The organism is Paenibacillus sp. 1001270B_150601_E10 (genome assembly GCF_015558675.1).
Taxonomy (GTDB): Bacteria; Bacillota; Bacilli; order Paenibacillales; family Paenibacillaceae; genus Paenibacillus_B.
In genome coordinates this window covers 316470-374140 of record NZ_JADMOL010000001.1, presented here as the reverse complement: position 1 = coordinate 374140, position 57671 = coordinate 316470, and the positions used below count along the sequence as shown (strand labels likewise).

The window sequence follows — 57671 nt, the reverse complement described above, 5'->3', positions numbered from 1 at the left end:
CATTGGACCAACAGCGTCTAAGGACAGTTACTTGAATTTCACAAATATTATGAGTGTCGCTACCTTAACAGAGTGTGATGCGATCCATCCAGGTTATGGATTCCTAGCAGAAAATGCGGATTTTGCTGAGATCTGCAGCTCTTGCGGGATCACATTCATCGGTCCGTCTGCAGACGCGATTGAGCGTATGGGAGACAAGTCCGTAGCGAAACAAACGATGAAGGATGCAGGCGTGCCTGTTATTCCAGGCTCTGAAGGTCTTGTCGAAGACTTGGAAGATGCGCTCATGATTGCGCGCGATATTGGCTATCCTGTTATCATAAAGGCTACAGCAGGCGGAGGCGGCAAAGGGATTCGAATCGCTGAAGACGAAGCTTCCCTTGTCAAGCAAATGTCGCAAGCTCAGCAAGAAGCAGAGAAGGCATTCGGCAATGCCGGTGTTTACCTTGAAAAATTCTTGACGGGCATGAAGCACGTGGAGATCCAGATCGTTGCCGATAAGCATGGCAATGTGGTTCACTTGGGCGAGCGCGACTGCTCCGTTCAACGCAGACGCCAGAAGCTAGTGGAAGAGGCACCTTGTCCAGTCATTAACGAGGACACTCGCCAAGCAATGGGTGAAGCAGCTGTTCGAGCTGCCCTTGCTGTAAATTACAGCGGTGCAGGAACACTCGAATTCTTGCTTTCGCCAACTGGAGAGTTCTACTTCATGGAGATGAATACTCGTATCCAGGTCGAGCATCCTGTTACAGAAATGATCACTGGAATTGACATTATCAAAGAAATGATTATGGTTGCTCAAGGTACGCCACTGTCAGTATCGCAAGCCGATATCAAGATCGATGGCTGGGCGATTGAGTGCCGGGTTAACGCAGAGGACCCATCGCGTAACTTTATGCCATCAGCAGGCCAGATTTCATTCTATCTGCCTCCTGGCGGTTATGGCGTGCGTGTTGATTCCGCAGCTTATCCAGGCTATACGATCTCACCGCACTACGATTCCATGATCGCGAAGCTGATCGTATGGGCGCCTACTCGTGAGGAGGCCATTGAGCGAATGAAGCGGGCTCTATCAGAGTTTGCCATTGAAGGGATCCACACCACGATTCCATTCCATATGCGCTTACTGCAGCATCCAACCTTTATTCGAGGCGACTTTGACATTAAATTCCTAGAAGAGAATGAGGTTTAATCCCTAGAATTCACCTCTCGTTTGTCATAAGCAACAGGCAAATGATATAGTATGGAGTAATAGGTGGACAGGATTAGTTAATAAGATGAATACAGTTAAGGAGATGGAAATAGGATGAGTGAAATTATGATCCCTGATTTCGAGCGTACTGATCTTGGCAATATTCAAATCGCACCTGAGGTTATCGAAGTCATTGCAGGCCTTGCAACAATTGAGGTCGAAGGCGTAGCTGGTATGAGCGGTGGCTTTGCTGGCGGTATTGCTGAGCTTCTTGGACGCAAGAACCTCTCTAAAGGTGTAAAAGTAGAAGTAGGTCAACGCGAAGCGGCGGTTGACGTATCCATTATCGTATTGTATGGCAACCCAATTCCTGAGATCGCATCCAACATTCAAAGCAACGTTAAGCGTTCTATTGAAATGATGACAGGTCTTCATGTGATTGAGGTTAACGTTCATGTTCACGGTGTTCACTTCAAGGCGCAAGAGAAGCTAGAAGAGCCGGATTCTTCTCGCGTTAAATAATGCTGGATGAGAGAACCCCCTCCATATGGCAGGGGGTTACTGCAATTCAACAAGGAGGCGCGGCTATTGAGCAAAATATTCGATAGACTGTTGTTATTTATATACAGCTTAGCGGTTGGCATATTATCCGCTGCTGTTATTATATTGGCTAGCGGGCTGGTGCCTGGGAGATTCATAGCTCCTGCTTGGCTTCCGACCGCAATCATTGTAACAGCATCTGTTCTATTTATCCTAAGCTTACGCTTCTTCTATGTGTCACTTCGTCGCGAGCGCACTTCGCATCATTCCATTGATCAGCGCACAGAGATTGGCGATATTCGCATTTCGATGGAAACGGTTGAGAACATTGCCTTGAAGGCAGCGGGTCGCGTACGTGGCATGAAGGACTTGAAGGCTCGCATACGTGTGAATGAATCCGGACTTGATATTACGATTCGTGCCGTCGTGGATGGCGAGACTTCCATTCCGGCTATGACCGAGGAAGTTCAACGCAATGTAAGAGATTATGTTCATGAGATTACAGGCATCCCGGTGTCGAATGTAGCCGTATATGTTGCGAATGTCATTCAGACACAGACCTTCAAGTCACGCGTTGAATAGGTGGTGAACGTTCCATGTGGAAGCAGTTATGGGAGAGCCATGGAGGGCGTATCATCGGCATTATCGCGGGATGCGCGCTAGGCATTTTATATTTAATCGTAGGCTTTTGGAATATGCTGTTCGTTGCGCTTCTCGTCTTTATCGGGTATACCATTGGGAAGCACAAAGATCTGAACTTAGGGCCAGTATTTCCATTGCAGCAGGTAAGAATATGGTTATCTGAGCGTTGGAGATGGCTTAAGTAATCCTATGCAGGCTCCGAACGACTGCGTCATCCTCGGACATCCGATGGAGTGCTCGGGGTATGCATAGGATTTTTCTGTTCTCAGGGCTACAATAACAAATGAAACGACATGTAAAGAATTATCGCAGGAGGTCAACAATGAAAAGACGTATCGCTAGAGAAATGGCCATTCAAAGCTTGTATCAAATGGAAATGAACGGCGTTAATCCTGAACAGGCAGTAGGTATGGTCATGGATGAAGCGAAACAAGAGGAAAGTGAGATCAGCAGCGTGCATGAGCGTGAAGCGACGGCGATGTTTGATCATGTAGTATCATGGGTTCGTAAGACATGGGAACAACGAGTGGAGATCGACGAACGCTTGAGTCAATATTTAAAAAACTGGCAGGTAGACCGACTGTCTCGAGTCGATCGTCAGATCCTGCGGTTCGCAGCCTATGAGCTCCTGTATCGTGAAGATGTTCCGCCTAAGGTAGCCGTAAATGAGGCGGTGATTTTGGCGAAGCATTTTGGTACAGAAGAGTCGGGTAAATTTGTAAATGGTGTTCTTGGGCAAATGCTTCGTGAGCTTGATGCTGCTGGGACAAGCCAAGAGGCAACAACGTCCGCTCTCAAAGAGGATAGCGATCAATAAGATTCGAAATGAATACATGGGCTTAGCGTTCGTTTATACCTCATCCTCACATTCTTCGAGGAATCTATGGCAGCATGAAGCGCATCACGTAGGCGATAAGGATGAGCTTATAACATATACATGGGGGGAGATCTGAATATGTCAGGTTCATTGTTAAGCGGTAAAGAGGTTTCTCAAACGATTCGTGAAGAGATTAAGCAGGAGGTTGAACGCTTAAAGGAGCAGAACATTCAACCAGGGCTTGCTGTTGTACTTGTTGGTGAAGACCCGGCTTCTCAGGTATACGTGCGCAACAAGCATAAGGCTTGCCTGGAGCTTGGATATTATTCTGAGGTCCATCGACTGCCTGTTGATACGACTCAGGATCAACTGCTTGATCTCATTCACACGTTGAATGAACAAGCGACGATTCATGGTATTCTCGTGCAATTGCCTCTTCCAGGGCACATAGAAGAAAAAGCGATTATCGATGCAATTGCGGTCCATAAGGATGTAGATGGCTTCCATCCCGTGAATGTAGGGAATATGGTTATCGGAGATGACTCCCTGCTTCCATGTACACCGGCAGGGGTTATTGAGATCTTGAAACGCTATAACATTGAGATTGCAGGTAAGCATGCTGTCGTTATTGGCCGGAGCAATATTGTAGGTAAGCCAGTATCCTTATTGCTGCAGCGTGAGAATGCCACTGTTACGATGTGCCATTCTCGGACAAGCAATATGAAGGAGCTTACGAAGCAGGCAGACATCATTGTAGCTGCAATCGGCAAGGCAAACTTTATTGATGCATCCTTCGTGAAGCCAGGGGCAGTTGTAGTGGATGTAGGTATCAATCGTCTTGATAATGGGAAGTTGGCTGGAGATGTTGATTTCGAATCCGTACAGCCTATTAGCAGCGCCATTACACCGGTACCAGGTGGTGTTGGCCCTATGACGATCACGATGCTTATGCATAACACGCTTCGAGCAGCGAAACGAATTCATCAGATTGAAGCGTAATAGGGGAGGATCTAATGGCACGTACGGGTGAGGACCGGATCATTTCAGTTAAAGACTTGAATCGTTATATCCGGATGAAGATGGACGGGGACAATCTACTGCAGGATGTATGGCTGCGAGGCGAGATTTCGAACTTCACCCATCATTCCAGCGGACATATGTATTTTACCTTAAAGGATACGGACAGCCGAATACGAGCCATTATGTTTGCTTCGAGCAATCAGAAGCTTGCCTTTCGTCCCAAGGAAGGCATGCGTGTGATTGCTCGGGGCCATGTTACGGTATTTGAACGTGACGGACAGTATCAATTCTATGCACAGCAGATGCAGCCTGACGGGATCGGAAGCCTGTTTCTTGCTTATGAGCAGCTAAAGCGGAAGCTCGACGAAGAAGGCTTGTTCATGCAGGAACGAAAACGAATGATTCCAGCCTTTCCAAAGGCGATTGGGGTCATTACTTCGCCTACAGGAGCTGCGGTTCGAGATATTTTAACAACCTTGCAGCGCCGCCAGCCCTCAGTCCCTGTGCTGCTTGTACCTGTTCTTGTGCAGGGAAAGCAGGCTCCCAAAAGCATTGCAAGTGCAATCGAGCTGCTGAATCAGCATGGACAGGTCGATGTCATTATTACTGGCCGTGGCGGTGGTTCATTAGAGGAGCTATGGGCCTTTAACGAGGAATTGGTAGCAAGAGCGATCGTTGGCTCCAGCATTCCGGTCATTTCTGCAGTTGGTCATGAAACGGATTTTACGATTGCTGATTTTGTTGCGGATCTGCGAGCTCCGACACCGACTGCCGCTGCAGAGTTGGCAGTACCGCATCAGGATGATATTAGGCAGCATCTCGAGCATCTTGGACGACGAATGGGCCGTGCAATGGACAGGTTGATTGCAGTTCAGCAGGAGCGACTGCTGCGTGTTCAGCAGGCGAGTGTGCTGCGAAAGCCCAAGCAAAGCATTCAACTTCACCAAGATCGTCTCGGACGATTGAGGGAAAGATTGCGATTAAGGAGTCAAACCATAGTAGAGAGAGCGTCACGAGATCATCATCAGCTCCTCTCACGCCTAAAGGAGCAATCTCCTCATCATCAAACAAAGCTTGCGCGGAACAAGCTTGACAATAATACGAAAGAGCTTCGCTCGATTATGGCTGGTCATCTTAAGAAAAACAGCATGGAGCTTTATAGTATGATGAAGCAATTAGATGCACTAAGCCCTTTGAAAGTGATGTCTAGAGGATACAGCCTTGTATACGATGAATCGGATACGAAGCTTATCCGCAGCTTATCGCAAGTTGAGCTGGGAGATATCGTCCACGTACAAGTAGAGGACGGACAACTGGATTGCCAAGTATGGTCGATGAAAGGGAGAGACGAGGATGAGTCATGAGCCAACCGAGATTCAACAATTATCATTTGAGGCGGCTATGGAGCGCTTGGAACGCATTGTAGAACAGCTTGAGAACGGGGACGTTCCTCTTGAGCAAGCGATTGAATTGTTCCAAGAAGGCATGCTGCTTTCAAAAGCATGCAATACAAAGCTCAGCCAAGTTGAACGGAAGATCGAAATGCTTACCGAGCAGGAAGGCGAGTGGGTTCAGGAGCCTTTTCATGTGGAAGCAGGTGATCAGGATGCATGATAGGTCCCTAGAGACATATCTCGAGGAGCTAAAGTCAGAGATTGAGGCAGCTTTGCCTCAGTCTTTTCCTGAATCATGGTACATTCCAGCACCGCTAAAAGAAGCGATGCTCTATTCGCTAATGGCTGGTGGAAAGCGTCTACGTCCGATCTTTGTGCTCGCTGCTTGTGAGAGCTGCATGGGTACTCGTGAGGCGGCAATGAGTGTCGCTTGCGCGGTGGAGATGATCCATACATACTCCTTAATACACGACGATCTCCCTGCTATGGACAATGACGATTATCGCCGGGGCAGGCCGACGAATCATAAAGTATACGGGGAAGCAACGGCCATTCTGGCGGGCGATGCTTTGCTAACGCATGCTTTTTACAGTGTGACGCAGGCAGGCCTCTTATCAAGTGCATCTGCGGAAGTTATCCTCAAGATCACGGCCGAGTTAGCCATGTTCGCAGGAATGCGCGGAATGGTAGGCGGTCAAATGGCAGATATGCAAGGTGAACAAGGTCTTACCTCGATCGAGCAGCTTGAGTATATCCATCTCCATAAGACGAGTGATTTGATTATATTCGCTCTACGCGCAGGCGGAATGATTGGAGGGGCTTCTGAGAAGCAGCTTGAGGCGCTCACGGCGTTTGGGCGCAATTTAGGCTTAGCTTTCCAGATCCAAGATGATATTCTTGATATCGTAGGAGACGAAACGGTTATCGGCAAGCCGAAGGGAAGCGACGAGAAGAGCGGCAAGGTTACCTATCCTTACTTTATCGGCCTTCAAGCCTCTAAGCAGGAGGTTGAACGTCTTACGCGCGAAGCCAAAGATGCAATTCTGGAAGCGGACCTCCCGCAGCCTAAGCGCCTGCTTGAGCTTGCTGATTATTTAATGAATCGCGATCGCTAAGCGTAGAGCGTGATTTTTTGCAAACTATGTTATAATATTGCCTATGTAGAATGGAATGATCAAACCAGTCATGATAACGAATGACCCCGTGGTTTGATCCTTATCGTTTAGGTTATAGACCGAATGAGGAAAGCGAGGGAATTCCCGTGCTGCTCGAACAGATAAATCAACCATGTGATTTGAAGCGGCTTAAGGTAGAGCAACTGCCAACGCTTGCTCAAGAAATTCGACAATTCTTGATCGAACAATTATCTTCAACAGGTGGCCATTTAGCGCCAAACTTAGGTGTTGTCGAGCTTACCATTGCCCTTCACTATATGTATAACAGCCCCGCTGATAAGTTTTTATTCGATGTCGGGCATCAAGCTTATGTTCATAAGATATTAACCGGTCGTAAGGACCGATTCCATACGTTACGCCAATATCAAGGACTATGCGGATTCATCAAGCGCTCGGAGAGCGAGCATGATGTCTGGGAAGCTGGACACAGCAGCACCTCCTTGTCTGCGGCGATGGGAATGGCGCTTGCGAGAGATTTAAAAGGTGATGACAACAAGGTCGTTGCGATTATTGGAGACGGTGCTTTGACAGGTGGTATGGCGCTGGAGGCGCTAAATCACATCGGCCATGAGAAGAGCAAGCTAATGGTGGTTCTTAATGATAATGAGATGTCGATTGCTCCTAATGTCGGTGCGATGCACAATTATTTATCGAAGATCCGCTCTGACCGTACCTATGTAAAGGCCAAGGAAGAGCTCGAGCAGCTATTGAAGAAGATTCCGGCAATTGGCGGCAAGCTTGCGAAGACGGCTGAACGTGTGAAGGATGGTTTCAAATACTTAGTCGTACAAGGCATGCTTTTCGAGGAGTTCGGATTCACGTATCTAGGACCTGTTGACGGCCACGATATTCCGAAGCTGCTTGAGACTTTCGAGCAAGCAGACCGCGTTGAGGGACCTGTACTCGTACATGTCATTACGACAAAGGGCAAAGGCTATTCTCCTGCAGAAGCGGATTCTCACAAGTGGCATGGCATTACGCCTTACAAAATTGAATCGGGACAGGTGTTAAAGGCAGTAGGCAATCCGATGTATACGGAAGTATTCGGCAATGTCTTGATGGAGCTTGCGAGTCAGGATGAGCGCATTGTTGCCGTAACGCCTGCGATGCCGGGCGGGTCTGGACTTCTTAAGTTTGCTGAGAAGTTCCCAGGCCGAATGATTGACGTCGGCATTGCAGAACAGCATGCCGCTACAATGTGTGCAGCGCTTGCAATGGAAGGGATGAAGCCGATCTTTGCGGTATACTCCACCTTCTTGCAGCGAGCATATGATCAAGTAGTTCATGATATTTGCCGACAGGATGCAAATGTGATTTTTGCGATTGATCGTGCGGGGTTTGTAGGACCTGATGGAGAAACGCATCAGGGGGTTTATGACATCGCGTTCATGCGCCATATTCCAAATATGGTTATGATGATGCCAAAGGATGAGAATGAACTCCGCCGCATGATGAAGACAGCTGTAGATTATAATGCGGGACCAATTGCTGTGCGCTATCCTCGGATTAACGGGGTCGGTGTACAAATCGATGAGGATCTGGCACCGATTCCGATCGGAAAATGGGATATAGTTCGCAAGGGCGATACTGCTGCGATACTGGCAATCGGTCCGATGATCCAAGTCGCTGAAGAAGCTAGCGAGATTCTGAAGCGTGAAGGACTTCATATTCGAGTTATTAATGCTAGATATATTAAGCCTCTTGATGAAGACATGCTGATGCAGCTTGCCAAGGAGCACCTTCCTATGATCGTTCTTGAGGAAGCGTCTCTTGCTGGTGGACTGGGCAGTGCCGTGTTAGAATTTTATGCGACCCATCATATCTTTAACCAAATGGTATATCCAATCGGTGTTCCTGATTACTTTGTTGAGCATGGTAGCATCAAGGAACAGCGTACTGAAGCTGGATTGACGGCTGAGCATCTTGTTGAAGAGATGCGCACTTTACTGTATTCTCGTGGAGATAACCGGTTAAGTCGAGCCTAATATAGACAGGAGTTTAAGCATGGCAACTTCGAAAGAACGCATTGATGTCCTACTCGTGGAGCAAGCTTTCTTTGAAAGCAGAGAGAAGGCGAAAGCTTCGATCATGGCAGGACTTGTCCTTGCAGATGGAGAAAGAATAGAAAAGCCTGGAATGAAGGTTCCACGAACCGCTAACATCCAAGTCAAAGGAGCCCTTCACCCTTATGTAGGTAGAGGCGGCTTGAAGCTTGAAAAGGCAATTCGGACATTTAATCTGGATATGGATGGAATCATCATGATGGATATTGGCTCCTCCACAGGAGGCTTTACCGATTGTGCCTTGCAGAGCGGAGCGCAGCTTGTATATGCAATCGATGTTGGCTACAACCAGCTCGACTGGTCGCTCCGGAATGATGAACGTGTCAAAGTAATGGAACGCACGAACTTCCGTTATGTGGAGCGCGAGCATTTGGATGGGCCTACGCCTAATATGGCAACCATTGATGTATCCTTTATTTCATTAAAATTAATCCTTCCTCCGTTGAAAGCGATCATTGACAAGCCGGGAACGGTAATCGCTTTGATAAAGCCGCAATTTGAAGCGGGAAGAGACAAGGTTGGTAAGACAGGAGTCGTAAAAGACCCTAGCACACACATATCTGTGCTGCGAGATATCCTAGACTTTGCCGCAGATATGGGCTTTGAGCTTGAAGGTTTAACCTTCTCTCCGATTACGGGTGGAGAGGGAAATATTGAGTTTCTAGCCTATTGGCGAGTATTGCCTGAGGACGCCTCACAACCAGAGCAGCAAGCAGCCTACGTATCCAGAGATAGGATTGATGAGATTGTTACAGAAGCGAATCGGACGTTTCGTTCTGTGTCTTCATAAGTACGACAGTTAAGCAGCTACGAAGAAACTCACTCCTTTGGGTGGGTTTCTTTTGGCGTAAAGCGATAGTTCCTACCATTCCTAACAAGGGCAGGTGTTGGGTAATCCATGTTTAACGAGGTAATTGTACTGGTCATAATCATCGTCGCTGTGGTCATGTGGGCGATTGTTCTTGGCTACAGGTCCCTCTACCGAGAGGAGCCGCTGGAGCAGCTGTATTTGTCTGAACATTTTGTTCACGATGATGAAGTAGAGAGCTTGCTTGAGAAGCATGGCTATGAGATTGTAGGCGGAAAGTTTTATGTTCCGTTTACTTTTCTCATCGATGAGACAGAGGAAGTGCCGAGTAGACTTTGGGTAGACCTTGTTGCCCAACAGGAGGAACGCTGGTATGTCGTGCGTATCGCTCGCGAGCGTATGCAGCTTGATTGGAATGCAGCAGGAATAAGGAAGCAGTGGCTCCCGTACTTTCATGCTTTTCCAGATGCGGATGGAGTGATTGTTGTTAACGTTGCGGAACGCAGCGTACGTTTGATTCGTATGGAAGTAGGAGAACCTACTACTTCAAGCGAATAAGCATCAGTGTGATAGCAGTTGCAGTCTAAGATCGTGTAGAATAGGCATAACAACTTACGAAAAATGAACTTGGAGGGTCCATATGAAGGGACAAAGGCATATTAAGATAAAAGAAATTATTATGAACAATGACATAGAAACGCAAGATGAGCTAGTCGATGCTCTTCGCAAAGCGGGCTACCATGTCACGCAAGCGACGGTATCACGCGATATGAAGGAGCTTCATCTGATTAAGGTTCCGATGAACAACGGCAGATATAAGTATTCCCTGCCGATTGACCAGCGATTTAACCCTGCGCAGAAGCTTAAGCGTGCGCTGCTTGATGGATTTGTCAGCATTGACAGTGCAGAGAATCAGGTCGTGATCAAATGCTTGCCAGGAACCGCTAATGCGATAGCTGTCAACATGGATTCATTAGAATGGAATGATATTCTGGGAACCGTTTGCGGAGACGATACCATCTTGATGATTTGTCGCTCAAAAGAGAAAACAAAGCAAGTCATCGATCAAGTGATGAGTTACATGTCCTAATCGATTGGGAGGGGAGGCGCTCGAATGCTAGCAGCACTTACGATAAGACAACTAGCAGTAATTGAGTCTGTACATTTACAGTTTCATCAAGGCTTTCATGTTCTTACAGGGGAAACTGGGGCCGGCAAATCCATTATTATTGATGCCCTTAGTCTAGTAGCAGGAGCAAGAGGCTCCTCGGACTTTGTTCGTTATGGCTGTGATAAGGCAGAGGTTGAGGCTTCCTTTGATCTCGATCAGGATCACCCCGTATGGGATACGATTGAGCGGCTCGGACTTACAGCAACTCGGGATGAGATGCTGATCATTCGCAGAGAACTTACGGCTCAAGGTAAGAGCGCATGCCGCCTGAATGGTCAGATGGTCAATCTTACGATGCTTCGAGAGGTTGGGGAGATGCTGATTAACATTCATGGTCAGCATGAGCACCAATCTCTGCTTCGCGTCGATAAACACTTGAACTGGCTTGATGCCTATGGTGGTGACGTTTTGTTGCAAGTAAAGCGTGATTACCGCACTGAGTATAACCGCTACATGGATATTCGCCGTGAAGTGGAGCAGTTAAAGCAAACGAGTCAACAGACTTATCAAATGCTTGATCTATATCGTTTCCAAATCGATGAGTTATCATCCGCACAGCTAAAGCCTGACGAAGATGAATGGTTAACGGAAGAGAAGCGCAAACTATCCAATGCTGAGAAATTAATGGAGCATGTTAATGGGGCATATGCGAAGTTGTATGGAAATGGCGCAATGGAGGCAGTTACGATTGCGGTTGATCGAATGGAACAGATCGTGAACGTCGATCCAGAGAAATTCCAGCCCATTGTAGAACAGCTGAATAATGCTTTTTATCAGCTTGAGGATGCTGCTTATCAATTGCGTGATTATCGGGAGCAAATTGAGTTCAATCCAGAACGGCTCGCTGAAATCGAGGATCGACTGGATATGATCACTTCATTAAAGCGCAAGTATGGTTCGACAATTGAGGATATGCTTGCTCATTTGGAACATATACAGACAGAAGTTGAGAAGCTTGAGAATAAGGATGATCTTATTCATAAGCTGGAGCAGCAGGAAGCAGAACAGCTTGTTCGGCTGACTAAGCATGCAACTGCGCTGTCCAATCTTAGAAGAAGCTTAGCAGATGAATTGACCGCGAAAATAGAACAGGTGCTTAAAGATCTTCAAATGGAGCGCACAAGACTCGGCATCCGCATTGATCGACTGCAAGAGGCGAATGGAGTTGAGATTGACGGCATCGAAACCAGATTCACCAAGCAGGGCTTTGATGATGTTGAGTTTTTAATATCGCCAAACCCAGGTGAGCCTCTTCGTCCACTGCACAAGATTGCTTCGGGTGGAGAACTGTCTCGAATCATGCTCGCTTTGAAGACCATCTTTGCCGAGGTTGACCGGATCCCGGTAATCATCTTCGATGAGGTGGATACGGGTGTAAGCGGCCGCGCTGCTCAGGCCATTGCCGAGAAGCTGTCTGAAGTGGCTGTAAATGGACAAGTATTTGCGATTACTCACTTGCCGCAGGTTGCTTGTATGGCAGACCATCAGTATTACATCGAGAAGCATGTCCATGATGAACGCACGTCAACTCAGGTATCAGAGCTTAATGAAGCAGGTCGCGTGCAGGAGCTTGCACGCATGCTTGGCGGGGTAGAGGTGACGGAAAAAACCATCCATCATGCTCAGGAAATGCTTAAGCTGGCTGAACGTCAGAAAGGTGCGTAAATCAAGGGATTGAGGAATCATTTTCACTTATAAAACATGGGGGTCAAGGTTACCTTAAAGTTACGATTTGAGGGCGGTGCCCCTTCGGTCGTAGAGCCTCACAGCAAAGGAGTGAATCACCTTTGAACCCCAACTTGAAACGACTGTTAGGACTTGTGCTTGTCATGATGATTATCATTGGCTGCACAACGACGCCATTCCGCACTTATGCTGCTTTACCAAGCAAGTTGCGATTATTTGAAGGAGAGCAGAAGCAATTGCGTCTGGGGATGCCTGTCATGGCAAGTGCCAAGGTAGACAATCCAGACATTCTGCAAGTGAACGGTGCGAAGACCGCCTCGCTTGATGTAATGCCTAACAGCCTCATTTCCCTCACTTCCAAGAGAGTGGGACAGGCTGAGCTTAAGCTGAAGCTATTTCATCGTATTCCGCTTAAGACGCTTAAGGTCAATGTTGTGCCCGATCTCAAAGTCATTCCTGGTGGGCAGACCATTGGTGTAAAGGTGAAGTCTGACGGTATTCTTGTCGTTGGACATCATCTGGTGAAAAGTGGAGAGAACGAGAAGATCTCTCCAGGTGAAACGGCTGGCATTCAGCTTGGTGATCTTATTATCCGTATGAATGGACAGAAGATTCAAGATGTATCCAAAGTCGCTGATATTGTAAAGACAGCAGGGGAATCCAATCAACTGCTCGATCTAACGGTTAAGCGCGGCAAGCAAGAAATCAATACGAAGCTGAAGCCTGCCTATGATGTTGAAGATAAGCTTTGGAGGCTCGGCTTATATATTCGTGACTCCGCAGCAGGTGTAGGGACCCTTACCTTTTATGCGCCTGATCAAGGAGTATATGGAGCGCTAGGCCATGTTATCACTGATATGGATACCCAGACCCCTATCGTTGTCGGCAAGGGCGAAATTGTGCAATCGAATGTAACATCGATCTCCAAGAGCCAAAATGGCGAGCCAGGTGAAAAGCGTGCGAACTTCGTCAAGGAGAGCCGTGTGCTTGGCAATGTGGAGCGAAATACTCCTTTTGGCATTTTCGGCAAGATGACGGCTAATCCTGACCACAGCTTGTTTATAAAACCAATCTCCATTGGATTTAATGAAGAAGTTAAAACAGGACCTGCAGAGATTCTGACAGTCGTAAACGGTCAGCAGGTGGAACGGTTCAAGATCGAGATCGTTCATGTTACGAAGCAATCGGCTCCCGCGACTAAGGGGATGGTCATCCGCGTTACAGACCCAAGACTTTTAGAGAAGACAGGCGGCATTGTTCAGGGTATGTCCGGAAGTCCAATTATTCAAGACAATAAATTAATCGGTGCGGTTACACATGTATTCGTAAATAATCCAAGTTCTGGTTACGGCTGCTTTATTGAGTGGATGCTCCAGGATGCGGGGATTGTATTGTCGGATACAGAGTGGCAGCAACAAGGGAAGGTTCACAGCTTACGCGTGAACCTTTCGTATTTGTCGAAAAGAAACGAAATGGTAAGAATGATGTAGATTTTTAAACAAATTAATTATTATAATCTTTTTATTCAAAAAAATAAAGAAAAAAATCCTATAAAATGAATTCGACAGAAGGATTTTTATTCGTGGTGTCGAATAACATGATCTGAGAACGAAAATGAGCAATTCAGCATGTATCTTTCATGACGTATTGCGAAACTTGTTTAAGGGAGGATCCTAAGTGCAAAAGATTGAGGTATTATTAGCGGACGACAACCGAGAATTTACAAACCTGTTATCGGATTTCTTGACCGAACAAGAAGATATGGCCGTGGCTGGCATTGCTTATAACGGTGAAGAAGTGCTGCAGTTCCTGGAGCAAGCTGATTCGATTCCTGATGTATTGATTTTAGACATTATCATGCCGCATCTCGATGGACTCGGCGTATTGGAGCGCCTTCGTCAGATGGATTTGTCCCCTCAACCTAAGATCATTATGCTGACAGCATTCGGTCAGGAAAGCATTACTCAGCGTGCTGTGCAGCTTGGTGCGTCTTACTACATATTGAAACCTTTCGATATGGAAGTATTGGCTAATCGCATCCGTCAACTTGCTGGATCTGGTATTGTTCAAACGACAAGCAGCGGTTCTAACAGCTTCATGTCGAGCAGCGTGATCAAGTCTAATGTCGTACCTATGGCAAAAACGAAAAATTTGGATGCTAATATTACTTCGATCATTCACGAAATTGGCGTTCCTGCGCATATCAAAGGTTATCAGTATTTGCGTGAGGCCATTACGATGGTGTACAACAATATCGAAATCCTTGGATCCATTACGAAGACCTTGTATCCTGCGATCGCAGAAAAGTATAAGACGACGCCTTCTCGCGTAGAGCGTGCGATTCGACACGCAATTGAAGTCGCATGGACGCGCGGCAACATCGACAGCATTAGCCGACTTTTTGGCTACACCATCAATATCAGCAAGTCGAAACCAACCAACTCTGAGTTCATTGCGATGGTTGCTGACAAGCTGAGAATTGAGCATAAAGTATCCTAATAATCATTAACCTGCTTTGCTTGGAATGAAGCGGGTCCATACAGCTCTTCTTCGCTTGCCTCAAGAGTGAGCACGGGATAACAGGTCTCAGTCATTGAAGTCTACTGCTCAAACATTCGTGTCCTTCTGGAAATGTAATGCGCACGGCTTCCATGATTGAATCAGTCCGTGAGACAGACCTTCTATCGTTGAATATTCTTAATTTTCAACTTGAAGGATAAAGCCTCTTTCGATCATTTTACTCATCGTAGGAATGACGATTAATCTTCACCACTTATCCCGTATAACCAGTCCGGTGAAGGAAGCCTGACATGGAAAAGGACCTTGCGCCGAGGAGATGTTAAATGTACTTGCTTCATGATTTATGTTGTGATCATGTGAGCTGTCAGCCATCATATAGAATTGATACTACCCTCGGCGTCATTGGAGCCGAGGGTTATTTTATTTGTGATTATCGCATGTAACGAATCACTCGACAGCGGTTTGAAGGGGTTCATGGATGATCATGAGTCTTATGAACAAGAAAAGAATTCGATAAGGGTTTCTTATGTGAAGGAAAAATGAAGCCGGATTTCGAATTCCGCTTGAGGACGGCACCTTTTTTCTTTTGATCGGAGATACATATGATTTGCCATTTATGAATCAAGAACCCGAATTATAAGAACAAAAAAGGACTTTCCTCGGGGAAAGTCCTTTTCGTATATAATTTCACCGTGCAAAAGTAAGAAAAAAATTGACATTTTTCCGACTTCGCTTGCTTTATGCTTGTTAACGTCAAATATTGAGTTACAATGATGAAGCCCAAAAGGTGAAACAAAAGACAGTTTCGTCACGATTTTGCTTGTTTGGCATGAGAGGGCGTGGACAAGCTAAAAACATCTTGATGCTGCATGAAAGTAGGTTTTTTACAATGAATGAGTATTTATTTCCAATCAAAACTGCACTAATTACGTTTCCAATTGCAGCTTTTTTTCTAACCTTGCCGTTTCTCATTATCCAGTACAGGAAATATGGCTATGTGAACAAATATCGCGCATTTATTCTTTATTCAATGCTGCTGTACGGCATCTCGGCTTATTATCTCGTCATTCTGCCGCTGCCGACATCCATTCATAATGGTGCGGCGCGCGAAGCGATCACGCAATATATGCAGTTAAAGCCGTTCACCTTTGTTCGGGACACATTAAGAGAAACCCAGGTCTCCTTCAGCAGTCCGACATCCTTTATTCATCTTTTCAAAGAGCGGGCCTTCCTGCAGGCTCTCTTTAACGTTTTTCTCACGGTTCCAGTCGGGGTTTACCTACGATATTATTTTAGACGCGGATTAGGGACCACCATTGCATTGTCTTTTTTGGTGTCCTTGTTCTTTGAGATTACTCAATTAACAGGGTTGTACGGGATCTATCAATGTCCATACCGCTTATTTGATGTGGACGATCTGTTGCTTAACACGTTGGGCGGAACGATCGGATATTGGATAACCCCGATCCTGGTTGCGTTTCTCCCTAAGACCGACCAGCTTGATGCCAATGTAGAATTAGACAAAATGACAGTAGGCTATATCCGTCGAGGGATCGCCTTTGTTTTTGACAATATAATCGTCAATATGTTTATCCCCATACTGTCATCAGTTGTCGGTGTAAGCACACTAGTGCTGAACCAATCCACAGAACTTGGTTCATTGGAAGAAAAATTTATTCGGACGATTTGCTTTGTGGTTGTGATTCTCATCTACTTTATGGTCATTCCGACCGTATCGGGAGGGCGCACACTAGGTAAGTGGATTACTCGCATTCATGTCGTCGCTGATCGCAGAGAAGGCGAAGAGCAGGAGATTACATTTATCGACCTCTTTAAGCGATATGGATTACTCTATTATGGTGTGTACGGAATGTTTGTGCTGATTGGGTGGATCTCGAATAATGGTGAGCTTCCACCCTATGCTATTGTTGCCTTGTTTCTCGTACAAGCTGCATATGTTGGAATCTTGGGCCTATACTTTATCATCCAGTTGTTCAGAGGAAACAAAATCTTGTTCTATGAGCGGGTAAGTGGAACACGCAACATCATATCCATAGAGGACATCAAGAAGGATGGCATGGGGGACAAACCGAAAGCTATGGGTGAATAAGGCGGTAATTTGGAAGTTTCCTCACCAATTTCAAGACTTGTGACTATACTGTAAAAGACAATAATTCATGGTAATGAATACGGCATGAGATGACCCGTTTATAAAAAGGGGGACTGTGAATGAGGTCGAGGGATTCGCATGTTCCGAGCCAACCTCACGTGGACCCAAAAGCATTTCATCTTGAGGATTTGTGGCAGGTTCCAACTTTGTCAGGTCTCGAGCCGCAAGCAGCAGATCGAGGGAAAGAAAAGGAGGCAGCATCTGACACCAGATCAGCAAATCAACCTCCACCACCACCGAGGCATTGCATGCCTCCGCGAAGACGTCCGCTGACGGTACAGAAAACGGCCCTGATCGCGGCCCTGCTGTATGAGTGGCTTATTATTGAATCAGTAATTGTTAGCCGCAGTAAGAGTGTACAGGTCATTCTCGGCGGTGACTTTACGAAGCTTGGATTGACGCCGGAGATGCTGTTCAATCAAGAAATTGATCAAGGTCTAGGTCTTTTTGAAGCGCTTGAGGACGCTGCCATCGTTCCAGATATAACGGCAGCTGAAGAGACAGCGGCTGTTGAAGAGGCTGAGCGTAAATCCGGTAGGGATCCGAAGCGGAAGCACAACCGCTCTAATCGTCGCAAACCGTTAAAAACAACGAAGAAATTACATCATTATCCCGGAAGATAAAACAAGAAGCACACTCAACATGAGGTGCTTCTTGTTGTTTTTTATTAATCCTGAAAATAAATATTTACTGATTCCATTACCTATTGGCTATAATATGGAATTTGGTTAAGATTGGTCATTCACTCGACGTATAGGGCGCTCGGGGCGCGGCCTCTTTTTCCGAAACCGAGGGGCAACGTAGTTCCGCTTGCGATCTCTAAAAAAGACCCAACCGCCGATGAAACCTGCACCAATAGCAAATAACAGCAATCCACCTATAAACGTAAGCCATTCAAAGGCCGGATTGATGACATGATCATTGCCATGGTCTGCGATATAGAAAAAAATCGCATCTTTCATCATCAGAAAGCCGGCAGTAGCCATAAAACCTGGAATGACAAGCAGCAGAACGGCAATAAATCGTGACAAGGTTGTTTTCATAAAAGAATCCCTCTATTTGGATAAAATAATTCCAATTATTAGTTTAACCTGAAAGGCAGTATATGTCGAATATTTCCTGATGCGCTGCCAAAATCTTTATTCTTTATGGATAGGTTTGGCGCGAGTCCAAAAAGAATGTACAATACAATAGTAGCTGTGCATACATGTAATAAAAGAGCTTAATAGAAACGGTATTACAATCATAAATGAAGTTGGAATAGGAGTGACTGATAGATGACAAAGCAAGTCGATGTGGCTATTTTAGGAGGAGGAACGGGCGGTTATATCGCTGCAATTGCAGCAGCTCAGTTTGGTTACAGCGTTGTCGTCATCGAGCGTGATCGCTTAGGAGGCACTTGTCTGCACCGAGGCTGCATCCCAAGCAAATCTCTCCTGCGCAGTGCAGAGATCGTCGCTCAAGCGAAGACGAGCGAATCATTCGGTATACATATTGAAGGAGTCAAAGTTGACTTTAAAGCAGTTCAAGCAAGAAAGCAAGCTGTGGTCGATCAGCTTCATCGAGGTGTTCAATACTTGATGAAGAAGCATAACATAGAGGTTATTCATGGTAATGGGCGTGTAATGGGCCCGTCCATCTTTTCACCAAAGAGCGGGTCTGTTGCTGTAGAGCTGGCGGATGACGAAGTGATTACGGTCGTTCCCAAGCATCTTATTATCGCTACGGGGTCTCGTCCTCGCCTCTTGCCGGGGCTCGAGCCAGATGGGGACCGTATTGCAACGAGCGATGAAGCGTTGGAATGGACAAGCCTGCCAGAGAGCGTTGCGATTATTGGCGGCGGTGTCATTGGTATAGAATGGGCTTCTCTTCTTCATGATTTTGGCGTTGAAGTTGATTTGATTGAAGCGGGTCCTCGGATTCTGCCACTAGAGGATGCTGACATCTCTAAGGAAATGACGCGATTGCTTACGAAAAAAGGCATCCGGATTCACACAAGCGCTGCTGTTGAATCCGAGGCCGTCTTAAAGGATGAAAAAGGCGTTCATCTCATTATCGGCAAAGAGGGAGAACCTGTGACGCTTACGGCTGATCGGGTGCTCGTTTCGATTGGGCGTATTGGCAATGTGGAGCAGCTTGGTTTAGAGAATACAAACGTTCGTATCGATCGCGGTACGATTCAAGTGAATGAATCTTTGCAGACGCATGAACCTCACATTTATGCAATTGGCGACTGCATAGGCGGCCTTCAGCTTGCTCACGCAGCTTCTGCAGAGGGAATTGCTGCAGTTAAGCACATGCGTGGAGAGAGCGGTGTTCATGTCTCTGATAAAATGATTCCAAAGTGCATCTATTCAAAGCCAGAGGCGGCCTCTATCGGTTACACGGAAGAAGAGGCTCGCAAGGAAGGCTATGATGTTACGGTAAGCAAGATTCCATTTAGTGCGATTGGCAAAGCGTTAGTCGAAGGGGACACGGACGGATTTGTGAAAGTGGTTATCGATCAGCATACCGAGGATGTGTTAGGCGTGCATATTATCGGACCGCATGCAACGGAGTTAATCGGGGAAGCTTCTCTTGCTAAGCTGCTGAATGCCTCTCCATGGGAGCTTGGACAAGTTATTCATGCTCATCCTACCCTTTCCGAGATCATGAGCGAGGTTATGCTTGCGGTAGATGGGAAATCACTGGTGATGTAAACCCCTTCCTTAGATAGGTCGTTTTCTTTTTGGCCGGCTAAGAGTATAATACATTTAGGTTCAAGTATTAGTACCAGGTATCAAATGTATCATGACTACAAAGCGAATAGGCTTTTTATAAAAGGAGGCTACTCCATGACACCTAAATCTTCTGCTACAGAAGTATCCCGGCATGTACAGCTTGGGTTGTCAGATGAGCAAGCACTAGAGATGTATCGAATGATGCTGATGGCGCGCAAGTATGATGAACGTGGGATGCTGCTTCAGCGCTCAGGCAAGATCTCGTTCCACGTATCTGGAATCGGGCAGGAAACTGCACAGGTAGCGGCGGCATTCGCATTGGACCGTGAACGAGACTATTATTTGCCATATTATCGTGATTACGGATTTGTATTATCAGTGGGGCTGACGTTCAAAGATCTTCTGCTCGCAAACTTTGCTAAAGCCGAGGACGTCTCCAGCGGTGGCCGTCAAATGCCAGGACACTTTGGCTCGAAGCGCCATCGGATTGTTACAGCTTCAAGCCCGGTAACCACACAGGTTCCTCATGCGGTTGGTATTGCCCTTGCCGCAAAGATGCGGAAGCAAGACATCGTATCCTATGTAACCTTTGGCGAAGGCTCCAGCAATCAGGGCGATTTCCATGAAGGCTGCAACTTTGCCGGAGTTCATAAGCTGCCTGTGATTATTATGTGCGAGAACAACCAATATGCGATCTCCGTGCCGTTTGCGAAGCAGTCGGCGGGACGCATCGCGGATCGCGCGCTTGGCTACGGCTTCCCAGGCTATCGCGTCGATGGGACCGATCCATTAGAGGTATACCGCGTTGTTAAAGAAGCGAGAGAAAGAGCCGTTGCTGGCGAGGGTCCGACTCTTATCGAGGCCATGATGTATCGTTTGTCTCCGCACTCTACTTCCGACAATGATATGGTATACCGCACGAAGGAAGAGGTTGAAGAGCACCGTCAGAAGGACGGATTGCCAAAATATAAGCAGTACCTTATCGAGTGTGGCATATGGTCCGAGGAACAGGATGAGGCATTGATTAAGGAGCTCCAAGCGGAATTGAACGAGGCTACGCGCTATGCAGAGCAAGCGCCTTTCCCGCATCCAAGCGAGACCTATACGCATGTCTATGCCGAGACGGGGGAGGTATAATTTCTGATGGCGAAAATGGAATACATTGATGCGATCCGATTAGCGATGAAGGAAGAGATGGAACGAGACGATGAAGTATTCGTTCTTGGAGAGGATGTCGGCGTGAAGGGTGGCGTATTTACGACCACCAAGGGCCTTTATGAGCAGTTTGGCGAAGAGCGTGCCCTGGATACGCCGCTTGCGGAATCCGCGATTGCAGGTGTCGCAATCGGTGCCGCTATGGTCGGCATGAAGCCGATCGCAGAGATGCAATACTCGGACTTCATGTATCCAGCAACGAACCAAATCATCAGTGAGGCAGCGAAGATCCGCTATCGATCCAACAACGATTGGAGCTGTCCAGTTGTAATCCGTGCTCCAATTGGCGGCGGCATCTTTGGCGGATTGTATCATTCCCAATGTGCGGAATCAGTCTTTTTTGGAACACCAGGATTGAAGATTGTAGCGCCTTATACGCCTTACGATGCGAAAGGGCTGCTTAAAGCGGCGGTTCGCGATCCGGATCCAGTCATCTTCTTCGAAAATAAGAAGTGCTACCGCATGGTATCTGGTGAAGTGCCGGAGACCGACTATATCGTGCCGATTGGTGAGGCAAATGTGCTTCGTGAGGGAACTGACATTACAGTCATCGGCTATAGCCTTCCGCTTCACTTTGCACTTGAAGCTGCTGAAGAGCTGGCTCAAGAGGGGATCAGCGCTCATATTCTTGACCTGCGTACCATTCAGCCGCTAGATCGTACTGCGATTCTAGAGGCAGCTCAGAAGACGGGGAAGGTGCTTATTATCCATGAAGATAATAAGACAGGCGGCGTAGGGGCAGAAGTTTCGGCGATTATCGCTGAGGAACTGCTTTTTGATCTGGATGCACCCATTATGCGTTTGTGCGGTCCGGATGTCCCAGCAATGCCGATCAGTCCTCCGCTTGAGCGTGAATTCATGCTAAATAAGGATAAAGTGAAGGAAGCGATGCGTCAGCTAGCATTGTTCTAATCATTTATTTTTCAAAATAGAAACGGATTCTGTCTATAGGCAGATTTCCTGCAAACTAGGGATGATTAACCTCTATTGTAGCTTCACCTCAAGCAAGCTGACGTAGAGGTTAGTCGCATTGTATCCATTTAACGGGTTAGGAGTGATTTTCAAGATGGCAGATAGAGACCAATGGATTGACATTACGATGCCGCAGCTGGCGGAGTCATTAGTGTCAGCTACGATAGGAAAATGGTTGAAGCAGCCTGGTGAAGCGATTGAGGCTTATGAACCGATATGCGAAGTCATCACGGACAAGGTGGTAGCAGAGATTCCTGCGACAGAGAGCGGAATGATGCAGGAGCATATTGCCAAAGAAGGCGACACCGTGGATGTCGGTGCAGTGATATGCCGGATGAGCGGCGAAGCTTATGAAGCTTCTTCGCCTAGTCCAAGTACGCCGTCTCAATCAGCACGCACTGAACATGTCGCAGCCTCGACAAGCGCGGTGGACACAAGCATGAGAGGGAGATTCTCTCCAGCTGTGCAGAAGCTTGCCCAAGAGCATGGCATTGACCTTCAACTCGTAATGGGTACGGGGTTAGGAGGCCGCATCACGCGCAAGGACGTGCTCAAGTTTGTTGAAGAAGGCGGAATGCGAGCACAAGAGCTGAAGCCTGAACCTAGCACGAATTCGAGTGCAAGTGCGCCTGCTGTGTTTACAACATCGGAACCTATTCCTGCTTCGATGTCCCAGGTACGCAATTCAGGCATACATCTAAGCGAGACACCTCGCCTGCCGAAGATCGAGATTGAATCCGAGGCACATACAGCTAGAGGCGAATATCTGATTGATGTCACTCCGCTCCGCAACTCTATCGCTCGCAATATGCGCCAAAGCGTGTCCGAAATTCCACATGCCTGGACGACGATTGAAGTCGATGTGACAAACCTTGTTCAGCTTCGAAACAAGCTGAAGGATGAGTTCAAGCGTAAAGAGGGTATCAACTTGACGTATCTTGCGTTTGTTGTAAAAGCAATCGTGAATGCGATCAAGGATTATCCAATCATGAACTCCGTATGGGCCGTGGACAAAATTATTGTGAAGCGTGACATTAATCTGTCGCTAGCAGTCGGAACAGAAGACTCCGTACTTACCCCTGTTATTCATAAGGCGGATCAAAAAAATATTGCCGGACTTGCACGTGAGATTGAAGACCTTGCTCGCAAGACTCGTGAGGGCAAGCTTACACTTAATGATATGCAGGGCGGAACCTTTACGGTGAACAATACAGGCTCATTCGGCTCTATTCTGTCTTATCCAATTATCAACTACCCGCAGGCAGCTATTGTTACCTTTGAGTCCATTGTGAAGAAGCCCGTTGTTATAAACGATATGATTGCGGTTCGCTCTATGGCAAACATGTGTCTGTCTCTCGACCACCGAATCTTGGATGGTGTGATTTGCGGTCGATTCCTGCAGCGGGTCAAAGAAAATATTGAATCGTTTAATCTTGAAACGAAGCTTTATTAGTGGCATGCTAGAAGAGTAAAAAATATTTTCATTCAGTTGTACATAGAGCTACAGCATAGTTACAACTGTAATATTGCGATTCTAGCAGAAGGTGTTGAATTCAGTGAGCGAATGCGTGCAGAGTACAGATCATGATCAAGAAAGCGTCAAGCCGCTCGTCGTTCGTACATGCGGTCTAATCGATTATCAAGCAGCATGGGAGTTGCAAAAGCAAACCGTAAAGGCAGTCGATAAGGGAGAAGCGCAGGAAACGCTATTCCTGTTAGAGCATCCACCAACCTATACGATAGGTTCTCAGCGACATCCTGAGCACTTGCTGCTGTCGCCGGAGCAATTGAAAGAGAAGGGCATCCAAGTGTATGAAATCGATCGTGGTGGTGATATTACCTATCATGGGCCAGGTCAGCTTGTAGGCTACCCGATTATCCTGCTTGAAGGGGCTTCTCTTGATCTTCACGGATATTTGCGAAGATTGGAAGAAGTCATCATTCAGTACTTGGCATCCTACGGCATCAAGGGCAGCCGCAAGGAAGAGTACACAGGCGTATGGATCGGCGACGTGAAGATTGCTGCGATCGGTGTTAAGTTTAATCGCTCAAGAACACATAGAGGGTTTATAACCAGCCATGGATTTGCATTTAATATCAAGAGCGGAATCCAGCATGACGGCTTTGCCGGGATTGTGCCGTGTGGGATTCAACAATATGGCGTCACTTCGCTTGAAGATATGACAGGGAAGTTCTTTGCCGTTGAGCAGGTCGGTCAAGAAATTCTCCCTTACTTTGAAGCGATCTTTGGTTATCATATTGGAAGTGAAGGGTAAGTAAACGTGTATGATCGTGGGCGGGTACGGCTGTGATCATCAAATAGACATGATTAGCCATGCCGTGTATCGGCATGGCTTTATGCAAGGGGAAAGCTTATAGTCCGTACAGAAGAGGTTCAATGAGTACGAATAGGGTTGATAAGATCATCGCTGCAAGCATAATGTAGACAACGATGCGGAACCAGCGCTTTGAATTCATTTGTCGGATACACTCCTTTCCTGTTATCCAGCATACTTGTCTATATTGTAAACGAAAACTACGTTTGGAGGAAAGTCATCATGGTTAATCAATATCGTTTAGTGGAGCATTTTTTACAATTGGTTCAGATTGATAGCGAGACAAGATATGAAAGAGCCATTTGCGATGAATTGAAAAAGCAATTTGCTGACCTTGGCCTTGAGGTAACAGAAGATGATACAACAGGTGTAACAGGCCACGAAGCAGGCAATCTCATTGTGAATTGGCCAGCTACTGCAGGTCATGAGCAAGGGAAGAGACTTTTCTTCACATCCCATATGGATACAGTGACACCTGGAAAAGGTGTTAAGCCTATCGTTGATGAGGACGGTCTGATACATAGCGATGGAACGACCATTCTAGGTTCTGATGATAAAGCGGGGCTGGCAGCTATCTTTGAAGCGATTCGTGTGATCCAAGAGAAAGAACTTCCGCATGGTCAGCTTCAATTTGTCATTACAGTGGGTGAGGAATCCGGCTTAAACGGAGCGCGCGCGATGGACGGCAGCTTGCTGCAAGCTGACTTCGGATATGCACTTGACTCTAATGGCGAGGTAGGAGCCATTGCGGTTGCAGCGCCGACTCAAGCGAAGATCACCATGGAGATTCATGGGAAGTCTGCACATGCAGGCGTGAACCCTGAGGATGGCATCAGCGCTATTCAGGTTGCCTCCAAGGGTATTTCACGCATGAAGCTTGGACGCATTGACCATGAGACGACCGCAAACATCGGACGCTTCGAGGGTGGCGGCCCAACAAATGTGGTAACGGATTATGTAAGGCTCGATGCCGAAGCTCGCAGTATTGTACAAGAGAAAGTGGAAGCTCAGCTTGCTTCTATGAAAGAAGCGCTGGAATCTGCAGCAGCCGACTTCGGTGCTACGGCGAAATTCGATAGCAAGATTATGTACCCAGCCTTTAATTTTGGAGAAAAAGACGAAGTGGTGAAATTTGCTTCTCGTGCTATTGAAGCCCTTGGCCTTACACCTCGATTGTTCCATTCTGGAGGAGGCAGCGATGCGAATATTTTCAATGGCCACGGTGTTCCGACTGTGAATCTGGCGGTTGGCTATAAAGATATTCATACGACGAAGGAACGTATTCATACGAATGATCTTGTAAAGACTTCTGAGCTCGTGCTTGCTATTATTAACGAAGCAACAAAGTAATGGGATGAAGGACAGCCTGCAGAGGGGGAGAGGCTTGTGTCCTGGATTCATCAGAATGAAATATTCGATGTACAGTATCGCTCAGTAGTTCCCTACGGTACACCGTCCTTTCATTCTCATACGAACTATGAAGTGTACATGTTCCATGAAGGAAATGTGCAGTACCTTATTGGGGATCGGATATATATGCTGGAGCCAGGGGATCTTATCATTATGAATGGCCTAACGCTTCATAGACCGATCATAGACACACGTACCCCTTATGTGCGCTCCATTCTCCACTTCGATGCAAGATTTGTGAATAACATTGATCCTGCGCGTGGAGAAGGCCAAGAAGGCGAGCTGCTTCGTCCATTTGTTGAACTTAAGACAGCGCGTATTAAGCTTCATGAGGAGCGAAGGGCGGAGGCTGAGCGTCTACTCAAGCACATGGAGCAGGAGCTTCGCCGGCAGAATTATGTAGGTCGTCAACGAGCCAAGCTCGCCATGCTAGATCTTCTGTGCTGCATCTATGACTGGTTTTCTGAGCCTCTCGCTCAGCTTGAGCATCAGCGTGACAGGGAACGCCATGTAGAAGAAGTGATACGAGTCTTGGAGCATCGCTACACAGAGGAACTGTCGCTTGATGATATTGCTCAAGAGGTGCATCTGAACAAGCACTATATCAGCAAACTGTTCAAGGAGATCACCGGCTTCACGATCTTCCAGTATGTGAATCATCGGCGCGTGAATCAGGCGAAGGTGATGTTCGTAGCAGAGCCTCAAGTTCCCGTAACCGAGGTGTCCTATGCGGTTGGCTACAAGCACCTGCCTCATTTTTCCCGGATGTTCAAGCAGATTGTAGGCTGCACACCCGAAGCGTATCGGCGGAAGGTACAGCTTCGGACGGAATCCTATTTGTCTTTATCTTAAACGAATAAAAAGGTGCATCCATCAGTAACGGGTGCACCTTTTTTTGCGAGATAAAGGGGCTAAAGTTGGTTTTCCAGGCTGATAGGCGACAGTATAACGTACAGTTCTTGTATTGGGTGGAAAATAAGAAAGTCCTTGTTTTGCTGCATGCTGGAGCAAAACAAGGACTTTTTTGACATCTTTAATGAAATGGTCTACCCGTACCATCATTAGCAAAATAAAAGGTTAACCATCCATCATTTTGCTAATCGCGATAGTTCAGCAATCCGTTCATTTACGTTATCCTTCATAACCCCGCCATGATAGCAGATCACAGTCTCGATATCATAATTTAGCAATTCCTTTATAGAATGTAAGGACTCTTCCACATGATATGTGTGCTGAGGGTTGGATGGCATGAGCTTATCTTCATAAATAACCAAGGCATCGCCTGCAATAAGCGTCTTGCTTGTCTGGTGATAGAGACTAAAATGACCTGGGGTGTGTCCAGGTGTTGGAACAACCGTTAAACCACCAGCGTAAGGCAATATGTCGCTACCCGCAATGGTGCGTGTTACTTGTGCTTTTGGAGGATTTTCAAGGGAAGAACGAAAGGCCTGTCTCATCTGTTCAGGTACTTCAGGGGGCAAACTTTTAACCGCAAGATCAATCTTTTCAGGCGTGACCTTGATAAGCATCCGGTCTCCTTGAATGTAGGGACACTCAAGCTCATGAGCTAACACTTCGATGGGATGTTCAATGGCTTCGATCAGAGCCGGCAGACTGCCGATATGATCAATATCCTGATGCGTCAATACAACTGCATGTATCTGGGAAAAGGATACCCCTGTCGCTTCGACAGCATTTTTAATAAGTGAAAGCTGGCCTGGATAGCCTGCATCAATCAATACTGCTGAATGTTTATCCCATAGGATAGTAGGATGAATAGTCGTCTTATTGCCAAGCACGTTCGCTGAAAGCTCAAGCATCTCTATTCCGTCACTTATTCTCATATGAATCCTCCTATCAGTCATGCAATGGATGCAAACCATAACATATGGACATGTTTATTGTTTAAACATCATAATACTAGGAGGTTTTAAAGTCAAATAAATAATAATTATATCATAAAAATATAAAATTGTCAACATTTATTTTGCGAATCACTAGCATCGCTTAAATCTTGCTATTCATTTAATCTAAGAAGTAAATAACGTTATCTGCACGCTATTAATCACAATCCATCATGGTTAGGTTCATTTCATCATAACATGTGTACATGTACTCACCGCTAAGAAGGTACGTTTCAGGTTCATGATAAGACGAACTCGTAACATCTTTTCTTTCACCATAAGCAAATAGGGGTCTAAAGGTAAAAGGGTGTATGCCAACCAGAGTTAAATGAAACGTCAAATGAAGCAATAGGATGTAAGCGCATTCGCATGTCTTTGTGGTACTTTTATGACATGGAATATGATTCTGCATCACCAGAAACCTAAATTGGAGGCTATAAGATGAATCCAGTTCGCGTAGGTGTTATTGGGGTAGGCAATATGGGAGCCTATCACGCAAAGCAAATAGCTGCAAACAAAATTTCAGGCGCTGTGCTAACAGCGATCTGCGATGCAGTGGAAGAGAAGAAGGAATGGGTGAGCAAGGAGCTTGGTAAAGACGTTGCCTTTTTCACGAATGAGAACGAGCTGCTTCAATCAGGTTTGATTGATGCCGTGATTATCGCAACACCGCACTATAGCCATCCTTCTCTAGCAATAGAAGCGTTCAAGCATGAACTTCATGTGCTGATCGAAAAGCCGGCAGGCGTTTATACGAAGCAGGTCCGTGAGATGAATGAAGCAGCTGAGCAAAGCGGCAAAGTATTCTCCATCATGTATAATCAGCGTACAAATCCCCTATATCAGAAGCTAAGAGATTTGATTCAGAGTGGTGAGCTTGGCGAGATCAGACGTACGAATTGGATCATTACAAACTGGTATCGTTCACAAAGCTATTATGACTCTGGCGCATGGCGAGCAACTTGGGCGGGTGAAGGCGGCGGTGTGCTGATCAATCAGGACCCGCATCAACTGGATTTATGGCAGTGGACCATCGGCATGATGCCTACGCGCGTGCGTGCATTTTGCCGCTTCGGTCACTACCGCGATATTGAGGTTGAAGATGATGTAACGGCTTACGTGGAATATGAAAATGGAGCTTCTGGCGTCTTTATCACGACAACGGGAGAAGCACCGGGGACGAACCGTTTTGAAGTGACAGGGGATCGCGGCAAGGTTGTCATCGAGAATGATAAGATGACCTTCTGGCGCTTGCGTACACCTGAGCCCGAATTCAATCAAACCTTTACTGGTGGATTTGGTGCTCCGGAATGCTGGAAATGCGAGATTCCGATCCACGGTCATATGACAGGACATGATGGCATCATGATCGATTGGGTGAGAAGCATTCAGAACGGTACGCCGCTTCTTGCGCCTGGCGAGGAAGGGATTCACGGATTAACCTTATCCAATGCGATGCTGCTCTCTACATGGACGGACAATTGGGTAGACCTGCCGATCGATGAGGAGCTCTTCTTGTCAGAGCTCAATAAGCGAATCGAGACTTCTCGTTATCAAAAGCCTAAAGCCGAAGTAACTTCAGGCACAGTGGATATGTCGAAGACATTTGGTTAAATAGGAAGGGTTCTTTTGTAGCAAGTAGAAATAATTTTGCCATCTTCACGGTACTGTTTCACATTATAGAGTCTAATCTAAATAATAAATGAAGGCGGTGCGAATAATGAAATGGTCTTTGTTTACAGTAGCTTCCCCAGATTTGTCCGTTAAAGAGCTTATTCCATTTGCTGCTGAAGCAGGTCTTAAAGGATTGGAATGGAGATTCAAGGAGACGCCTGCGGATCAACGCTCACAGCCAGCGTCGTTCTGGGGCAACAATCTGGCTACGATTGAGCCAGGTATCTCCGATACTGAGCTCAAGGAAATCAACACGTTATGCAAAGAGCATGGAGTAGCAACAGCTGGCGTCATGCCATATCTGAGCGTAGGGGATCTGGACGCAGCGAAAGAGGTTCTTCGTGTAGCAGCAGCGCTTGAAGCACCGATTGTTCGTGTCGGCGTGCATGGATACAATCGCAAGCGCCCGTATAATGAGCTGTTGGATGAACAGCTTCGTTATATGGAGAGCTTGGAGCCTCTGCTTCGAGATCAAGGCATTAAGGGGGTCGTGGAAACCCACCATATGACGATCTCTGCCAGCGCTAGTGCAGCATATCGATTGGTGAGTCCATTTGATCCGAGTGTGTATGGTGTTCTCTTTGATCCAGGCAACATGGTGTTTGAAGGTTATGAGAACCATCGCATGGGGCTTGAACTGCTCGGTGATTATCTGGCTCATGTTCATGTGAAAAATGCTGATGCTGTGCCGAAGGAACAACGCACCGGCCAGGCATTTGCATGGAGCCCAATGGAGGAAGGACTTGTAAACTGGACTCAAGTGCTTGAGGATTTGGCACATGTAAACTACAACGGCTTCTGCGGCGTAGAAGACTTTAGCAGCACACGATCCACAAAGGATATGATTACGCACTATGTACAATGGATATCGAAGCTAAATGATCAGGTAAGAGGTGTTACTCGATGAATCGTCAAGACGGCATGATGTATGCACCGGAGCATGACAGCAAGCCTGTTGTGCAGCCAGGCGAATTCATCTTTGCTGCCATTGCGCTCGATCATGGACATATCTACGGAATGTGCAACGGTCTTCAAGAAGCGGGAGCAGCGCTTAAGTGGGTATATGATCCAGATCCGGATAAAGTTCATGCTTTTAAAGAGCGCTATCCGCATGTTCAAGTGGCGAGAAGTGAAGACGAAGTGCTTCAGGACCCTGAAGTAAGGCTTGTCGCAGCTGCTGCTGTCCCTTCTGAGCGCTGTTCGCTGGGGCTTCGCGTCATGGATCATGGCAAAGATTACTTTACCGACAAGACTCCGTTTACGACGCTTGAGCAGCTTGAGCAGGCCAAGCGGAAAGTGAAAGATACGGGGCGCAAATACATGGTTTACTTTAGCGAGCGACTGCATGTGGAAAGTGCCGTGTATGCAGGACAGCTGATCGAGCAGGGAGCCATTGGGAAGGTGATTCAAGTGATGGGACTAGGTCCGCATCGCTTAAATGCCCCATCAAGGCCGAACTGGTTCTTCGAAAAGGAAAAGTACGGAGGAATCTTATGCGATATTGGCAGTCATCAAATTGAGCAGTTCCTCTATTATGCAGGCTGCAAGGATGCTAAAGTGCTCCACAGCAAAGTAGGGAATTATCACAATCCGGATTATCCGGAGCTTGAAGACTTTGGCGACGCAACCTTAGTCGGTGATAATGGAGCTACGCAATATTTTCGGGTAGATTGGTTTACTCCGGATGGCCTTGGTACCTGGGGTGACGGGCGTACCATCTTATTAGGCACAGACGGATATATTGAGCTTCGAAAATACATTGATGTTGCGCGCTCTAATGAAGGCGATCATGTCTATTGGGTGAATCAGACTGGTGAATACCATGAGCAGGTTAACGGAAAAGTCGGCTATCCTTTCTTTGGGGAACTGATTCTGGATTGCATTCATCGTACAGAGCATGCCATGACTCAAGAACACACATTCAAGGCGGCAGAGCTATGTCTACTTGCCCAGAAGCAAGCGATCCACGTGACGAGTCCGAATCTTCATGTCGCAAGCAAATGAATGTATGTTAAATTTGAATATTTTCAGAACAAAAGGCTTTCTACCATTGAGGAGGGGCCTTTTGTTTGTTTTTACATAAGAACAAGAAGAGGCCGCTCATGGCTTATCCCATACAACAGGATCTCATCAGATTGAAAATGGAGATTTGCGAGAAGTGACCTCTTCACGGGAAGTTCTCTCTAAAAATTCTGGATAAACAGCCGGATCAAATTAGACTCAGATATGAGGCTGCTGGTACAGTAGCGGAAGAACTGAACAACATTCCTTGTTATTGTGGCTGTGGAGCAAGCGCAGGTCATCAGAGCCCTAAAAATTGCTTTGTTTCTGAAATCAGGGAAGATGGTACCGTCGAATGGGATGATCATGGAACGCGCTGTGGAGTGTGCCTTGAGATTGTCGTTCACACGGTGAAGCTGAAGCAAGAGGGGAAGAATTTGCAAGAGATTCGTGAATTTATTGATGCTGCATACAAAGAAGGGTACGCGGCACCGACTCCTATGCCGATGCCTACGCTATAGAGTGGACTTGTATATGTTAGATTTGGAATTTCTTTAATGATTAATCTCAATGATTAAGCAAGTGGATCTCGGAGACTGAGCGAATTTAGACGTTGTTTTCAAGCAGGGTTATTTCGTTTTTGAAGCATCTTTTGAAGGGTCATATCCTTGCCGCTGCGGATCATCATGCGTCTTAGCGCTGCTGTGATTTCGCTTGGCTTACCGCTTAACCATAATTGCTGATCCGTCGAATGCTGCTTCATCGTATAACGCCCCTTTACTTAAATGGTTGGTGGACAGGCACTAGTGGTATAATGTGTATGACTTAAAGCAAGGAACTATGTATGCCTATGTGGGCGGTTTTGATTCGAAGGAGGAACTTATCGTGACATCTACTCATACAGAGCACCAATTGCAGAAAAAATCGGACTTTCAGCGCTTTGAAGAAATAACGACGGATACAAAGGACATCTTTAAGGGGAAAGTAATCTCCTTACAGGTGGATACGGTTACGCTACCAGACGGATCATCTGCTACTCGTGAAATCGTGCGTCATCCAGGCGCTGTAGCAGTGCTTGCTATACATAACAACAAGATGATCGTCGTCGATCAGTATCGAAAGCCGCTAGGAAGATCACAAGTGGAGATTCCTGCAGGCAAGCTTGACCCTGGGGAAGCTCCTGAAGACGCAGCACGCCGCGAGCTGGAAGAAGAGACAGGATATAAGGCGGAATCCCTCATTCATCTCAGCTCGATCTATACGTCGCCTGGATTTGCAGATGAGATTATTCACATCTATGCTGCAGACAAGCTGACACCAGGCGAGATGCATACAGACGAGGATGAATTTCTAGAGGTGATGGAGCTGACGCTAGAGGAAGCCTTCGAGGCAATGAGAGAAGGCAGAATATCAGATGCAAAGACGGTAAATGCGCTCTATGCATGGAGAATCTATGAGATGACAGGGCAATGGCCCATTTAAAAAGGCAGGACATCATCATGAACAAACAACCTGAACATCAGATTGAGCATGCATCCCCAGCGGTGTACTATGGGGATTTTCACATTCATATCGGTGCCACTTCGGAAGGCAAGCCCGTCAAGATGAGCGGGAGCCGCAACCTTACCTTTGAGCAGATCGCTTATGAGGCAGCAGACCGCAAAGGACTTCAGCTCATAGGCATTATTGATTGCCATGCCCCAGGTGTCCTTAAGGATATTGAGCAATTGCTGCAATCTGGCGAGATGAGCGAGCATCCTGATGGAGGCATCCGCTATAAGGATACGACGATTATGCTTGGAACGGAGATTGAGGTTAGAGAAGGAGCGGGCTCAGCCCATGTCTTATGCTATCTGCCAAACTATTATGCGATGAAGCATTTTTCGGAATGGATGTCCTTTCATATCCGCAACATAACACTTTCGACCCAGCGGATCTACGTAGATGCGAGAACCCTTCAAGCAGAGACGATGTCTCATGGCGGAATATTTATCCCAGCCCATGTTTTTACGCCGCATAAGAGTGTGTTTGGGAATTGCACGGCCAAAATGGGTAACATTCTCGATTTGGAGTCAGTGGATGCGATCGAGCTGGGATTAAGCGCAGATACAGGGATGGCTGAAAGGTTGAGTGAGTTGGACCGATTTCCCTTTTTGACCAATTCAGATGCCCATTCCCTTAAAAAGATTGCGCGTGAGTATAACGCATTGATGCTGCAGGAGGCTTCATTCAAGGAGTGGTCGCTGGCTCTTCATGCAAAGGAACAGCGCTGCATCGCTGGAAATTACGGTCTCAATCCTCTGCTAGGCAAGTATCATCGGACGACATGCATCAACGGACATCTCGTTGAGAAGGAAGAGGCTGCGCTTATCATGAGGAAGCCGGGATTAGAGCGCCACTTTGTTTGTCCGATCTGTGGCAGTAAGCGTCTCATTCGAGGTGTCTATGACCGGATTGAGGTTATTGCCGATCGCAACGAAGAGGAGGCCATATGCAAAGCGAAGAATAGGCCCCCTTATCACTATCAAATCCCTCTCGAATATATTCCTGGTGTAGGAGCGAAGACCCTTGAAAAGCTGTTGCATGTGTTCAGAACCGAAATGAATGTTCTGCATGAAGCCTCTCTTGATGCTCTAGAGCAAACAGTAGGAGCAGACGTTGCGGCACGCATACATGCGGCGCGGAGCGGAGATGTATCCATCCAAAGCGGTGGTGGAGGCGTTTATGGTCGAATGGAACGTAAATAGGTGAGTAGAAGGTTGTAAGCTTATCTCTTCAAGAAGGACATAGTTGGACATGCTCCTGCATAGATTGAATCAAGCAGGAGAATTCATGGATGTTATGTTCGAAAGGAGAGACAATGATGCCCTCGATGATGCCAAGCGTTCGACAGCATCTCCACTTATATATTTTTGTATCCATCATCTTTGTAACAGGTGTTGTATTTGGAGCGCTGCTTGTTAATGCGCTGACGCTGGACCAGCAGGAAGAGCTGTCACGTCAGTTGAAGCAGGTATTTCTAAGTGCAGGAGAGACGCCGACCGGCAATGCCTTTTGGGACTCATTATGGCAGTATTGGCGTTGGATCTTGATTATTGCGGTATTCGGGATATCCATAATCGGATTCCCGTTGATCCTTGTGATGGATTTTGCAAAGGGCATGTTCATCGGCTTTACCGTAGGGACATTAGTGGGACAATACTCGTGGAAGGGTATCATTGTAGCGGCAGCAACGATTGCGCCGCAGAATATGATTGCGATTCCACTGCTATTAATTGCGAGTGTTTCATCGCTAGCCTTTTCGCTGCATGTATTGAAAAATCGGTTGATGATACCAAAAATGAAGTCGCTAAAAGCGCCGTTTATAAACTATATGACTGTGCAAGTGACAGCCTGCATAGGGCTTGCGGGAGCCGCTGCGGTCGTTCATTGGATCAGTCCCGTATTTATGACTTGGGTCGGTTCCACGATCATCCATGGATAATCTGCATTTAACTTCTAGCAAATCATTTGACACTCCTTACGTTTCCCACCTATAATGATAGAAGTGAGTCGAATTGTGGCTAGGCGGCAAGGGGGGAGACCAGACCATGGAAGCGCAGATTGATAAGATTAAGCAGCAGCTTCAATCCCAAGGATACAAGCTGACACCGCAGCGTGAAGCGACGGTACGAGTGCTCTTAGAGAATGAAGAAGACCATCTTAGCGCAGAAGATGTGTTCATGCTCGTCAAGGAGAAAGCTCCTGAAATCGGTCTTGCCACCGTGTATCGTACATTGGAATTATTGAGTGAACTGCACGTTGTTCATAAGCTTAACTTCGGAGATGGAGTCGCGAGATATGATTTGCGTGGTGACGATACGAAGCATCATCATCACCATCTGATTTGTGTTCAATGTGGAAGCATGCAGGAGATATTGGACGATTGGCTCGGGCCTTTAGAGGAACGTTTAGAGAAGGAATACTCTTTTCACGTCATTGATCACCGACTTGACTTCCAGGGCATCTGCAAGAACTGCCAAGAGAAGGATCAGAAGAAGGACAGCGAATCATGACGCTGAACTCAATATAACGAAGAAGGCCCTAGAGCTGAGCTCTAGGGTTTTTTCTTTGTTTTCAGGATGGTCATGGCCTTTGCTTCTAGGAGCAAGGGGGTTGATACCTTTTTTTGCTTCGCACTAGTAGGCTTGGCGTTTCTCTGGACACGAGAAGCAAAGCCTAATCCTTGAGGCGTTAACGAAGGTGCTTTCCAATGATTAAACATAGGGGTAGGAGCAGCATGCTGCTCTCCTTCCCTTTGCATCAGCCGGATTGCATGTGCGGTGTTCAGGAAGCCAGACCCTTGAGCGTGACTTCCAAAACCTTTGATGCGCTTGGACGAATCGATTAAGATTCGCTTGATTTGCTTCGAGGTAAGCCCAGGCTTTAGCGAGAGCATGAGAGCGATCGTCCCCGTCACGTGGGGGGCCGCCATTGAGGTGCCGGATTCGATGCCGAAGCCGCCTTCTCGATCTGTAGACACGATATCTACCCCTGGCGCTGTGATCGTAATACCGCGTCCTCTGCTGCTAAAGGAGGCGATGCGCTTTTTCTGATCGCATGCTGCCACGGCGACAACATCAGGATAACTTGCTGGTTCATCAATATACCGATTGTTTGGTCCGCTGTTTCCTGCTGAGGAGACAACGATGATACCCCTTTGCTGGGCTTTACGGATCGTTGCTCTTAAAGATTGGCTTGGTCCATCAAGCCCTAGGCTCATGTTAATGATATCCATTCCCTCGCGTATGCACCATTCAATCCCGTCAACGATATCCGATACATATCCATCCCCTTGATGATCAAGAGACTTTACGGCGTATAGTTGGATGTCTGAAGCTACGCCGACCAGCATACCCTGCTTACCTAATGCTGCAACCGTGCCTGCAATATGAGTCCCATGGCCATTGTCATCGTCGTAAGACTGGCCATATGACATCGTATTTACACCCCCTCGAATCCACAAATCTGGATGGGGAGATATACCCGTATCAATAAATCCAACCTTTACCCCAGCACCTCGCGTTTGGGACCAGACTGCTGGAGCTTGAATCGCACGAATTCCCCAAGGAATCGGATTGTTCTCGTACCCTTTCTTTTTCGTGGACTTGCCTGAAGTACGGTTAGGCTTTCTATGGCGGATTGGATGAGCATGTACCGTTACGTCATTCTCAATATGATGTATGGCAGGGTGCTCCAGTAACGAAGTTATTGCAAGCTGACCGTCCATATGACAGCACAGAAGATGAGCAGCGTCGATCGTTTTGATTGGAGGATATCCTTGATCGTGGAGCTGTTGAATGCAATGAAAGTAGCTTTCACGATCTCTCATCACAATCATTTTGCGAACTCTTCGTTCTGCAGGTACGCCATGAATTACGGCTGTAAGTAATTGAGACAGCTTCTTTGTCATCACACATGTTCCTCCTGACGATTCGTTATCAATGAACGTAACGAGTCAAGATGAGTTATCTTATGTGGGCGATAATAAAACGGTGCTGCTTCATGAACGGTCCATTATGAGGTTGACAATGTTATGCTTTTCATCGAGTTGATTCGAACCATAACCCTTTAGAGAGCATATTCGCCTTTCGCCATTCATACGTTTAAGAAGGACAATCTTACTTTTCTATAGGCGCAGCAAATGGGAGGGATCAACTTATGGTCGTTTCAATTCGAAAGTGGCTGGAACGTCTAAAGTTCATTGCGGTATTCTTAATTTGCACCTATGCATTGGTGCAGATATTTAACGCAGTTACGGATTGGATAGCTCCAGTCGACAAATATAAAATTCCGCAAGGAAGAGCGGTAAAGGTATTTCAGGCTGATCCTGATTTAGATCTGGAATCGGACTCAATCACTTCTAGAATTCGGTTATTTTATTGGTTAGGGGAATGATGGTCGCACGAATGAAGGGGCTTGTTGTATGATAGAGAGAGTACAAGTAATGAGGGGTAGCAGAATGACAAAATATGAAGAGCAGTTCGCACAGTATTTGAGATATTTGCAGGAAGAACGTCAACTGTCGATACATACTCTTGATGCCTACAATAGAGACTTGACTGCCTTTATGCAGTACACTGCAAAGGAAAGTCTTCTTGATGCTACTCAGGTTACACCGCATCACATTCAATACTATATCGGAACCTTAAGACAGGCTGGCAAGGCGCCATCCACGGTACACAGGCATCGTGCTGCATTGCATTCTTTCTTTCAGTATCTGGTGAAGGAAGGACAGATCCCTTTAAATCCTGCCGTTGCCATCGAAATGCCGAGACAACCAAAGAAGGAGCCTCATTTGCTAACCATTGAGCAGGTTGAAGAGCTGCTCCTTGCGCCTGATCCGAATACCGTGCAGGGGATTCGAGACCGCGCTATGCTGGAAACGCTCTATGGGACAGGCGTTCGCATTTCTGAGCTTATTTCGCTCAATGTGGAGGACGTGCACTTGCAGCTTGGATTTGTCCGGCTGGAGCTAAATCGCAAAGAGCGTGTTGTTCCCCTGGGACAAGCCGCGATGGAGTCACTAAAGCTCTATTTAGATCGTTCACGTCCTGCATATGCGGCGCATTCACGGTCTGATGCAGGCGATGATTCATTGTCAGCAGGGCATCCTTTATTTTTGAATGCAAGAGGACAGAGGATGACGAGACAAGGCTTCTGGAAGCTGTTGAAAAAATATGCGGAAGACCTCGAACTGCCTGCTGCTTTAACCCCACATACGCTAAGGCAATCGTTTGCGGCCCATTTGCTTGACAATGGAGCGGATGTTCGAGCCGTTCAAGAAATGCTTGGACATGCTGATCCAGCTACCACCCAGCGTTATGCAATTCCAAGAGGCAGACTTAGCATGAAGGAAGTCTATACCTCCGCTCATCCGAGAGCGCGCAAATCAACCTCTTCCCATGAGAATGGAGAAGAGTGATCCAAGACAGACTAACAAAGAAGACATTAGAGGAGTGGTTGGCCATGACAGAAGGAACCAATCAAAAATTTGATAAGATTACGGTCATTGTAATGGATAGCGTCGGTATCGGCGAGCTGCCAGACGCTGAAGCATTTGGGGACAAAGGCTCCCATACGCTTGGACATATTATCGAGCGAGTGCCAACTATTAAGCTTTCAAATCTTCAGCAGCTAGGGCTTGCTAATATCGCAGAATTGGGAGCTGTTAGCGCTGTAGACAAGCCTCAAGGCGTCTACGGCAAAATGGCGGAGATTTCTGCAGGAAAAGATACGATGACAGGACATTGGGAACTGATGGGATTACATATCACAACACCGTTCAATACATTCCCGAACGGCTTCCCCGATGAGCTCATCCAGCGCTTTGAAGAAGCGACGGGCCGTAAGGTGCTTGCCAACAAACCGGCATCCGGAACAGAAATTCTCGTTGAATATGGCGAAGAGCAAATGAAAACAGGGGCGTGGATCGTCTATACCTCGGCTGACAGCGTGTTCCAAATTGCTGCGCATGAAGATGTTATTCCGCTAGAAGAGCTATATCGTGCTTGCGAGATTGCTCGAGAGCTTACGTTGGAGGACCCCTATGCTGTGGGACGTGTCATTGCTAGACCATATGTAGGGGAGCCAGGCAACTTTACACGCACTCCGAATCGACATGACTATGCGGTTAAGCCGCCGGAGCCGACGGTACTAAATGCACTCAAGGATCAAGGCAAAGATGTGATCTCTGTAGGCAAGATCAACGATATCTTCTCTGGTGAAGGGATTCTTCAATCCTACCCAACGAAGAGCAATGCTCATGGCATTGAAGTGACGCTGGAGCAAATGACAAAGCCTTTTGAAGGCTTGCTGTTTACGAATTTGGTGGACTTTGACTCCTTATACGGTCATCGTCGCGATCCAGAAGGTTATGCAAAGGCGCTTGAGGAATTCGATACTTCAATCCCTGATTTCCTTGGACGTACAGGCCCTAAAGATCTCTTGATTATTACGGCAGACCACGGCAATGACCCGGTGCATCCGGGTACTGATCATACGCGTGAATACGTGCCTATTCTGTTGTACAGCCCATCGATTGAGGCGGGGAAAACAATTGGCGTACGTGCCACATATGCAGATCTTGGCGCTACAATTGCAGACAACTTCGGAGCGAAACTACCTAAGATTGGTACAAGCTTCTTGTCTGAGCTGTAATTCCAAGTGTTTTAATACTTTTAGCAAGTATAGAAACAACATGTTTAACAACACTAATACATGGGCTATGGGAGGAAAAATTCATGAGTCAAACAGGGTTGTCTTTTGAACAAATCGAAGCTGCAGCAGCATTTATTCAAGGTAAAACAGAGGTAGCGCCAGAGGTTGGCTTAATCTTAGGATCCGGGCTCGGCGTGCTTGCGGATCTTGTAGAGAATCCAGTGACGATTGCTTATAGCGAGATTCCTCATTTTCCACAATCTACGGTCGAAGGGCATGCAGGCGAGCTCCTGATCGGAACGATTCAAGGACGCGGCGTGGTGCTGATGAAAGGCCGCTTCCACATGTACGAGGGCTATGGTCCCGAGATGACGGCGTTCCCGGTGCGTGTGATGAAAGCAATTGGCGTGAAGCAGCTATTAGTGACGAACGCAGCAGGAGGAGTGAACACCTCTTATGTAGCAGGGGATCTGATGTTGATTAGTGATCATTTGAATATGACAGGTACGAATCCGCTTATGGGCGCAAACGATGCGAAGCTTGGACCTCGTTTTCCTGATATGTCCGAAGCATACAGCAAGCGACTTCGCAAGGTTGCGCATGAAGTAGCTGCTAAGCATTCTTTTACCTTCCGTGAAGGAGTATACGCTGGATTGCTCGGACCAAGCTATGAGACTCCAGCTGAGATTCGCATGCTGAGAACATTAGGCGCAGATGCTGTTGGCATGTCCACCGTATCTGAGGTTATCGTGGCCCGTCATGCAGGCATCGAGGTTCTAGGCATCTCCTGCATTAGCAACATGGCAGCAGGTATTCTCGATCAACCGCTGTCCCACGAAGAAGTAATGGAGACGGCAGAAATGGTACGAGAGCAATTCTTGAAGCTGGTATTGGATATCATTCCAGCGATGGCGTAGAACATAAGTGTAAATTTTACAGAAGGACATCAAGGAGGTCAACAGATGCGAGCGGTTGACATTATTCATAAAAAACGCGATGGCCATGCTCTTACACACGAAGAGATTGCCTTTATGATCCAAGGCTATAGTGATGGCTCCGTTCCGGATTACCAGATCGCTGCCTTTGCAATGGCGATTTATTTCCAGGGCATGAATGCTCAGGAGACAGCGCAATTAACGCTTGAAATGGCGAAGTCGGGTGACCAAATTGATTTAAGCCCGATTCGTGGCGTCAAAGTAGACAAGCATTCTACGGGCGGTGTAGGCGATAAGACAACGCTTGTACTAGCTCCAATGGTTGCTGCAGCGGGTGTTCCTGTTGCGAAAATGTCTGGTCGCGGTCTTGGACATACGGGCGGCACGATCGACAAGCTGGAATCTATTGCAGGCTTCCAGGTTGAACTGTCTCGTGAACAATTTTTCAAGCAGGTCAACGAGATTGGGGTCTCTCTTATCGGGCAAAGCGGCAACATAACGCCGGCAGATAAAAAGCTGTATGCGCTTCGTGATGTTACAGCTACCGTTGACTCGATTCCTTTGATTGCAAGCTCCGTCATGAGCAAGAAGATCGCGGCTGGAGCTGATGCCATCGTGCTTGATGTGAAGACAGGCAGCGGGGCATTCATGAAGACGCTGGATGATTCCATAGAGCTTGCCAAAGCCATGGTGGACATTGGTACAGAAGTAGGTCGTGACACGGTTGCCATTATTTCCGATATGGATCAGCCGCTTGGTCACTTGATTGGGAATGCCTTGGAGGTACAAGAAGCGATTGATACACTGCGTGGTCAAGGCCCTGAAGATCTCCATGAGCTTTGTCTTACACTTGGCTCCCATATGCTCGTGTTGGGCAAGCAAGCTTCATCAATTGATGAAGCGAAGGCGAAGCTTGAGTCACATATTCAAGACGGGTCAGCCTTCGAACGCTTAAAGCAGCTTGCGCAGGCTCAAGGCGGGGATGCTGGCATGATTGAGCAGCCGGAACGACTGCCGCAAGCGGCGAAGAGGGTCGAAGTGAAAGCATCGGATACGGGCTATGTAGCCGCAATTGAGGCAGAAAGCATTGGCATTGCTGCGATGCTGCTTGGTGCAGGACGAGAAACCAAGGAAAGCAAGATCGACCTTGCCGTAGGTATTGATCTGCGTAAAAAGGTAGCGGATGAAGTTAAGGCTGGCGACGTGCTGGCTGTACTTCATGTAAATGACGAGGCAAGAGTGGAAGAAGCTTCTGCACGCATCGTGCAGGCTTACCAGCTCTCACAAACTGCGGTGGAAGAGAAGCCGCTTGTATATGCCATTGTGACGAAGGATGGCGTACAGCGCTTCGTATAACTTTATCATCTGCAAAAAAAGCGATTGGTTGCTTCAATTTGAAGCATAAGCCAATCGTTTTTTTGTTATGTAAAAGCCGGGATACCTATCTATGCAATCATTCATGTGTTCATGTAGGAATATTTTGTATGATTTCGGACAAGAATGACTATAAGACATCGTCACGTCTTTTTGGCGTGTTTACACAAAAATGAAAATGGAAACTCAGCATCATTCGACAGATGCTGCAATACGTACTTAGGAGGGGACGATCTTGAATCGTTGGGTTTACATCTGTACAGTCTTGACATTAACGGCATCACTGCTCATGCCCGCTCAGGCAGGCGCTTTGGCACTGGATGTACCGCCTGTAGATCAAGTTGGTCAAACAAACCATGCTGAAGAGGTGCTGCCAACGACGTCAGGCACCACGGAGCCATCTATTCAACTTGCTCAGAATTCTCGCTCAGCCGTGTTAATGGATGCTGATTCCGGAACGATTATTTTCGAGAAAAATAGCCATGACAAGCTGCCTCCAGCGAGCATTACCAAAATTATGACCATGCTGCTCACCATGGATGCAATTCGTGATGGAAAGCTGAAAATGACAGATAAGGTTCGTACAAGCGAATATGCAGCCTCTATGGGAGGATCTCAGATTTTCCTCGAGCCAGGCGAGGAAATGACCGTTGAAGAAATGTTAAAGGGCATTGCAATGGCATCAGGCAACGACGCTTCCGTCGCCATTGCAGAGAAAATTGCGGGTTCTGAACAGGCCTTCGTTCAAATGATGAATGCAAAAGCCAAAGAGCTCGGCATGAACGATACCCACTTTGTCAACTGTAATGGACTTCCAGCGGAGAACCATTACACCTCTGCCTATGACATTGCGCTAATGTCTCAAGCGCTTGTGCAGTATCCAGAGATAACAAAGTTTACGGGTGCATATGAAGATTATTTGCGCCAAAACACAGACAAAAAGTTTTGGCTCGTCAATACGAATAAGCTTGTTCGCTTCTATTCTGGAGCAGACGGTTTGAAGACAGGCTATACGTCTGAAGCCAAATACTGCTTATCTGCAACCGCAAAGCGTGATAATTTGCGCGTGATCGCGGTTGTGCTTGGGGAGCCGAATACAAAGACTCGCAACAGCGAAGTATCCCAGATGTTTGACTATGCCTTTGCTCAATATTCAAGTGTTCCGCTGATTAAGTCTGGTGATCCGATTGGTGAGATTAAAGTCGAGAAGGGAATGGAAGCGAAGCTACAGATCAAAGCAGAGCGTCCGTATCAAGTCTTGATTAAAAAAGGCGAAGCAGAGAATAAGGTTCGCTATGAGCTTGTCGCGCCAGAGTCGATCAAGGCACCGATTGAGAAGGGCCAACCCATCGGCAAGATTGTCGTTTATCAAGGGGATAAGGCGATTCGTGAATTCCCTGTCGAATCCAGCGAATCCGTTGCGAAAGCTGACTGGTGGACGATGTTCAAACGGACGTGCAGCAAGTTGTTTTTTGTCAACGATTAGAACCTAGCTTCTAGTTTTGTCGGCAAGCAGGATATGGAAGTGTACGTAACGAATTGGTATCGCAACATGGGAGGAGAGTGAAGGACATGAACTTACAGGTGGAACTTGAACACCGCCGCAATGTACTAATCACCCGTTTGCGTGGAGAATTGGATCATCATACCGCTGAGCTTGTACGCATCCAATTGGATGATGCTATCCAGCGAGGACAGGTGAATCACTTGGTCTTGAGTCTTAAGGAATTATCGTTCATGGATAGCTCTGGACTTGGCGTTATCCTCGGACGTTACAAATTGCTCAAGGCAAAGGGCGGGACAATGGCCGTTTGTGAGCTCAATCCGGCAGTACGCCGTTTATTTGAACTATCAGGTCTATTCAAGATCGTTAGTGTATATGAAAACGAGCGCAACGCGCTGAGCGGTCTGGAGGTTGTGTCATGATGGAGCACGAGATGAATCGAATGAGCTTGCAATTTTTGAGCCGTTCTGAAAATGAAGCCTTTGCACGTATTACGGTAGCTGCCTTTGTCTCACAGATGGATCCAACGCTTGAGGAATTAACGGATCTCAAGACCGTTATCTCAGAAGCCGTAACAAACTGCATTATCCACGGCTATGAGAACAAGCCGGACGGTATGGTAAGCATATCGGCTGAGATTGAAGGGGAAGAAGTAACTATTACCGTTTCCGACGAAGGCAGAGGCATTGAGGATATTGAGCTTGCTCGTCAGCCGCTATATACGTCAAAGCCAGACATGGAGCGTTCTGGAATGGGCTTTACCATAATGGAGAACTTTATGGATCAGTTTGAGGTGGTAAGCGCACCTGGAGCTGGGACAAGCATTCGGATGAAGAAGCGCATTGAATCCAAAAAAGCGCTGTATAATTAGGGGTTGAGCCAATGGATGTTGATATGAAGCAAACGTCAAACAGCTATCTGGACGACGCAGAAGTAAAGCGACTCATCGCCCTAAGCCAATCTGGTGACGGACTAGCTCGTGAACGGCTGGTGAACTGCAATATACGGCTCGTATGGTCTGTTGTTCAACGCTTTATGAATCGCGGCTACGAGCCGGATGACTTGTTTCAAATCGGCTGTATCGGACTGCTTAAATCGGTAGACAAGTTTGATTTGTCCTATGATGTCAAATTCTCTACCTATGCAGTGCCTATGATCATTGGTGAAATTCAGCGTTTCCTACGGGACGACGGCACCATTAAAGTGAGCCGTTCCTTGAAGGAGATGGCGAACAAAGTTCGCAAGACGAAGGATGAGCTGTCTAAGCGCTACAATCGACTGCCAACGATCAGCGAGGTTGCAGATGAGCTTGGAGTGTCGCCGGAGGATGTCGTCTTTGCTCAAGAAGCAAACAAGCCGCCTACTTCCATTCATGAGACGGTGTTCGAAAATGATGGTGATCCCATCACATTGATGGATCAAATCTCGGATGATTCGCAGGAGAAGTGGTTTGACAAGCTTGCTCTGAATGAAGCGATTGAAGGGCTCAATGAGCGTGAACGCCTCATTGTCTATCTGAGATACTTCCGAGACCAGACTCAATCAGAAGTAGCAAGTCGTTTAGGAATATCCCAGGTGCAGGTGTCAAGATTGGAAAAGAAGATCCTGCAATCGATCAAATCACAAATCGCACAGTAGCAATAAGCCGCTAGATGATAGGGAAGCCTTCGTCTAACGGCTTTTTTGCATGTAATCGCATTCTGATATAGAAATGTTTTTCCTGTGTCGTTGTCATGAAGTTTCGCTTTCTGTCCCATACTAACACGTATCAAAGGTACAGCACCCCGTACATAACTTTTTGCTGTATGAAGTGTTCAGGAGGGATAACCCCATGACGAATAACAACTCAAGATCGGATTCAGGACAGCAGCATGGAATCTTGGACGAAATAACCGCACATCTGTTGGGAAAAGAGAATGAGAATGAACAAGACCATCAACATGAGCAAAAAAACAATCAACACGATGATGCAACAGGTACGGAATCGCTAGCTGGAAGAACGGACTTCTCGAATAATGATCTAGATGATCAACATGATAAAAAGAATGATCAAAATAACGGCAATCATAAAGATTCAGAGAAGCGTTCAGAAGCAAATGAAAATAGAGGGCCAGTGGCCCAATATGAACGTGATCTGCAAAAACGAAGAGAGCATGAACGTTCAGATGATTTGGTCCAATCCATCGAGTATTGGCAAGAGGACGATTCGATTCCCAAGCATTTAAGAGAAGTAAAGCGCGTGCTTAAAGAAGTTGTCGGTTTAGGCGAGTCGTTTGATGTTATTTTGCGAGAGATGACCTTTGGCGAACATAATGTCGGCATATTTTATTTAAACGGATTCGCGAAGGACGAAGTGATGACGATGATTCTGGCGCGTCTGACGATGCTGGATAAGTCACAGTTAAGCAGTAATGCGCTGAGAGCGTTCTTCGAATGCTATATCCCTCATATTCAAGTGGAGAAGGTTACGAAGCTTAGCGAGGCTATCAACAAAGTGCTGGCTGGTGGAAGCGCCTTTTTCATTGAGCATGAGCGTACGGCTTTAATAGCCGATGTAAAGACCTTCCCAGGACGTGGACCTGACGAGCCGTCTCTTGAGCGGGTTGTTCGCGGTGCAAGAGACGGCTTTACCGAAACACTGCTCACAAATGTGTCCCTGGTTCGAAGAAGATTGCGTGATCCAGGCTTAAAATATGAGATGGTTCAGGTAGGTAGAAGAACGCGCACAGACGTGTGTATTGCATATATTGATGATGTAGCAGACTTGCGATTAGTGGAATCGGTACGCAACAAAATCAAAAAAGTAAACTTGGCTGGCTTGCCGCTTGCTGATAAGCAGTTGGAAGAAGCGATTATCAATAAGGGATGGAATCCATATCCTCTCGTTCGATATTCAGAGCGGCCTGATTCCGTCGCAGCCCATCTTATGGACGGAAGCGTAGTATTGTTTGTCGATACTTCACCCTCGGTGATGATATTGCCAACGACTTTTTTTGACCTGTGCCAGCATGCAGAGGAGAATCGACAGACGCCGTTTATCGGGACATATTTAAGAGCGGTACGGTTTATCGGTATTTTTGCATCCCTATTCCTGCTGCCGTTGTGGCTTTTGCTCGTGATGCAGCCGGAGTTGAAACCGGCATTTTTGCAGATAGTAGGCCCTCATGAAAATGCGAAGCTTCCTATCATTCTGCAGTTCCTTTTAGCGGAGCTTGGCATCGACTTGCTTCGGATGGCGGCGGTTCACACGCCTACGCCGCTTGCGACTGCGATTGGCTTGGTGGCAGCCATATTGCTAGGGGACATTGCCGTACAGACAGGAGTGTTCGTGAATGAAGTCATACTGTACATGTCCGTTGCTGCGATTGGAATGTTTGCAACACCAAGCTATGAGCTTTCTCTAGCCAATCGAATCATTCGACTTGTGTTATTGGTTGCTGTAGCAGCCTTCAAGGTTCCGGGGTTTGTTATTGGAACCACATTATATATCGTATGGCTTGCGATTCATCGATCCTACAATTCTTCGTATCTGTGGCCGTTTATTCCATTTAATGCAAAGGCGATGCTTAACATCTTGATTCGTCGTCCGCTCTTGGATAATAAGGATCGACCAAGCTTTAACAAGACGAAGGACTCGACAAAGATGCGATCTGACAAAACCAAATAATGCAAATGATGCACACGATAATCCATATTGCCTGATCTCCATTTCTTGCTATAATTTGATAAAGGAATGACTTGGGAAATCGTAGGGGGAATGGATGTGTATTTACACGGTACGAGTACGATTAATGAAAAAGGACATTTGACAATTGGTGGTTGTGATGTAACAGCCCTTAAGGCTGAATTCAGCACACCATTATATATTGTAGACGAAGCACTTATTCGTGAGCGTGCCCGTCAATACACAAGTGCTTTTAAGGCGTCGGGACTAGACTTCCAAGTGGCCTATGCGAGCAAAGCCTTCTGTGTAATGGCGATGTGCCGAATTGCGGATGAGGAAGGCCTGTCCTTGGATGTTGTTTCCGATGGAGAACTGTTTACAGCGCTGAAAGCTGGATTTCCAGCACATCGCATCCATTTCCACGGCAACAATAAGACGCCAGATGAGATTGAAATGGCATTAGATGCGAATATTGGCTGCTTTGTCGTAGATAATTTCCTAGAGCTTTATATGCTGAACGACATGGCGAAGGAACGCGGCATTACAGTGAAGATTCTTCTCCGCGTTACACCTGGCGTTGAAGCGCATACGCATGAATACATCTCGACGGGTCAAACGGATTCGAAGTTTGGCTTCGACATTGGCAACGGAACAGCTTTAGAAGCTGTGAAGCAAGCACAGGATGCAGAAGGGCTTGAACTTCTCGGTGTTCATTCCCATATCGGCTCTCAAATCTTCGAAGTAGAGGGCTTCCAAATGGCGGTTGCGCGTGTCGCTGATTTCGCAGCGGCAGTGAAGCAGCAATACGGTGTTGTATTTACCGTTGTGAATCTTGGCGGAGGCTTCGGCATTCGTTATGTAGAGGGAGATACCCCACTTCATGTCTCAGATTATGTGAAGGCCATTACGGATGCAGTGAAGACAAATTTTGGATCAATCTATGATGCTCTGCCAGAGATCTGGGTGGAACCAGGTCGGAGTATCGTTGGCGATGCAGGTACCACGCTCTATTCTGTTGGTTCTGTAAAGGAGATCCCAGGCGTTCGTAAGTATGTTGCTGTAGATGGCGGCATGACGGATAATCCTCGCCCAGCGCTCTACGAATCCCGCTACGAGGCGATGCTTGCCAACCGTGCGACAGAAGAGCCGACTGAGCTTGTGTCGATCGCAGGAAAATGCTGCGAAAGCGGAGATATGCTTATCTGGGATGTGAATCTTCCGCGTGTTAATCATGATGACCTGCTTGCTGTATCCTGTACGGGTGCCTACAACTATGCGATGGCAAGCAACTACAATCGGATCCGCAAGCCAGCGGTCGTCTTCGTAAAGGATGGTCAAGCTGACTTGGTCGTGAAGCGTGAAACGCATGCGAACATTATCGGCAACGATGTGATTCCGGCGAGACTTGCAAAGCAGGAAATAAAGCTATAAGGTAGTTACTATTTTGAAAAAAGAGCGTCTGGTCCCTCTTTTTGATCTTAAAAGAGCGCGATCAGGCGCTTGTTGTGTATAAGTAAGCGGTAATGGTATACTAGACACATTGTTTTTTATTTCCGCTCATGAGAAAGGATGTTCATGAACATGAAAAAAGCGAAAATTGAGCTCGAAAAAGGCGGCGTAATCGTCCTTGAATTGTTTGATAAGGAAGCACCAGGAACCGTAGCAAACTTTGAGAAGCTTGCAAATGAGGGCTTCTATAACGGACTGAACTTCCATCGTGTGATCCCAGGGTTTGTTGCTCAAGGGGGCTGCCCTCATGGAACGGGTACTGGCGGTCCAGGTTACACGATCAAGTGTGAAACAGCAGGCAACCCTCACAAACACGTAAAAGGCGCATTGTCTATGGCGCATGCAGGTAAAGATACAGGCGGCAGCCAGTTCTTCATTTGCTTCGATGCATTCCCGCATCTCGATGGCGTTCATACGGTATTTGGACAAGTGATCGAAGGGATTGAACTTGTGGATGCGATCAAGCAAGGCGACAAGATGAAAGAAGTTACGGTTGTCGAGGAATAGGAAACGGATGAAAAGGCTTTTTATCTTAGGATAAAAGGCCTTTTTTGATAGGAAAGCAGCCGTTATTATGCATTGTGCAGGACAAGGTGTAGGCGTCAGCTTCTCTTTTCTGCTCATGCCGACACCTGAAAGGAAGGAACAAAGCGAGTTTGATGAGTATTGCACGCTATGGTTATAATTACTAATCATAATTAGTTGTGAAAAAATGCTCAAGTACTTGAATTTGATAAAGGTCAGTGATACACTTATCTCAACTTCAAAGAAATTGAATAGTTTAAAATCAATCTGAGTCATCAGATGAGACAACCTTCAGGGCAGGGTGCAATTCCCGACCGGCGGTAATAAGCAGACCAATGTTTGCTTTCAGCCCGTGACCCGTTGTGAGCTTACGCTTGCACGGTGGACTTGGTGAGACTCCAAGGCCGACAGTATAGTCTGGATGGGAGAAGGAAGTCAGGAGCAGCATGTGTGCATTTGCTGCTGCAGTAGTTTAAAATAAACTGCAGTATCTTAAATTACGCATATGTCACTGCGAAGTGCTTTTTTTCACATGAATTATTGTAAAGGCGTTCGTGACGAATACCTGTGCAATTTTTCACGTGAGAAAGATGAATATGTCCTCACATTATCATGGGCGTCTATAGCCATCTGTGTCGTCATGATAGTTGTGTTTGCGCTACATATTTATTTTGTTCAAGACGAACGAAGCATGTGCCTGAATCAATTCGAACATAACGCCCTTCGGAGGTTTCCGAAGGGCATTTTATTTTTTCTCATGTAGAAAGAACAAGCCAAGGTAAATGTCTTTTGAAAAGAGGTGATAGGGATGCTTCCAGTCATCGATGATGAGTTTTACATGAAGCTAGCTATTGATATGGCTGTACGGGTGTTGGGGCAGACGAGCATTAACCCTGCAGTTGGCTGTGTTATCGTCAAAGAGGGCCGAGTCGTTGGGATGGGCGCTCACTTGAAGCGAGGAGAAGGACATGCCGAAGTTCATGCGCTTCGCATGGCCGGGGATGAGGCTGAAGGAGCTACCGCATATGTGACGCTTGAGCCGTGCAGCCATTATGGCAAGACGCCGCCATGCAGCTTGCGCCTTGTAGAAGCTAAGGTGAAGCGTGTTGTGATTGCCTGTATTGATCCTAATCCAATCGTCGCTTGCAATGGCGTTCGTTACCTGGAGGAGCATGGGATTGAAGTCAAGCAGGGTGTTCTGCAGGAAGAGGCATTTCGCTTAATTGAAATGTTCGCCAAGTATATGACGACCAAGTATCCGTATGTCACGATGAAGACGGCACAAACGCTTGATGGTCGGATCGCTACTCACACGGGCCACAGCCAATGGATCACGAACGAGCAAGCGAGAGAACGTGTTCATACGATGAGGCATCGTCATCAGGCCATTATGGTCGGAATCGGAACCGTATTGGCAGATAACCCTTCACTGACGACGAGACTACAAGTACCTGCGCTTCATCCTGTAAGAATAATTGTAGATTCCAAGCTTCGCATCCCCTTGGATTCCAAGGTCGTTCAGGACAAGTCAGCGCCGACTTGGGTGCTTACAACGTCACAGGCTGATCCTGAGAAAGTAGATGCATTAGTCAAGCATGGTGTTGAGGTAATAGTGATTAACGATGGCAGTCAGGTAGACATGGAGCAGGCAATAGCTGAGCTTGGTGCAAGAGAGATAGGCTCTATTCTGCTCGAGGGCGGCGGCAGGCTGAATGGCACAATGCTTCAACTCGGTTTGATTGACAAGGTTGTGTTAATGGTCGCACCGAAGGTTGTCGGTCATCCAGATGCGCCAAGCAGCTTTCAGTTTGATGGACCTGAAAAGATGAGCGATGCACTGCAATTGGAAAAAGTAATGGTGGAGTCGATTGGTGATAATGTAATTATTAGCGGCAATCCGCTTCACCTGAGAAAGTAGAAAGGAGGGGCCCAGGTGTTTACAGGATTAATTGAAGAGATGGGGACGCTCCAATCCGTGAGCAAGCGTGGAGAGGCCATGGTGCTTCGCATCCAAGCATCGAAGATCATGGATGATCTTCATATTGGAGACAGCATCGCGGTTAACGGAGTGTGCCTGACAGCGACCTCCTTCGATGGCAAGTTCTTTCTCGCCGATGTGATGCCGCAAACCTACCGTCATACGACGCTCAAGGATTTGTCGCCAGGTGATCCCGTTAATCTAGAACGTGCGATGCAGGCAAATGGAAGATTCGGCGGGCATATTGTTCAAGGACATGTGGACGGCGTAGCGACCATAACTAATCGTACACCGGACGCGAATGCCATTCGTTTTGAGTTCCGGGCTCTAGGAAATGAAATTGATCCGAGGTATCTCATTCCGCGAGGTTCCATAACGATTGATGGCATTAGTCTTACTTTGACAAAAGCAGACGAGGAAGGATTTGCGGTATCCATTATTCCTCATACGCTGCAAGAAACCGTGCTTGCCTATAAGAAGCCTGGCGATAAGGTCAATATTGAATGCGATGTGCTGGGGAAATATTTGGAGCATTTGCTGCGATACGGGAGAAAAGACGAGCCGCAAGCGTCTCCGAAATCGAGCTTAAGCAAGGATTTCTTAGCTGAAAATGGGTTTTTCTAAGGAGTGTAAAACGCCTACGAAATAGATAAAAGCTGTTCAAGCAGGTTGCTTCGCAGCGGATAGCAGAGAAGGGAGAAATGAACTCATGAATGAGCCAATGATATTCGATTCGATTGAAGATGCTCTTCAAGATTTGAAGCAAGGAAAAGTTATTATCGTCGTAGATGATGAAGATCGTGAAAATGAAGGCGACTTTATTGCGCTTGCAGATCACGCGACGCCAGAGGTCATTAATTTTATGATTACAGAAGGCAGAGGGCTTGTTTGCGTGCCAATCACCCCAGAATGCGCGGAGAAGCTTGATTTGCCGCCAATGGTTGCTCATAACACTGACAATCATGGAACAGCATTTACAGTATCGATTGACCATGTTGATACGGATACAGGGATATCGGCATATGAGCGGTCTTTAACCATAAAAGCGATGATTGAAGACAGTACGAAGGCTGAAGATTTCCGCCGTCCAGGTCATATTTTCCCGCTGATCGCGAAAAAGGGCGGAGTTCTGCAGCGCGCTGGTCATACCGAAGCAGCTGTTGACCTGGCACGTCTTAGCGGTGCAAGTCCAGCAGGCGTTATTTGCGAGATTATTAAGGAAGACGGCACAATGGCACGTTTGCCGGATCTTATGGAGTTCAAGAAGCAGCATGATCTGAAGTTGATCTGTATTCGTGATCTGATTAAGTACCGCAATGAAAAAGAAAGCCTGGTGCATCATGAGATTGAAGTGAATCTTCCGACAGACTTTGGCACATTCCGTATTGCCGCTTATACGAATGAGGTGGACAATAAGGAGCATGTTGCCATGATCAAAGGCAAGATTGAACCCAATAAACCGGTTCTTGTCCGCGTCCATTCTGAATGCTTGACAGGAGACGTCTTTCACTCCCATCGATGCGACTGCGGTCCACAGCTGGAAGCGGCGCTTACGATGATTGAGAAGGAAGGCAATGGCGTGTTGCTCTACATGCGCCAGGAAGGACGCGGTATCGGCTTGATTAACAAGCTTAAAGCATATGAACTGCAAGAGCAGGGTTATGATACGGTTGAAGCGAATCTTAAGCTCGGCTTTCCGGCAGATTTAAGAGAATACGGCATCGGTGCTCAAATTCTTAAAGATCTTGGTGTGCGCCAAATTCGTCTGATGACGAATAATCCCCGCAAGATCAAAGGACTAGAGGGATATGGACTCGAAGTTGTTGAGCGCGTACCGATTCAAATGCCGGAGAATAAAGACAATGCGCGCTACCTGCACACGAAGCAAGAGAAGCTTGGTCATATGCTGAAGTTTGATGATATGGAACAAAACGAGCGTTGATCATTCAAGGAGGGGAAATAATCCTTTCCATTGATAAGGTCTAATTATAAGTACAACTTTATTACTATACATGTTGGAGGATGATGAATAATGCCACACATTTTTGAAGGACATCTCGTATCGAATGGATTAAAATACGGAATCGTAGCAGGACGTTTTAATGAGTTTATTGTATCCAAGCTCGTATCCGGCGCGCTGGATGCACTCAACCGCCATGGTGTGAAAGACGAAGAGATCGATGTTGCTTGGGTTCCAGGCGCATTCGAAATTCCACTGATCGCACAAAAGATGGCTGAGAGTGGAAAGTACGATGCCGTTATTACACTCGGAGCAGTTATTCGTGGAGCTACTCCTCACTTTGATTATGTGTGCAGCGAAGTGGCGAAGGGTGTTGCGCAAGTTGGCATGAAGACAGGCGTTCCAACAGTCTTTGGCGTATTGACGACTGACTCGATCGAGCAAGCGATTGAGCGTGCCGGAACGAAAGCAGGCAACAAGGGTTGGGAAGCTGCTTCAACAGCAATTGAAATGGCGAACTTGACTAATCAGTTAAAATAGTGCTTATTTAATGTAGTGCCTAACTTAGGTTGGGTGCTACATTTGTTTTTTCAGGAGGTATGAGGGAGTGCCCTTTACATATAAATTGGAGTCATTTGAGGGACCGCTCGACTTGCTGCTCCACTTGATTGATGAATCCGAGATTCAAATTCAAGACATATCCGTTCATGAAATTACGGATCAATATATGGAATATTTGCAAAGCATGCAGGAGCTTGAGCTTGAGATCACAAGCGAGTTTCTTGTCATGGCCGCTACGCTGTTATCGATGAAGTCCCACCAGCTTCTGCCGAAGCCTCCTGTAATGGAGTGGGAAGAGTTTCCAGATTATTATGATGATGAGCCTGACCCAAGGGAAGAACTGATTCGAAAGCTGATAGAGTATCGGAAGTATAAAAATATTGCCGAACAGCTCAAAGAGAAAGAAACAGAACGTGGTCTAATCTTCTCAAAGGAAGCCGAGGACTTAACGCCTTTTATGCCGACAACACCGAGCAATCCGGTTGAAGGCCTGCATATTAATGATTTGGTGCAAGCTTTTCATAAAGCGCTGCGTAAGGCTGCTCGTAGAGAACAGGTCGCCACAATTCATCGGGATGAGATTTCGGTTAAAGATCGAATCCGCGATATTATTACGACGCTTCGGCCTAATGGAAGAGGCTCTAAGGTGATGTTCTCGAAGCTGCTTGATGAGAATATGTCGCGGCATGAGATTGTCGTAACCTTCTTAGCGCTGCTTGAGCTAATGAAGATGAAGCAAATCAAGTGTTATCAAGATTCGTTATTCGAAGATATTGTGATTCAATGGCATGGGGAGTTGGATGAAGGTGGAGTTTCAGACGTTGAAATCGATTATTGAAGCATTGCTGTTTATGGTAGGGGAAGAAGGTTTGACTGTTAAGCAGCTGGCAGAGATTACGGAGATGCGTCAGGAAGTCGTTGAAGATGCATTGTCAGATTTGAAAGGTGAGCTCGAACGAAACAAGAGAGGCATACAGGTCGTTAAGATTGCAGGCGCCTATCAGCTTGCTACGCATCCTGAGCATGCGCTGTATTTGGAGCGAATGGCTTATTCTCCTTCCAGATCCTCCTTGTCCCAAGCAGCGCTTGAAACGCTTGCGATTGTCGCTTATCGTCAGCCGATTACACGTGTGGATATTGAGGAAGTGCGCGGTGTAAAGTCCGAGCGGGCGATCCATACGCTTGTAAATAAGGAACTCATCGAAGAAGTTGGACGTGCGGAAGCAATCGGGAGACCGATCTTGTACGGGACAACGAAGGCCTTTTTAGACTATTTTGGATTAGCCGACTTATCGGAGCTTCCTGAGCCGGATCAATTTGATCCTTCTGAGGCATTAGAGGAGGATACTCATCTGCTGTTCGAGAAATTAAATAATAGGCAACTCACGATAGATGATGTAGGAGGCGAATCTGAATGAAGATAACGTATCATGGTCATTCCTGTATTCAGCTACAGGGCTCATCTTTTAATGTCATTATTGATCCGTTCTTTACAGGCAATCCCAAGGCAACGGTTAAAGCTGAGGAAATCAACACGGATTATGTCCTGCTTACCCATGGTCATGGCGATCATATAGCAGATGCAGCATCCATCGCCATTCGCAATGAAGCGCCTATAGCAGCCATCGTAGAGCTAGCAGATTATATGGCAGCTCAAGGTGTTCCCTCCACAGTAGGGATGAACCTTGGCGGTGGAGCGACCCTTCCATTTGGGAACATAAAATGGGTACCTGCTCTCCACAGTTCCTCGCTAACAGTAGACGGCCAGACAATCTATATGGGCAATCCAGCCGGAATTGTTCTGCAGATGGATGGTTTAACAATCTATCATGCAGGGGATACCGCGTTGTTCAGCGATATGAAGCTGATTGGGGAACGCTATAAGCCGGATTTGGCCTTCCTGCCGATTGGCAGCTTCTTCACGATGGATCCTGCAGATGCATTGTTTGCAGCCCAATGGGTACAAGCGAAGCATGTGGTTCCGATTCATTACAACACCTTCCCACCTATCGAGCAGGATGGACATGCCTTTGTTGAACGCCTACATGGCATAGGAATTCAGGGCATACATATGGAACCGAGTCAGGTTCTCGATACTGATCGATGGACAGTTTCTACGGATTAATGAGAACTTAGAATGAAATGACAACAATTAACTAAAGCCTTTCATCGTTTTTTCACCTGCTTGGTGTTTTAACTGATGAGGGCTTTTTTTCATGCCATTGAAGAATGAGCATCCATTCCATTGGTCATAATACCCTTAGAATGGAAAAGGCAGGTGTCGCGATGAGCGTATGGATGTGGACTCTGCTAGGCATCCTGGCCTTTGTGCTGTTGTTGGTCGTAAGCTTTCTGTTTTCTCACGTTGAAGTTAAGGTCGTCGTTCAAAAGTCCGGAAAATACGAGCGGATATGGCTCGGAGTCCGCATGTGGTACGGGCTTATTCGATGGCGTACAGAGGTGCGGAGCATTCAGTTTAAAGGTGCAGGCAATGGCTTTGATATGGGAGTGAATAAGAAGCATCACTTTGGAATTGCAGGCAAAGGCAAGTTACACGAAAAAAAGAACATCAAGGATCTTTCTGTTATAGAGGATTTGGCGAAAATGCTGAAGTGGATGAAGATGGTGAAGGTCGATACCTTTATTTGGGACACGGAGATCGGATTAGATGAGGCGCCAGTTACGGCCATCGCAACAGGGGCCATTTGGAGCGGTGTATCCTACATTACGGGGTTATTGACACAGTATTTGCGTTTTCACACACTGCCGCGACTTGAGGTGCAGCCGAACTTTGGCCAGATGTATTTTTCTACCCGGGTTGTGTGTATATCCCGTGTTCGCATTGCAAAAGCTATTACTGCAGTAGTCGCGCTTATATTCAGTTTGCAAGACTTCAAAGGAGGACTTAGTGTATGGCAGAACATCCAATCGAAGGTCTAATGAGGGCAGCCTTAGAAAATATAAAAACGATGGTTGATGTCAATGCGATCGTAGGGGATCCTGTGCAAACGCCGGATGGAAGCATCATCCTGCCAATCAGCCGAGTGGCACTGGGCTTTGCAGCAGGGGGGAGCGATCTAAAAATATCCGAACGTTCTAGTCGCGATAAAAAGAATGAAGAGCATCAGCATTATCAAACAAATGGAGCCAAACCATTTGGAGGAGGTAGTGGTGGAGGCTTGTATATTACACCTATTGCGTTTTTAGTTGTAGGCAAGCATGGTGTTCAAGTCGTATCTGCCGATAATCAAACGCATCTTATCGAAAAGCTTATCGATGCCGTTCCGCAAGTCATCGATCGCATCGACGCCTTGTTCCGAGGCAAAGAAACAACCAAACCGAGCCATCATGAGGATATTATTATTCCTTAGCTGGCCAAAGGCGTCAATTACCATTACAGGCATTGCTGCTAGTGAATAAGCGGCTATCGTCTAAAAGGAATTGACGCGTTTTTTTTCATAGGCGATGCAGCAGCTTTCGTGGTGGACATACCTGTGAGCTCGTCTGCATACATATGAAATAACTTCGAATGTACAGGCTTATGACATCAAGGAGGATCACATGTTAAGTGCAAGACGACGTAGACGATTATTGGCTTTCACTTTATGGATTGGAATCATGATGCTGCTTATCCAGGCTGTTCCCGTTTCCGCTACATCAATTGATCAGGCTGCGTTAAAACCGAAGGAGATAAAGCTGAATAAACGGGGTTCCGTATCTTACCCTCGTACCAATGCTAGAGCCGCTGCTCTAATTGACGTGGAATCGGGGCGTCTGCTTTATTCGGAGAATGGGGATACGGAGCTCCCAATGGCCAGTACGACTAAGATTATGACCGCGATCGTTGCAATCGAATCTGGAAAATTACATGAGATGGTGAAGACCAGTAAGCGTGCTTTTGGCAAAGAAGGCTCCTCTATATATCTAAGACTTGGAGAAGAGATGAAGCTTGAAGATATGATTTTTGGACTCATGCTTCGATCAGGCAATGATGCAGCGACTGCGATAGCAGAGCATGTTGGAGGGTCGGAA

The 57671-nt window shown here is 46.8% G+C and carries 60 protein-coding genes and 1 riboswitch (2 of these 61 cut by a window edge); of the genes, 55 read left to right on the top strand and 5 right to left on the bottom strand.

The features are described 5' to 3' along the window. From accC to I2H74_RS01800, 18 genes are all read left to right on the top strand, one after another. A protein-coding gene (accC, locus tag I2H74_RS01885) for an acetyl-CoA carboxylase biotin carboxylase subunit (protein WP_195572097.1) crosses the window boundary here: on the top strand, positions 1-1192 show its 3' portion. It extends 152 nt beyond the left edge of the window; the window shows 1192 of its 1344 coding nt (coding positions 153-1344); its start codon lies off the left edge, out of view; the stop codon is at positions 1190-1192. 114 nt (positions 1193-1306) lie between these two features. Continuing rightward, complete coding sequence (locus tag I2H74_RS01880; RefSeq protein WP_195571156.1) at positions 1307-1714, top strand: Asp23/Gls24 family envelope stress response protein; 408 nt, start codon at positions 1307-1309, stop codon at positions 1712-1714. 66 nt (positions 1715-1780) lie between these two features. After that, positions 1781-2314 carry an alkaline shock response membrane anchor protein AmaP gene (amaP, locus tag I2H74_RS01875; RefSeq protein WP_195571154.1) on the top strand — a complete coding sequence of 178 codons (534 nt, stop codon included), beginning with the start codon at positions 1781-1783 and terminating at the stop codon, positions 2312-2314. A 14-nt stretch (positions 2315-2328) separates the two neighbouring features. Beyond that, a complete protein-coding gene (locus I2H74_RS01870) occupies positions 2329-2559 on the top strand; it encodes a DUF2273 domain-containing protein (RefSeq protein WP_195571152.1) in 231 nt (76 codons plus the stop codon). A gap of 137 nt (positions 2560-2696) precedes the next feature. Next, positions 2697-3191 (top strand): transcription antitermination factor NusB, encoded by a 495-nt coding sequence (gene nusB / locus I2H74_RS01865; RefSeq protein WP_195571150.1) that lies wholly within the window; start codon positions 2697-2699, stop codon positions 3189-3191. A 138-nt stretch (positions 3192-3329) separates the two neighbouring features. Continuing rightward, positions 3330-4190, top strand: coding sequence for a bifunctional methylenetetrahydrofolate dehydrogenase/methenyltetrahydrofolate cyclohydrolase FolD (folD, locus tag I2H74_RS01860; RefSeq protein ID WP_195571148.1), 861 nt, complete (start codon positions 3330-3332; stop codon positions 4188-4190). 14 nt (positions 4191-4204) lie between these two features. Beyond that, complete coding sequence (gene xseA, locus I2H74_RS01855) at positions 4205-5575, top strand: exodeoxyribonuclease VII large subunit (protein ID WP_195571146.1); 1371 nt, start codon at positions 4205-4207, stop codon at positions 5573-5575. Next, complete coding sequence (xseB, locus tag I2H74_RS01850; RefSeq protein WP_195571144.1) at positions 5565-5825, top strand: exodeoxyribonuclease VII small subunit; 261 nt, start codon at positions 5565-5567, stop codon at positions 5823-5825. Before xseA ends, xseB begins: the two co-directional genes overlap by 11 nt. Next, the gene (locus I2H74_RS01845) at positions 5818-6720 is read left to right on the top strand and encodes a polyprenyl synthetase family protein (protein ID WP_195571142.1); all 903 of its coding nucleotides are present in this window, start codon (positions 5818-5820) and stop codon (positions 6718-6720) included. Before xseB ends, I2H74_RS01845 begins: the two co-directional genes overlap by 8 nt. Positions 6721-6866: 146 nt before the next feature. After that, positions 6867-8765 carry a 1-deoxy-D-xylulose-5-phosphate synthase gene (dxs, locus tag I2H74_RS01840; protein WP_195572096.1) on the top strand — a complete coding sequence of 633 codons (1899 nt, stop codon included), beginning with the start codon at positions 6867-6869 and terminating at the stop codon, positions 8763-8765. A 19-nt stretch (positions 8766-8784) separates the two neighbouring features. Further along, a complete protein-coding gene (locus I2H74_RS01835; protein ID WP_195571140.1) occupies positions 8785-9633 on the top strand; it encodes a TlyA family RNA methyltransferase in 849 nt (282 codons plus the stop codon). Between the two features lie 108 nt (positions 9634-9741). Continuing rightward, positions 9742-10209: a DNA-binding protein gene (locus tag I2H74_RS01830; protein WP_195571138.1), complete on the top strand. Its 468-nt coding sequence runs from the start codon at positions 9742-9744 to the stop codon at positions 10207-10209. 82 nt (positions 10210-10291) lie between these two features. Continuing rightward, positions 10292-10741, top strand: a complete 450-nt coding sequence (gene ahrC / locus I2H74_RS01825) for a transcriptional regulator AhrC/ArgR (RefSeq protein WP_195571137.1) — start codon at positions 10292-10294, stop codon at positions 10739-10741. A gap of 24 nt (positions 10742-10765) precedes the next feature. After that, the gene (gene recN / locus I2H74_RS01820) at positions 10766-12487 is read left to right on the top strand and encodes a DNA repair protein RecN (protein ID WP_195571135.1); all 1722 of its coding nucleotides are present in this window, start codon (positions 10766-10768) and stop codon (positions 12485-12487) included. 122 nt (positions 12488-12609) lie between these two features. Further along, on the top strand, positions 12610-13998 hold the full coding sequence (gene spoIVB / locus I2H74_RS01815) for a SpoIVB peptidase (protein ID WP_195571133.1): 1389 nt from the start codon (positions 12610-12612) through the stop codon (positions 13996-13998). A 187-nt stretch (positions 13999-14185) separates the two neighbouring features. After that, positions 14186-15007 carry a sporulation transcription factor Spo0A gene (gene spo0A, locus I2H74_RS01810; RefSeq protein WP_195571131.1) on the top strand — a complete coding sequence of 274 codons (822 nt, stop codon included), beginning with the start codon at positions 14186-14188 and terminating at the stop codon, positions 15005-15007. A 910-nt stretch (positions 15008-15917) separates the two neighbouring features. Next, the gene (locus I2H74_RS01805) at positions 15918-17138 is read left to right on the top strand and encodes a VanZ family protein (protein ID WP_195571129.1); all 1221 of its coding nucleotides are present in this window, start codon (positions 15918-15920) and stop codon (positions 17136-17138) included. Between the two features lie 119 nt (positions 17139-17257). After that, positions 17258-17821, top strand: coding sequence for a hypothetical protein (locus I2H74_RS01800; RefSeq protein ID WP_229106286.1), 564 nt, complete (start codon positions 17258-17260; stop codon positions 17819-17821). A 105-nt stretch (positions 17822-17926) separates the two neighbouring features. Here the strand turns inward: I2H74_RS01800 and I2H74_RS01795 are convergent, their stop codons facing one another. Then, positions 17927-18241, bottom strand: coding sequence for a DUF2627 domain-containing protein (locus I2H74_RS01795; RefSeq protein WP_195571126.1), 315 nt, complete (start codon positions 18239-18241; stop codon positions 17927-17929). 234 nt (positions 18242-18475) lie between these two features. Here I2H74_RS01795 and lpdA point away from each other — a divergent pair, with 234 nt between their 5' ends. From lpdA to lipB, 5 genes are all read left to right on the top strand, one after another. After that, positions 18476-19897, top strand: coding sequence for a dihydrolipoyl dehydrogenase (lpdA, locus tag I2H74_RS01790; protein ID WP_195571124.1), 1422 nt, complete (start codon positions 18476-18478; stop codon positions 19895-19897). A 135-nt stretch (positions 19898-20032) separates the two neighbouring features. Next, positions 20033-21055, top strand: coding sequence for a thiamine pyrophosphate-dependent dehydrogenase E1 component subunit alpha (locus I2H74_RS01785; RefSeq protein WP_195571122.1), 1023 nt, complete (start codon positions 20033-20035; stop codon positions 21053-21055). A 6-nt stretch (positions 21056-21061) separates the two neighbouring features. Next, positions 21062-22045 (top strand): alpha-ketoacid dehydrogenase subunit beta, encoded by a 984-nt coding sequence (locus I2H74_RS01780; RefSeq protein ID WP_195571120.1) that lies wholly within the window; start codon positions 21062-21064, stop codon positions 22043-22045. A 154-nt stretch (positions 22046-22199) separates the two neighbouring features. Next, positions 22200-23558 carry a dihydrolipoamide acetyltransferase family protein gene (locus I2H74_RS01775; protein ID WP_195571118.1) on the top strand — a complete coding sequence of 453 codons (1359 nt, stop codon included), beginning with the start codon at positions 22200-22202 and terminating at the stop codon, positions 23556-23558. A gap of 103 nt (positions 23559-23661) precedes the next feature. Then, positions 23662-24381, top strand: a complete 720-nt coding sequence (gene lipB / locus I2H74_RS01770; RefSeq protein WP_324253974.1) for a lipoyl(octanoyl) transferase LipB — start codon at positions 23662-23664, stop codon at positions 24379-24381. Positions 24382-24478: 97 nt separating this feature from the next. Here lipB and prli42 read toward each other — a convergent pair whose 3' ends face one another. Beyond that, positions 24479-24583, bottom strand: a complete 105-nt coding sequence (gene prli42 / locus I2H74_RS01765; protein WP_195571116.1) for a stressosome-associated protein Prli42 — start codon at positions 24581-24583, stop codon at positions 24479-24481. A gap of 80 nt (positions 24584-24663) precedes the next feature. On the opposite strand from prli42, the gene I2H74_RS01760 reads away from it, so the two are divergent. Together I2H74_RS01760 and I2H74_RS25075 are read left to right on the top strand one after the other, a co-directional pair. Continuing rightward, entirely contained in the window at positions 24664-25791 is a 1128-nt protein-coding gene (locus I2H74_RS01760) for a M20/M25/M40 family metallo-hydrolase (RefSeq protein ID WP_195571114.1), read from the top strand. A gap of 36 nt (positions 25792-25827) precedes the next feature. Then, positions 25828-26703 carry a helix-turn-helix transcriptional regulator gene (locus I2H74_RS25075; protein ID WP_195571112.1) on the top strand — a complete coding sequence of 292 codons (876 nt, stop codon included), beginning with the start codon at positions 25828-25830 and terminating at the stop codon, positions 26701-26703. 236 nt (positions 26704-26939) lie between these two features. Here I2H74_RS25075 and I2H74_RS01750 read toward each other — a convergent pair whose 3' ends face one another. Next, positions 26940-27695 (bottom strand): MBL fold metallo-hydrolase, encoded by a 756-nt coding sequence (locus tag I2H74_RS01750; protein ID WP_195571110.1) that lies wholly within the window; start codon positions 27693-27695, stop codon positions 26940-26942. A 501-nt stretch (positions 27696-28196) separates the two neighbouring features. Here I2H74_RS01750 and I2H74_RS01745 point away from each other — a divergent pair. The 4 genes from I2H74_RS01745 to I2H74_RS01730 all read left to right on the top strand — a co-directional run bounded on the left by I2H74_RS01745 (position 28197) and on the right by I2H74_RS01730 (position 31951). Next, the gene (locus I2H74_RS01745) at positions 28197-29369 is read left to right on the top strand and encodes a Gfo/Idh/MocA family protein (protein ID WP_195571108.1); all 1173 of its coding nucleotides are present in this window, start codon (positions 28197-28199) and stop codon (positions 29367-29369) included. A gap of 106 nt (positions 29370-29475) precedes the next feature. After that, positions 29476-30336: a sugar phosphate isomerase/epimerase family protein gene (locus I2H74_RS01740; protein ID WP_195571106.1), complete on the top strand. Its 861-nt coding sequence runs from the start codon at positions 29476-29478 to the stop codon at positions 30334-30336. Continuing rightward, positions 30333-31433: a Gfo/Idh/MocA family protein gene (locus I2H74_RS01735; protein WP_195571105.1), complete on the top strand. Its 1101-nt coding sequence runs from the start codon at positions 30333-30335 to the stop codon at positions 31431-31433. The genes I2H74_RS01740 and I2H74_RS01735 overlap by 4 nt, the downstream gene beginning before the upstream one ends. A 185-nt stretch (positions 31434-31618) precedes the next feature. Then, positions 31619-31951, top strand: a complete 333-nt coding sequence (locus tag I2H74_RS01730) for a PCYCGC motif-containing (lipo)protein (protein ID WP_324254002.1) — start codon at positions 31619-31621, stop codon at positions 31949-31951. Between the two features lie 98 nt (positions 31952-32049). Here I2H74_RS01730 and I2H74_RS01725 read toward each other — a convergent pair whose 3' ends face one another. Beyond that, positions 32050-32193, bottom strand: coding sequence for a hypothetical protein (locus I2H74_RS01725; RefSeq protein WP_195571103.1), 144 nt, complete (start codon positions 32191-32193; stop codon positions 32050-32052). A 122-nt stretch (positions 32194-32315) separates the two neighbouring features. On the opposite strand from I2H74_RS01725, the gene I2H74_RS01720 reads away from it, so the two are divergent. From I2H74_RS01720 to I2H74_RS01705, 4 genes are all read left to right on the top strand, one after another. After that, positions 32316-32912, top strand: a complete 597-nt coding sequence (locus I2H74_RS01720) for an NUDIX hydrolase (protein WP_324253973.1) — start codon at positions 32316-32318, stop codon at positions 32910-32912. 17 nt (positions 32913-32929) lie between these two features. After that, positions 32930-34177: an endonuclease Q family protein gene (locus I2H74_RS01715; RefSeq protein ID WP_195571099.1), complete on the top strand. Its 1248-nt coding sequence runs from the start codon at positions 32930-32932 to the stop codon at positions 34175-34177. A gap of 89 nt (positions 34178-34266) precedes the next feature. After that, positions 34267-34914 (top strand): stage II sporulation protein M, encoded by a 648-nt coding sequence (gene spoIIM / locus I2H74_RS01710; RefSeq protein ID WP_229106285.1) that lies wholly within the window; start codon positions 34267-34269, stop codon positions 34912-34914. A 106-nt stretch (positions 34915-35020) separates the two neighbouring features. After that, positions 35021-35485 (top strand): Fur family transcriptional regulator, encoded by a 465-nt coding sequence (locus I2H74_RS01705; RefSeq protein WP_195571097.1) that lies wholly within the window; start codon positions 35021-35023, stop codon positions 35483-35485. Positions 35486-35526: 41 nt separating this feature from the next. On the opposite strand, the gene I2H74_RS01700 is transcribed toward I2H74_RS01705, so the two are convergent. Beyond that, positions 35527-36882, bottom strand: a complete 1356-nt coding sequence (locus I2H74_RS01700) for a S8 family peptidase (RefSeq protein ID WP_229106362.1) — start codon at positions 36880-36882, stop codon at positions 35527-35529. 248 nt (positions 36883-37130) lie between these two features. On the opposite strand from I2H74_RS01700, the gene I2H74_RS01695 reads away from it, so the two are divergent. From I2H74_RS01695 to I2H74_RS01590, 22 genes are all read left to right on the top strand, one after another. Next, the gene (locus I2H74_RS01695) at positions 37131-37367 is read left to right on the top strand and encodes a DUF4227 family protein (protein ID WP_195571094.1); all 237 of its coding nucleotides are present in this window, start codon (positions 37131-37133) and stop codon (positions 37365-37367) included. Positions 37368-37431: 64 nt separating this feature from the next. Continuing rightward, positions 37432-38394 (top strand): tyrosine recombinase, encoded by a 963-nt coding sequence (locus I2H74_RS01690; RefSeq protein WP_229106284.1) that lies wholly within the window; start codon positions 37432-37434, stop codon positions 38392-38394. A 44-nt stretch (positions 38395-38438) separates the two neighbouring features. Further along, on the top strand, positions 38439-39629 hold the full coding sequence (gene deoB, locus I2H74_RS01685; protein ID WP_195571090.1) for a phosphopentomutase: 1191 nt from the start codon (positions 38439-38441) through the stop codon (positions 39627-39629). A gap of 83 nt (positions 39630-39712) precedes the next feature. Next, positions 39713-40546 (top strand): purine-nucleoside phosphorylase, encoded by an 834-nt coding sequence (locus tag I2H74_RS01680; RefSeq protein ID WP_195571088.1) that lies wholly within the window; start codon positions 39713-39715, stop codon positions 40544-40546. Positions 40547-40591: 45 nt separating this feature from the next. After that, a complete protein-coding gene (locus I2H74_RS01675) occupies positions 40592-41920 on the top strand; it encodes a pyrimidine-nucleoside phosphorylase (protein WP_195571086.1) in 1329 nt (442 codons plus the stop codon). Positions 41921-42227: 307 nt separating this feature from the next. Then, on the top strand, positions 42228-43424 hold the full coding sequence (locus I2H74_RS01670) for a D-alanyl-D-alanine carboxypeptidase family protein (RefSeq protein WP_195572093.1): 1197 nt from the start codon (positions 42228-42230) through the stop codon (positions 43422-43424). An 86-nt stretch (positions 43425-43510) separates the two neighbouring features. Continuing rightward, complete coding sequence (spoIIAA, locus tag I2H74_RS01665; RefSeq protein WP_195571084.1) at positions 43511-43864, top strand: anti-sigma F factor antagonist; 354 nt, start codon at positions 43511-43513, stop codon at positions 43862-43864. Next, a complete protein-coding gene (gene spoIIAB, locus I2H74_RS01660) occupies positions 43864-44313 on the top strand; it encodes an anti-sigma F factor (protein WP_229106361.1) in 450 nt (149 codons plus the stop codon). The genes spoIIAA and spoIIAB overlap by 1 nt, the downstream gene beginning before the upstream one ends. A gap of 11 nt (positions 44314-44324) precedes the next feature. Further along, positions 44325-45080, top strand: coding sequence for an RNA polymerase sporulation sigma factor SigF (sigF, locus tag I2H74_RS01655; protein ID WP_195571082.1), 756 nt, complete (start codon positions 44325-44327; stop codon positions 45078-45080). Between the two features lie 193 nt (positions 45081-45273). After that, complete coding sequence (locus I2H74_RS01650; protein WP_195571080.1) at positions 45274-47109, top strand: spore germination protein; 1836 nt, start codon at positions 45274-45276, stop codon at positions 47107-47109. A 96-nt stretch (positions 47110-47205) separates the two neighbouring features. Beyond that, entirely contained in the window at positions 47206-48537 is a 1332-nt protein-coding gene (gene lysA / locus I2H74_RS01645; protein ID WP_195571078.1) for a diaminopimelate decarboxylase, read from the top strand. Positions 48538-48687: 150 nt separating this feature from the next. Then, the gene (locus I2H74_RS01640) at positions 48688-49122 is read left to right on the top strand and encodes a peptidylprolyl isomerase (protein ID WP_195571076.1); all 435 of its coding nucleotides are present in this window, start codon (positions 48688-48690) and stop codon (positions 49120-49122) included. 301 nt (positions 49123-49423) lie between these two features. Next, a riboswitch (FMN riboswitch) is annotated at positions 49424-49577 on the top strand. Between the two features lie 371 nt (positions 49578-49948). After that, on the top strand, positions 49949-51058 hold the full coding sequence (gene ribD / locus I2H74_RS01635) for a bifunctional diaminohydroxyphosphoribosylaminopyrimidine deaminase/5-amino-6-(5-phosphoribosylamino)uracil reductase RibD (RefSeq protein ID WP_195571073.1): 1110 nt from the start codon (positions 49949-49951) through the stop codon (positions 51056-51058). 15 nt (positions 51059-51073) lie between these two features. Continuing rightward, positions 51074-51742, top strand: coding sequence for a riboflavin synthase (gene ribE, locus I2H74_RS01630; protein ID WP_195571072.1), 669 nt, complete (start codon positions 51074-51076; stop codon positions 51740-51742). An 85-nt stretch (positions 51743-51827) separates the two neighbouring features. Further along, positions 51828-53060, top strand: a complete 1233-nt coding sequence (locus tag I2H74_RS01625) for a bifunctional 3,4-dihydroxy-2-butanone-4-phosphate synthase/GTP cyclohydrolase II (RefSeq protein WP_229106282.1) — start codon at positions 51828-51830, stop codon at positions 53058-53060. Between the two features lie 90 nt (positions 53061-53150). Then, positions 53151-53618, top strand: a complete 468-nt coding sequence (ribE, locus tag I2H74_RS01620; protein ID WP_195571070.1) for a 6,7-dimethyl-8-ribityllumazine synthase — start codon at positions 53151-53153, stop codon at positions 53616-53618. Between the two features lie 67 nt (positions 53619-53685). After that, positions 53686-54477 carry a segregation and condensation protein A gene (locus tag I2H74_RS01615; protein ID WP_195571068.1) on the top strand — a complete coding sequence of 264 codons (792 nt, stop codon included), beginning with the start codon at positions 53686-53688 and terminating at the stop codon, positions 54475-54477. Beyond that, complete coding sequence (gene scpB, locus I2H74_RS01610) at positions 54446-55057, top strand: SMC-Scp complex subunit ScpB (protein WP_195571066.1); 612 nt, start codon at positions 54446-54448, stop codon at positions 55055-55057. Before I2H74_RS01615 ends, scpB begins: the two co-directional genes overlap by 32 nt. Then, positions 55054-55764 carry a metal-dependent hydrolase gene (locus I2H74_RS01605; RefSeq protein WP_195571064.1) on the top strand — a complete coding sequence of 237 codons (711 nt, stop codon included), beginning with the start codon at positions 55054-55056 and terminating at the stop codon, positions 55762-55764. The genes scpB and I2H74_RS01605 overlap by 4 nt, the downstream gene beginning before the upstream one ends. Positions 55765-55925: 161 nt before the next feature. After that, on the top strand, positions 55926-56579 hold the full coding sequence (locus tag I2H74_RS01600; protein ID WP_229106280.1) for a DUF2953 domain-containing protein: 654 nt from the start codon (positions 55926-55928) through the stop codon (positions 56577-56579). Next, on the top strand, positions 56552-57010 hold the full coding sequence (gene ytfJ, locus I2H74_RS01595; protein WP_195571060.1) for a GerW family sporulation protein: 459 nt from the start codon (positions 56552-56554) through the stop codon (positions 57008-57010). The genes I2H74_RS01600 and ytfJ overlap by 28 nt, the downstream gene beginning before the upstream one ends. Before the next feature lie 190 nt (positions 57011-57200). Further along, positions 57201-57671 carry the beginning of a D-alanyl-D-alanine carboxypeptidase family protein gene (locus tag I2H74_RS01590; RefSeq protein ID WP_229106279.1) on the top strand. The gene runs 666 nt beyond the window's last position, so only the first 471 of its 1137 coding nucleotides appear in the window; its start codon is at positions 57201-57203; its stop codon lies off the right edge, out of view.

Coding starts and splice junctions, on each gene's coding strand:
- I2H74_RS01880 (WP_195571156.1), top strand. CDS start 1,307: ATGAGTGAAATTATGATCCCTGATTTCGAGCGTACTGATCTTGGCAAT.
- I2H74_RS01625 (WP_229106282.1), top strand. CDS start 51,828: ATGAATGAGCCAATGATATTCGATTCGATTGAAGATGCTCTTCAAGAT.
- I2H74_RS01805 (WP_195571129.1), top strand. CDS start 15,918: ATGAATGAGTATTTATTTCCAATCAAAACTGCACTAATTACGTTTCCA.
- I2H74_RS01745 (WP_195571108.1), top strand. CDS start 28,197: ATGAATCCAGTTCGCGTAGGTGTTATTGGGGTAGGCAATATGGGAGCC.
- I2H74_RS01780 (WP_195571120.1), top strand. CDS start 21,062: ATGGCGAAAATGGAATACATTGATGCGATCCGATTAGCGATGAAGGAA.
- I2H74_RS01650 (WP_195571080.1), top strand. CDS start 45,274: ATGACGAATAACAACTCAAGATCGGATTCAGGACAGCAGCATGGAATC.
- spoIIAA (WP_195571084.1), top strand. CDS start 43,511: ATGAACTTACAGGTGGAACTTGAACACCGCCGCAATGTACTAATCACC.
- I2H74_RS01735 (WP_195571105.1), top strand. CDS start 30,333: ATGAATCGTCAAGACGGCATGATGTATGCACCGGAGCATGACAGCAAG.
- I2H74_RS01670 (WP_195572093.1), top strand. CDS start 42,228: ATGCCCGCTCAGGCAGGCGCTTTGGCACTGGATGTACCGCCTGTAGAT.
- I2H74_RS01705 (WP_195571097.1), top strand. CDS start 35,021: ATGGAAGCGCAGATTGATAAGATTAAGCAGCAGCTTCAATCCCAAGGA.
- I2H74_RS01870 (WP_195571152.1), top strand. CDS start 2,329: ATGTGGAAGCAGTTATGGGAGAGCCATGGAGGGCGTATCATCGGCATT.
- I2H74_RS01835 (WP_195571140.1), top strand. CDS start 8,785: ATGGCAACTTCGAAAGAACGCATTGATGTCCTACTCGTGGAGCAAGCT.
- I2H74_RS01715 (WP_195571099.1), top strand. CDS start 32,930: ATGAACAAACAACCTGAACATCAGATTGAGCATGCATCCCCAGCGGTG.
- I2H74_RS01675 (WP_195571086.1), top strand. CDS start 40,592: ATGCGAGCGGTTGACATTATTCATAAAAAACGCGATGGCCATGCTCTT.
- I2H74_RS01775 (WP_195571118.1), top strand. CDS start 22,200: ATGGCAGATAGAGACCAATGGATTGACATTACGATGCCGCAGCTGGCG.
- spoIIM (WP_229106285.1), top strand. CDS start 34,267: ATGTTATGTTCGAAAGGAGAGACAATGATGCCCTCGATGATGCCAAGC.
- lpdA (WP_195571124.1), top strand. CDS start 18,476: ATGACAAAGCAAGTCGATGTGGCTATTTTAGGAGGAGGAACGGGCGGT.
- ahrC (WP_195571137.1), top strand. CDS start 10,292: ATGAAGGGACAAAGGCATATTAAGATAAAAGAAATTATTATGAACAAT.
- I2H74_RS01725 (WP_195571103.1), bottom strand. CDS start 32,193: ATGAAGCAGCATTCGACGGATCAGCAATTATGGTTAAGCGGTAAGCCA.
- nusB (WP_195571150.1), top strand. CDS start 2,697: ATGAAAAGACGTATCGCTAGAGAAATGGCCATTCAAAGCTTGTATCAA.
- xseA (WP_195571146.1), top strand. CDS start 4,205: ATGGCACGTACGGGTGAGGACCGGATCATTTCAGTTAAAGACTTGAAT.
- ribD (WP_195571073.1), top strand. CDS start 49,949: ATGCTTCCAGTCATCGATGATGAGTTTTACATGAAGCTAGCTATTGAT.
- folD (WP_195571148.1), top strand. CDS start 3,330: ATGTCAGGTTCATTGTTAAGCGGTAAAGAGGTTTCTCAAACGATTCGT.
- I2H74_RS01800 (WP_229106286.1), top strand. CDS start 17,258: ATGAGGTCGAGGGATTCGCATGTTCCGAGCCAACCTCACGTGGACCCA.
- xseB (WP_195571144.1), top strand. CDS start 5,565: ATGAGTCATGAGCCAACCGAGATTCAACAATTATCATTTGAGGCGGCT.
- deoB (WP_195571090.1), top strand. CDS start 38,439: ATGACAGAAGGAACCAATCAAAAATTTGATAAGATTACGGTCATTGTA.
- I2H74_RS01600 (WP_229106280.1), top strand. CDS start 55,926: ATGAGCGTATGGATGTGGACTCTGCTAGGCATCCTGGCCTTTGTGCTG.
- ribE (WP_195571070.1), top strand. CDS start 53,151: ATGCCACACATTTTTGAAGGACATCTCGTATCGAATGGATTAAAATAC.
- I2H74_RS01740 (WP_195571106.1), top strand. CDS start 29,476: ATGAAATGGTCTTTGTTTACAGTAGCTTCCCCAGATTTGTCCGTTAAA.
- I2H74_RS01605 (WP_195571064.1), top strand. CDS start 55,054: ATGAAGATAACGTATCATGGTCATTCCTGTATTCAGCTACAGGGCTCA.
- ytfJ (WP_195571060.1), top strand. CDS start 56,552: ATGGCAGAACATCCAATCGAAGGTCTAATGAGGGCAGCCTTAGAAAAT.
- I2H74_RS01690 (WP_229106284.1), top strand. CDS start 37,432: ATGACAAAATATGAAGAGCAGTTCGCACAGTATTTGAGATATTTGCAG.
- I2H74_RS01760 (WP_195571114.1), top strand. CDS start 24,664: ATGGTTAATCAATATCGTTTAGTGGAGCATTTTTTACAATTGGTTCAG.
- recN (WP_195571135.1), top strand. CDS start 10,766: ATGCTAGCAGCACTTACGATAAGACAACTAGCAGTAATTGAGTCTGTA.
- I2H74_RS01680 (WP_195571088.1), top strand. CDS start 39,713: ATGAGTCAAACAGGGTTGTCTTTTGAACAAATCGAAGCTGCAGCAGCA.
- spoIIAB (WP_229106361.1), top strand. CDS start 43,864: ATGGAGCACGAGATGAATCGAATGAGCTTGCAATTTTTGAGCCGTTCT.
- sigF (WP_195571082.1), top strand. CDS start 44,325: ATGGATGTTGATATGAAGCAAACGTCAAACAGCTATCTGGACGACGCA.
- I2H74_RS01830 (WP_195571138.1), top strand. CDS start 9,742: ATGTTTAACGAGGTAATTGTACTGGTCATAATCATCGTCGCTGTGGTC.
- I2H74_RS01785 (WP_195571122.1), top strand. CDS start 20,033: ATGACACCTAAATCTTCTGCTACAGAAGTATCCCGGCATGTACAGCTT.
- I2H74_RS01695 (WP_195571094.1), top strand. CDS start 37,131: ATGGTCGTTTCAATTCGAAAGTGGCTGGAACGTCTAAAGTTCATTGCG.
- prli42 (WP_195571116.1), bottom strand. CDS start 24,583: ATGAATTCAAAGCGCTGGTTCCGCATCGTTGTCTACATTATGCTTGCA.
- I2H74_RS01795 (WP_195571126.1), bottom strand. CDS start 18,241: ATGAAAACAACCTTGTCACGATTTATTGCCGTTCTGCTGCTTGTCATT.
- I2H74_RS01845 (WP_195571142.1), top strand. CDS start 5,818: ATGCATGATAGGTCCCTAGAGACATATCTCGAGGAGCTAAAGTCAGAG.
- I2H74_RS01700 (WP_229106362.1), bottom strand. CDS start 36,882: ATGACAAAGAAGCTGTCTCAATTACTTACAGCCGTAATTCATGGCGTA.
- I2H74_RS01640 (WP_195571076.1), top strand. CDS start 48,688: ATGAAAAAAGCGAAAATTGAGCTCGAAAAAGGCGGCGTAATCGTCCTT.
- I2H74_RS01750 (WP_195571110.1), bottom strand. CDS start 27,695: ATGAGAATAAGTGACGGAATAGAGATGCTTGAGCTTTCAGCGAACGTG.